General features: G+C 57.7%; 59 protein-coding genes and 2 tRNA genes (1 of these 61 only partly in view). 22 read left to right on the forward strand and 39 right to left on the reverse strand.

The genetic code is table 11. From position 1 onward, the window contains the following. Positions 1–75 (reverse strand) — tRNA-Glu (locus GRI41_RS04800). 103 nt (positions 76–178) lie between these two features. Then, complete coding sequence (gene recJ / locus GRI41_RS04805; RefSeq protein ID WP_160603611.1) at positions 179–1,966, reverse strand: single-stranded-DNA-specific exonuclease RecJ; 1,788 nt, start codon at positions 1,964–1,966, stop codon at positions 179–181. Between the two features lie 80 nt (positions 1,967–2,046). Here recJ and GRI41_RS04810 point away from each other — a divergent pair, with 80 nt between their 5' ends. Continuing rightward, positions 2,047–2,538 carry a flavodoxin family protein gene (locus GRI41_RS04810; protein WP_202388660.1) on the forward strand — a complete coding sequence of 164 codons (492 nt, stop codon included), beginning with the start codon at positions 2,047–2,049 and terminating at the stop codon, positions 2,536–2,538. 146 nt (positions 2,539–2,684) lie between these two features. Then, positions 2,685–3,407 carry a hypothetical protein gene (locus GRI41_RS04815; RefSeq protein WP_160603612.1) on the forward strand — a complete coding sequence of 241 codons (723 nt, stop codon included), beginning with the start codon at positions 2,685–2,687 and terminating at the stop codon, positions 3,405–3,407. 6 nt (positions 3,408–3,413) lie between these two features. Here GRI41_RS04815 and GRI41_RS04820 read toward each other — a convergent pair whose 3' ends face one another. The 5 genes from GRI41_RS04820 to leuA form a co-directional block, all read right to left on the reverse strand. Next, positions 3,414–4,382, reverse strand: coding sequence for an NAD(P)H-dependent flavin oxidoreductase (locus GRI41_RS04820; protein ID WP_160603613.1), 969 nt, complete (start codon positions 4,380–4,382; stop codon positions 3,414–3,416). A 97-nt stretch (positions 4,383–4,479) separates the two neighbouring features. After that, positions 4,480–5,535, reverse strand: coding sequence for an amidohydrolase family protein (locus GRI41_RS04825; RefSeq protein ID WP_160603614.1), 1,056 nt, complete (start codon positions 5,533–5,535; stop codon positions 4,480–4,482). A 170-nt stretch (positions 5,536–5,705) separates the two neighbouring features. Further along, positions 5,706–6,128: a hypothetical protein gene (locus GRI41_RS04830; protein ID WP_160603615.1), complete on the reverse strand. Its 423-nt coding sequence runs from the start codon at positions 6,126–6,128 to the stop codon at positions 5,706–5,708. Positions 6,129–6,207: 79 nt separating this feature from the next. After that, positions 6,208–7,023, reverse strand: a complete 816-nt coding sequence (locus GRI41_RS04835; RefSeq protein WP_160603616.1) for a universal stress protein — start codon at positions 7,021–7,023, stop codon at positions 6,208–6,210. A 212-nt stretch (positions 7,024–7,235) separates the two neighbouring features. Continuing rightward, entirely contained in the window at positions 7,236–8,906 is a 1,671-nt protein-coding gene (gene leuA / locus GRI41_RS04840; protein ID WP_160603617.1) for a 2-isopropylmalate synthase, read from the reverse strand. A 237-nt stretch (positions 8,907–9,143) separates the two neighbouring features. Between leuA and GRI41_RS04845 the strand changes: the two genes are divergently transcribed. Continuing rightward, the gene (locus GRI41_RS04845; RefSeq protein WP_160603618.1) at positions 9,144–9,578 is read left to right on the forward strand and encodes a PaaI family thioesterase; all 435 of its coding nucleotides are present in this window, start codon (positions 9,144–9,146) and stop codon (positions 9,576–9,578) included. 50 nt (positions 9,579–9,628) lie between these two features. Here GRI41_RS04845 and ilvC read toward each other — a convergent pair whose 3' ends face one another. From ilvC to miaA, 4 genes are all read right to left on the reverse strand, one after another. After that, positions 9,629–10,663: a ketol-acid reductoisomerase gene (gene ilvC, locus GRI41_RS04850; protein ID WP_160604637.1), complete on the reverse strand. Its 1,035-nt coding sequence runs from the start codon at positions 10,661–10,663 to the stop codon at positions 9,629–9,631. A 102-nt stretch (positions 10,664–10,765) separates the two neighbouring features. Beyond that, positions 10,766–11,281 (reverse strand): acetolactate synthase small subunit, encoded by a 516-nt coding sequence (gene ilvN, locus GRI41_RS04855; RefSeq protein WP_160603619.1) that lies wholly within the window; start codon positions 11,279–11,281, stop codon positions 10,766–10,768. Positions 11,282–11,290: 9 nt separating this feature from the next. Continuing rightward, entirely contained in the window at positions 11,291–13,042 is a 1,752-nt protein-coding gene (ilvB, locus tag GRI41_RS04860) for a biosynthetic-type acetolactate synthase large subunit (RefSeq protein WP_160603620.1), read from the reverse strand. A gap of 109 nt (positions 13,043–13,151) precedes the next feature. Beyond that, a complete protein-coding gene (gene miaA / locus GRI41_RS04865; protein ID WP_160603621.1) occupies positions 13,152–14,108 on the reverse strand; it encodes a tRNA (adenosine(37)-N6)-dimethylallyltransferase MiaA in 957 nt (318 codons plus the stop codon). Between miaA and serB the strand changes: the two genes are divergently transcribed. After that, a complete protein-coding gene (serB, locus tag GRI41_RS04870) occupies positions 14,101–15,000 on the forward strand; it encodes a phosphoserine phosphatase SerB (protein ID WP_328600515.1) in 900 nt (299 codons plus the stop codon). The genes miaA and serB overlap by 8 nt on opposite strands. Positions 15,001–15,008: 8 nt before the next feature. Here serB and GRI41_RS04875 read toward each other — a convergent pair whose 3' ends face one another. Beyond that, on the reverse strand, positions 15,009–15,695 hold the full coding sequence (locus tag GRI41_RS04875) for a nitroreductase family protein (RefSeq protein WP_160603623.1): 687 nt from the start codon (positions 15,693–15,695) through the stop codon (positions 15,009–15,011). 116 nt (positions 15,696–15,811) lie between these two features. Here GRI41_RS04875 and GRI41_RS04880 point away from each other — a divergent pair, with 116 nt between their 5' ends. Further along, complete coding sequence (locus tag GRI41_RS04880) at positions 15,812–16,618, forward strand: Coq4 family protein (RefSeq protein ID WP_160603624.1); 807 nt, start codon at positions 15,812–15,814, stop codon at positions 16,616–16,618. Here the strand turns inward: GRI41_RS04880 and GRI41_RS04885 are convergent. Genes GRI41_RS04885 through GRI41_RS04900 form a run of 4 tightly spaced genes read right to left on the reverse strand, consistent with a single transcriptional unit; the run spans position 16,615 to position 20,423 of the window. Next, positions 16,615–16,950, reverse strand: a complete 336-nt coding sequence (locus GRI41_RS04885) for a DUF6122 family protein (protein WP_160603625.1) — start codon at positions 16,948–16,950, stop codon at positions 16,615–16,617. The genes GRI41_RS04880 and GRI41_RS04885 overlap by 4 nt on opposite strands. A 19-nt stretch (positions 16,951–16,969) precedes the next feature. Next, positions 16,970–19,303 carry a phosphoribosylformylglycinamidine synthase subunit PurL gene (gene purL, locus GRI41_RS04890; RefSeq protein ID WP_160603626.1) on the reverse strand — a complete coding sequence of 778 codons (2,334 nt, stop codon included), beginning with the start codon at positions 19,301–19,303 and terminating at the stop codon, positions 16,970–16,972. Positions 19,304–19,312: 9 nt separating this feature from the next. Further along, positions 19,313–19,993, reverse strand: coding sequence for a hypothetical protein (locus GRI41_RS04895; protein ID WP_160603627.1), 681 nt, complete (start codon positions 19,991–19,993; stop codon positions 19,313–19,315). Positions 19,994–20,021: 28 nt separating this feature from the next. After that, positions 20,022–20,423, reverse strand: coding sequence for a DUF2177 family protein (locus tag GRI41_RS04900; RefSeq protein WP_160603628.1), 402 nt, complete (start codon positions 20,421–20,423; stop codon positions 20,022–20,024). 63 nt (positions 20,424–20,486) lie between these two features. On the opposite strand from GRI41_RS04900, the gene GRI41_RS04905 reads away from it, so the two are divergent. The 9 genes from GRI41_RS04905 to GRI41_RS04945 all read left to right on the forward strand — a co-directional run bounded on the left by GRI41_RS04905 (position 20,487) and on the right by GRI41_RS04945 (position 29,101). After that, on the forward strand, positions 20,487–20,738 hold the full coding sequence (locus GRI41_RS04905) for an exodeoxyribonuclease VII small subunit (protein ID WP_160603629.1): 252 nt from the start codon (positions 20,487–20,489) through the stop codon (positions 20,736–20,738). After that, on the forward strand, positions 20,722–21,648 hold the full coding sequence (locus tag GRI41_RS04910) for a polyprenyl synthetase family protein (RefSeq protein WP_202388661.1): 927 nt from the start codon (positions 20,722–20,724) through the stop codon (positions 21,646–21,648). The genes GRI41_RS04905 and GRI41_RS04910 overlap by 17 nt, the downstream gene beginning before the upstream one ends. After that, positions 21,645–22,157 carry a pantetheine-phosphate adenylyltransferase gene (gene coaD / locus GRI41_RS04915; protein WP_160603630.1) on the forward strand — a complete coding sequence of 171 codons (513 nt, stop codon included), beginning with the start codon at positions 21,645–21,647 and terminating at the stop codon, positions 22,155–22,157. The genes GRI41_RS04910 and coaD overlap by 4 nt, the downstream gene beginning before the upstream one ends. A gap of 96 nt (positions 22,158–22,253) precedes the next feature. Beyond that, entirely contained in the window at positions 22,254–22,961 is a 708-nt protein-coding gene (locus tag GRI41_RS04920) for a peptidylprolyl isomerase (protein WP_160603631.1), read from the forward strand. Positions 22,962–23,042: 81 nt separating this feature from the next. Beyond that, positions 23,043–24,071, forward strand: a complete 1,029-nt coding sequence (gene queA, locus GRI41_RS04925; protein ID WP_160603632.1) for a tRNA preQ1(34) S-adenosylmethionine ribosyltransferase-isomerase QueA — start codon at positions 23,043–23,045, stop codon at positions 24,069–24,071. Positions 24,072–24,117: 46 nt separating this feature from the next. Continuing rightward, positions 24,118–25,065 (forward strand): ABC transporter ATP-binding protein, encoded by a 948-nt coding sequence (locus tag GRI41_RS04930; RefSeq protein WP_160603633.1) that lies wholly within the window; start codon positions 24,118–24,120, stop codon positions 25,063–25,065. Next, positions 25,062–25,829, forward strand: a complete 768-nt coding sequence (locus GRI41_RS04935) for an ABC transporter permease (protein ID WP_160603634.1) — start codon at positions 25,062–25,064, stop codon at positions 25,827–25,829. The genes GRI41_RS04930 and GRI41_RS04935 overlap by 4 nt, the downstream gene beginning before the upstream one ends. A gap of 18 nt (positions 25,830–25,847) precedes the next feature. Next, positions 25,848–26,999 (forward strand): tRNA guanosine(34) transglycosylase Tgt, encoded by a 1,152-nt coding sequence (tgt, locus tag GRI41_RS04940; protein WP_160603635.1) that lies wholly within the window; start codon positions 25,848–25,850, stop codon positions 26,997–26,999. Between the two features lie 116 nt (positions 27,000–27,115). Beyond that, complete coding sequence (locus GRI41_RS04945; RefSeq protein WP_160603636.1) at positions 27,116–29,101, forward strand: alpha/beta hydrolase family protein; 1,986 nt, start codon at positions 27,116–27,118, stop codon at positions 29,099–29,101. Positions 29,102–29,172: 71 nt separating this feature from the next. Here GRI41_RS04945 and rpsD read toward each other — a convergent pair whose 3' ends face one another. Beyond that, positions 29,173–29,787, reverse strand: coding sequence for a 30S ribosomal protein S4 (gene rpsD, locus GRI41_RS04950; protein WP_160603637.1), 615 nt, complete (start codon positions 29,785–29,787; stop codon positions 29,173–29,175). Positions 29,788–30,002: 215 nt separating this feature from the next. Between rpsD and GRI41_RS04955 the strand changes: the two genes are divergently transcribed. Continuing rightward, positions 30,003–30,314 (forward strand): chorismate mutase, encoded by a 312-nt coding sequence (locus GRI41_RS04955; protein WP_160603638.1) that lies wholly within the window; start codon positions 30,003–30,005, stop codon positions 30,312–30,314. Between the two features lie 24 nt (positions 30,315–30,338). On the opposite strand, the gene GRI41_RS04960 is transcribed toward GRI41_RS04955, so the two are convergent. The 6 genes from GRI41_RS04960 to rpiB all read right to left on the reverse strand — a co-directional run bounded on the left by GRI41_RS04960 (position 30,339) and on the right by rpiB (position 33,822). Then, positions 30,339–30,494 (reverse strand): hypothetical protein, encoded by a 156-nt coding sequence (locus tag GRI41_RS04960; RefSeq protein ID WP_160603639.1) that lies wholly within the window; start codon positions 30,492–30,494, stop codon positions 30,339–30,341. 152 nt (positions 30,495–30,646) lie between these two features. After that, complete coding sequence (locus GRI41_RS04965; RefSeq protein ID WP_160603640.1) at positions 30,647–31,366, reverse strand: RNA methyltransferase; 720 nt, start codon at positions 31,364–31,366, stop codon at positions 30,647–30,649. Then, complete coding sequence (gene nrdR / locus GRI41_RS04970; RefSeq protein WP_160603641.1) at positions 31,356–31,826, reverse strand: transcriptional regulator NrdR; 471 nt, start codon at positions 31,824–31,826, stop codon at positions 31,356–31,358. The genes GRI41_RS04965 and nrdR overlap by 11 nt, the downstream gene beginning before the upstream one ends. Beyond that, positions 31,827–32,036: a hypothetical protein gene (locus tag GRI41_RS04975; protein ID WP_160603642.1), complete on the reverse strand. Its 210-nt coding sequence runs from the start codon at positions 32,034–32,036 to the stop codon at positions 31,827–31,829. 1 nt (position 32,037) lies between these two features. Further along, complete coding sequence (gene glyA, locus GRI41_RS04980; protein ID WP_160603643.1) at positions 32,038–33,348, reverse strand: serine hydroxymethyltransferase; 1,311 nt, start codon at positions 33,346–33,348, stop codon at positions 32,038–32,040. 24 nt (positions 33,349–33,372) lie between these two features. Further along, complete coding sequence (gene rpiB, locus GRI41_RS04985) at positions 33,373–33,822, reverse strand: ribose 5-phosphate isomerase B (RefSeq protein WP_160603644.1); 450 nt, start codon at positions 33,820–33,822, stop codon at positions 33,373–33,375. Between the two features lie 151 nt (positions 33,823–33,973). Between rpiB and GRI41_RS04990 the strand changes: the two genes are divergently transcribed. Then, on the forward strand, positions 33,974–35,659 hold the full coding sequence (locus tag GRI41_RS04990) for a M20/M25/M40 family metallo-hydrolase (RefSeq protein WP_160603645.1): 1,686 nt from the start codon (positions 33,974–33,976) through the stop codon (positions 35,657–35,659). 76 nt (positions 35,660–35,735) lie between these two features. Here the strand turns inward: GRI41_RS04990 and rpoD are convergent, their stop codons facing one another. Genes rpoD through GRI41_RS05010 form a run of 4 tightly spaced genes read right to left on the reverse strand, consistent with a single transcriptional unit; the run spans position 35,736 to position 40,890 of the window. Beyond that, positions 35,736–37,742 (reverse strand): RNA polymerase sigma factor RpoD, encoded by a 2,007-nt coding sequence (rpoD, locus tag GRI41_RS04995; RefSeq protein WP_160603646.1) that lies wholly within the window; start codon positions 37,740–37,742, stop codon positions 35,736–35,738. Between the two features lie 5 nt (positions 37,743–37,747). Beyond that, positions 37,748–39,646 (reverse strand): DNA primase, encoded by a 1,899-nt coding sequence (dnaG, locus tag GRI41_RS05000; protein ID WP_160603647.1) that lies wholly within the window; start codon positions 39,644–39,646, stop codon positions 37,748–37,750. Between the two features lie 54 nt (positions 39,647–39,700). Next, positions 39,701–40,441: a hypothetical protein gene (locus GRI41_RS05005; RefSeq protein ID WP_160603648.1), complete on the reverse strand. Its 741-nt coding sequence runs from the start codon at positions 40,439–40,441 to the stop codon at positions 39,701–39,703. Continuing rightward, complete coding sequence (locus tag GRI41_RS05010) at positions 40,438–40,890, reverse strand: GatB/YqeY domain-containing protein (RefSeq protein WP_160603649.1); 453 nt, start codon at positions 40,888–40,890, stop codon at positions 40,438–40,440. Before GRI41_RS05010 ends, GRI41_RS05005 begins: the two co-directional genes overlap by 4 nt. Positions 40,891–41,053: 163 nt before the next feature. Between GRI41_RS05010 and carA the strand changes: the two genes are divergently transcribed. After that, positions 41,054–42,235 carry a glutamine-hydrolyzing carbamoyl-phosphate synthase small subunit gene (gene carA / locus GRI41_RS05015; protein WP_160603650.1) on the forward strand — a complete coding sequence of 394 codons (1,182 nt, stop codon included), beginning with the start codon at positions 41,054–41,056 and terminating at the stop codon, positions 42,233–42,235. Positions 42,236–42,661: 426 nt separating this feature from the next. On the opposite strand, the gene GRI41_RS05020 is transcribed toward carA, so the two are convergent. Further along, positions 42,662–43,015: an endonuclease domain-containing protein gene (locus GRI41_RS05020; RefSeq protein WP_202388662.1), complete on the reverse strand. Its 354-nt coding sequence runs from the start codon at positions 43,013–43,015 to the stop codon at positions 42,662–42,664. Between the two features lie 66 nt (positions 43,016–43,081). Between GRI41_RS05020 and carB the strand changes: the two genes are divergently transcribed. Further along, the gene (carB, locus tag GRI41_RS05025; protein WP_160603651.1) at positions 43,082–46,405 is read left to right on the forward strand and encodes a carbamoyl-phosphate synthase large subunit; all 3,324 of its coding nucleotides are present in this window, start codon (positions 43,082–43,084) and stop codon (positions 46,403–46,405) included. A 110-nt stretch (positions 46,406–46,515) separates the two neighbouring features. Further along, a complete protein-coding gene (gene greA, locus GRI41_RS05030; protein ID WP_160603652.1) occupies positions 46,516–46,983 on the forward strand; it encodes a transcription elongation factor GreA in 468 nt (155 codons plus the stop codon). Here the strand turns inward: greA and GRI41_RS05035 are convergent. The 6 genes from GRI41_RS05035 to GRI41_RS05060 form a co-directional block, all read right to left on the reverse strand. Continuing rightward, positions 46,980–47,477, reverse strand: coding sequence for a GNAT family N-acetyltransferase (locus GRI41_RS05035; protein ID WP_160603653.1), 498 nt, complete (start codon positions 47,475–47,477; stop codon positions 46,980–46,982). The two genes, greA and GRI41_RS05035, sit on opposite strands and share 4 nt — an antisense overlap. 11 nt (positions 47,478–47,488) lie before the next feature. Beyond that, positions 47,489–47,719 carry a DUF4170 domain-containing protein gene (locus tag GRI41_RS05040; RefSeq protein WP_160603654.1) on the reverse strand — a complete coding sequence of 77 codons (231 nt, stop codon included), beginning with the start codon at positions 47,717–47,719 and terminating at the stop codon, positions 47,489–47,491. A 100-nt stretch (positions 47,720–47,819) separates the two neighbouring features. Next, positions 47,820–48,323 carry a hypothetical protein gene (locus tag GRI41_RS05045; RefSeq protein WP_160603655.1) on the reverse strand — a complete coding sequence of 168 codons (504 nt, stop codon included), beginning with the start codon at positions 48,321–48,323 and terminating at the stop codon, positions 47,820–47,822. Between the two features lie 44 nt (positions 48,324–48,367). Further along, complete coding sequence (locus GRI41_RS05050; RefSeq protein ID WP_160603656.1) at positions 48,368–48,715, reverse strand: hypothetical protein; 348 nt, start codon at positions 48,713–48,715, stop codon at positions 48,368–48,370. After that, entirely contained in the window at positions 48,712–49,143 is a 432-nt protein-coding gene (locus GRI41_RS05055) for a phage holin family protein (protein WP_160603657.1), read from the reverse strand. Before GRI41_RS05055 ends, GRI41_RS05050 begins: the two co-directional genes overlap by 4 nt. Before the next feature lie 27 nt (positions 49,144–49,170). Then, the gene (locus GRI41_RS05060) at positions 49,171–49,698 is read right to left on the reverse strand and encodes a hypothetical protein (RefSeq protein ID WP_160603658.1); all 528 of its coding nucleotides are present in this window, start codon (positions 49,696–49,698) and stop codon (positions 49,171–49,173) included. 186 nt (positions 49,699–49,884) lie between these two features. On the opposite strand from GRI41_RS05060, the gene eno reads away from it, so the two are divergent. From eno to GRI41_RS05075, 3 genes are all read left to right on the forward strand, one after another. Then, complete coding sequence (gene eno / locus GRI41_RS05065; RefSeq protein WP_160603659.1) at positions 49,885–51,159, forward strand: phosphopyruvate hydratase; 1,275 nt, start codon at positions 49,885–49,887, stop codon at positions 51,157–51,159. A 201-nt stretch (positions 51,160–51,360) separates the two neighbouring features. Further along, the gene (locus GRI41_RS05070; RefSeq protein WP_160603660.1) at positions 51,361–52,389 is read left to right on the forward strand and encodes a phosphotransferase family protein; all 1,029 of its coding nucleotides are present in this window, start codon (positions 51,361–51,363) and stop codon (positions 52,387–52,389) included. 1 nt (position 52,390) lies between these two features. Beyond that, positions 52,391–53,482 (forward strand): hypothetical protein, encoded by a 1,092-nt coding sequence (locus tag GRI41_RS05075; RefSeq protein ID WP_160603661.1) that lies wholly within the window; start codon positions 52,391–52,393, stop codon positions 53,480–53,482. Here the strand turns inward: GRI41_RS05075 and ribH are convergent. The 5 genes from ribH to mrdA all read right to left on the reverse strand — a co-directional run. Next, entirely contained in the window at positions 53,479–53,901 is a 423-nt protein-coding gene (gene ribH, locus GRI41_RS05080) for a 6,7-dimethyl-8-ribityllumazine synthase (protein WP_160603662.1), read from the reverse strand. The two genes, GRI41_RS05075 and ribH, sit on opposite strands and share 4 nt — an antisense overlap. Positions 53,902–53,965: 64 nt before the next feature. Continuing rightward, positions 53,966–54,041 (reverse strand) — tRNA-Lys (locus GRI41_RS05085). Positions 54,042–54,140: 99 nt separating this feature from the next. Then, positions 54,141–54,476 (reverse strand): MarR family transcriptional regulator, encoded by a 336-nt coding sequence (locus GRI41_RS05090; RefSeq protein ID WP_160603663.1) that lies wholly within the window; start codon positions 54,474–54,476, stop codon positions 54,141–54,143. A 241-nt stretch (positions 54,477–54,717) separates the two neighbouring features. Beyond that, positions 54,718–55,833 carry a rod shape-determining protein RodA gene (gene rodA / locus GRI41_RS05095; protein ID WP_160603664.1) on the reverse strand — a complete coding sequence of 372 codons (1,116 nt, stop codon included), beginning with the start codon at positions 55,831–55,833 and terminating at the stop codon, positions 54,718–54,720. Next, positions 55,830–56,357, reverse strand: partial view of a penicillin-binding protein 2 gene (gene mrdA / locus GRI41_RS05100; protein ID WP_160603665.1) — the 3' portion only. 1,518 nt of this gene lie beyond the right edge of the window; 528 of the gene's 2,046 nt are visible here — the last part of the coding sequence; its start codon lies off the right edge, out of view; it ends in the stop codon at positions 55,830–55,832. The genes rodA and mrdA overlap by 4 nt, the downstream gene beginning before the upstream one ends.

Below are 56,357 nucleotides of genomic sequence, written 5' to 3' on the forward strand. Positions count from 1 at the left end.
TGGTGACCCCTACGGGAATCGAACCCGTGTTTCAGCCGTGAAAGGGCCGCGTCCTAACCGCTAGACGAAGGGGCCATAGTGATGGCGTGGCGGCGCAGATAGGGGCGGGAAGGGGCCGCGTCAAGCCTCGCGAGAAGATCGAAGCGGCTTTATGGAATTTAACGGGTGCCCGAAAGGATCAATCTGCCCATGCCGCATCCTCCAAATGGAGTTCGGCAGCGGGCCGGCTGCCCCAATCATCAATTTTCGCACGGCCGGCGAGCCACATTTTGCGTCCCTTTGCACCATGGAGAATTGCCTGCCCCATTTCGCTTTCAGCAGCCCTGAACGCGATGGCTTTTATAGACCCGCCATCTTCACCGCCCACAATCAGGCGGAGGTGGTCAGTGCCGACAATATCGGCTTTGATCAAATGGACCGGACCGACTGCGACCTTCGGACCTGGCCAGCCAATCCCATAGGGGCCCGCTTCGTCCAGCTTCTCGACCAATGAAGGCGCCAATCCACGGGGCGACACGGCCAGATCCAGTTTCAGTATCTGTGATGCCTGCGCTTGCGATACAGAGGCTGCGAGCTTCGCATCGAGCCAGTTGGCCAACGCGTCAAGCTGGTCCGCCTCCACGGTTAATCCGGCCGCCATGGCATGTCCGCCGCCCGCGACGAGCAAGCCTTCCTCGCGGGCGGCGATAATAGCGGCGCCCAGATCGACCCCGGCAATAGACCGTCCGGAACCTTTGCCTTGGCCTGTTTCACCGTCCACTGCGATAACGATAGAAGGCTTGCCGGTCTTTTCCTTGATCCGCCCAGCGACAATTCCGATCACGCCAGGGTGCCAGCCTCTGCCGGATAAAACGACAACGCTGCGATTATGCTGCGCAGCAATCTGCTCCTCGGCGGCGGCTTGCACTTCGGCCTCGATCGCGCGGCGTTCTTCATTTAGCGCCGATAGCTGCGCGGCAATGGAGGCTGCTTCCTCGGCATCTTCGGTGGTCAGCAGCCTGACGCCCAGAGTGGACTCGCCCACTCTGCCGCCGGCATTGATTCGTGGACCGAGCGCAAAGCCCAGATCGCTGCATACTGGCGCGCGCTTCAGCCGGCTTGCATCGATCAATGCCGCCATGCCGATATTCTCGCGCTTGGCCATCACTTTCAATCCTTGCGCAACAAACGCACGGTTGAGGCCGTGGAGCGCGGCGACATCTGCGACGGTGCCCAGCGCAACCAGATCGAGCAAAGAGAACAGGTCGGGTTCAGCGCGGTTCTCAAAATAGCCTTGCGACCGCAACGTTCTGACCACCGCAATCGCTAGCAGAAATGCCACACCAACAGCCGCCAAATGTCCGTGGGCGGCGGCTTCATCATTCTCGTCAAGGCGATTGGGATTGACCAGGGCAGCCGCCTTGGGAAGCTCATGCGCGCATTTGTGGTGATCGACGACGATCACATCCACGCCCGCGTCGCGGGCCATTTCCAGCGCTTCGAAAGCCATGGCGCCGCAGTCAACCGTTACGATCAGGCTGGAACCAGCTTCTGCCAGTTCAACCAAGGCTTTCCCGCTGGGGCCGTATCCCTCGAGCAGCCGGTCGGGGATATAGTATCCCGCTTCGCAGCCAAGCATCCGCAGAAGACGGATCATCACTGCAGAACTGGTCGCGCCGTCAACGTCGTAGTCGCCATAGATGGTGATCGTTTCTTCAGCCAGGATCGCCTGAACTATCCGTTCTGCCGCATTGTCCATGTCCTGAAACAGCGATGGGTCGGGTAGAAATCCGCGCAGCGTTGGCGTGCGATGCCGTTCCAGATCATCGGGAGCAACGCCTCTCGCCAACAGCAACTGGGTGACGATATCGTTCTCCAAGCTGTCGGTTGCAGCACCGAGTTCCATATTGCCGCCACGCCAATGCCACGCTTTGCCCGAAAGGGAATTGGTGACGCCATGAACAGGAGAGAGTGTGCGCGAAGCCATTCCACGATCTTACCCCATCGGCGGAGCGTCGGCAAAGGTCCGCGATTGACAATCGACAGCTAACAGCGAAGGTCAGAACGATGACCGTGGCGAACCAGAACCTGCTTGTCATTTGGCACAGCCGCACCGGTGCGAGTGAAGCAATGGCGAAGGCGGCATTTACAGGGGCTGGAGCGCGCGCACATTTGCTGAGGGCCGATGTCGTAACTGCAGAGCATTTGCTTGATGCTGGCGGGTATCTTTTCGTCTGCCCGGAAAATCTGGCGAGTATGTCGGGTCTGATGAAAGAGATGTTTGATCGCAATTATTATCCGGTGTTGGGCAAGATCGAAGGGCGCGCTTTCGGGACCATCATCGCTGCGGGATCGGATGGCGAGGGCGCACAAAGGCAGATCGACCGGATTGCCAAGGGTTGGCGATTGAAGCGTGTGGTTGAACCAATGATTGTGAACTTCGATGCGCAAGCACCCGAAGCGATCCTCGCGGCCAAGACTCCGTCGGAGGAATGTCTGAAACAATGCCGCGAGATGGGTGAAGCACTGTCAGAGGGGATGTCGCTCGGTGTGTTCTGAACAGTCCCATCCGAAGCGGAGCAAATCGTGCGGCCAAGACTCGACGCCGGGTCCATTCGGGGTCAAAGTCGCTGGATCGCAACAGGGAGCGCGACAAGATCATTTCTAGCGATGCGAATAAGATTGGCCCGGCAGATGGCACAGGTTTGCTGCTGCTTTTCCAAAGAGGCGCGCGCCCTGATACGGCGGCGATCAGCGGTGCCGTTTCGGCTATCGAAGCTGCCAGCATCAGCCACATGCCGGGAACTTCAGACAGCACTGAGCAAGGCTGGCTCGAAGTGGTGATCGATGGTTTGACCTTCGACATCGCTGATCTGGCTCCCGGCCCTTCTGCAAAGATGCCGGAATTCAAACATCGATCCGATGTCACCGATCAGATTGCCGCGCCTGATCTGGAAGCGATCAGGATCGTTCCAGGGCCGCATCTCAATGGCGGTACATACCTCCTTCCCATTCTGCGCGGTCTTTTATCGCTCGGTTGCCTAATCGGACAGCGCCTGCCCGGGCTTGTGGCGTATTCGTGGCCACCCGCGCTGGCCCTGACAAGTCCGGAGTTCTTCCGCGCGCATGCTGGGGCATGGGCGAAAGGCGGGCCGTTTCCATCGCTGGTGCTGGCGTCATTCAGCGAAGCTTCTGATCAGGGACTGCAAAGCAGCGGTCTGTCAGTTTTTACTGGCCAAGAACTTCGGTTGGAGCCGGAACTGACCGCTGACCCAAATGAGGCAAAGCTATTGGGCGGAAGATTAATCGCCCATCTGGTTATGCATGGCCGCGTTGATGAAGCAGAACAATTTACCGGGCCGGACGGGCATCCTTTGCAGCTTGAGCCATCCAAGAACGGCAAATTCGTTCGCGCTTGGCGCGGCTAGGCCTCGTCAGATCTTGGCGGCAAGATCATCCTTGGCTGCCAGATATTCGCGTTCAAGCCGGTCAACGCGGTCGGCAACGCTTTCTACTGCGTCGACCATGCCGACCCCTTGGCCGGAACCCCAGATGTCTTTCCACGCCTTGGCCTTGCTGTTGCCGCCAGAGCCGAAATTCATCTTGCTTGGATCGCTTTCGGGCAGATTTTCGGGATCAAGCCCGGCTTTCTCGATCGACCCGCGCAGATAGTTTCCATGAACCCCGGTAAACAGGTTGGTGTAAACGATATCGGCGGCTTTGCTGTCGACGATTTCCTGCTTGTACGCGGCATCGGCATTGGCTTCCTTGGTCGCGATCCAAGGGGATCCGATATAAGCGAAATCTGCGCCCATTGCCTGCGCACCCAGTATTGATCGGCCATGCGCGATCGTGCCCGACAGCGCGACGAGTCCGTCAAACCAGCTGCGGATTTCTTGCATCAAGGCGAAAGGCGATTGGGTGCCGGCATGGCCACCTGCGCCCGCGGCAACGGGGATCAAGCCGGTTGCGCCTTTTTCTATCGCCTTGCGGGCGAAGCGGTCATTAATGATGTCATGCATCGAAATGCCGCCCCATGCTTTGACAGCAGAAAACACCTCTTCGCGCGCGCCGAGCGATGTGATCACCATCGGCACCTGCCATTTGGCGCAAACTTCCATATCTTCCTCGAGCCGGTCATTGCTGCGGTGGACGATCTGGTTGACGGCATAGGGCGCCGCCGGGCGATCGGGATTGTCGCGATTGTGCTGCGCCAATTCTTCGGTGATCTGGTGAAGCCACTCGTCGAGCACTCCAGAAGGACGCGCATTGAGCGCCGGAAAAGACCCGATGATCCCCGCTTTGCACTGCGCGATCACCAATTCGGGGCCGGACACGATGAATAGCGGAGAACCGATTACCGGCAGGCGTAGGCGATCAAAAGGGGCGGGGAGGGCAGCCATGAAATGCTCCGTTGCTTTGTGAAACCGATATCGGGTCTATGGCGCGCTTGCCGCTGTGTCGAGGGTGACGTTACGGAAGGTCTGAGGCGGGGCCAACCTACCCCAGAAGATGTTCAACCTTGTAGAAGCGCGCGGCATTGCCAGCATAGAGCGCCGCCTTTTCGCTGTCCGAATAGTCCGCCGTGATCCGTTTAAAGGCGTTCCACAACACAGGATAGGTCGCGCCCCAGCGGTCCACCGGATAATTGCTTTCAAACATGGCGCGATCCGATCCGAAGGCCTCGATGCATGTCTCGATATAAGGCCGCCACATTGCTGCCAATTCCTCTGAGCCATAGCCTTTGGCGGGGCCTTCCTCTGGCATCCCGCAATTGACCATCGCCAGCCCGCCCAGCTTGACCATCACATTGTCGCATTGGGCGAGCTCGCGGATCGAGCTCGCCCAGCGATCGAAGTTTTCTTCCAACTTGCCTTTGTAGGAAGCGATATTGAGCGGCGTTCCGCAATGGTCGAGGCAGATCGGCATTTCCGGAAACGCCTTTGCCAGATCCACCACATCGCGAAGCTGCGGCTCGAGAACCCAGGCGTCAAAACTCAGGCCCATCCCGTGCAACTGGGCTACGCCCTTGCGGAAAGTGTCGTCGCGCAGCAGTCCTTCGGGCGCATGGAATGGCGGGCCCAGCACATCGGGATCGGCATCCCACGCGCCTTGATGGCGGATACCGCGAAACCTTCCATTCCCAGCGGCAACCAGCGCTTCAAGCACCTCGCGCGCGCCGTCACCCAGCATCATATCGGCATGCCCGATAATCCCCGCGCAAGGGCGGTATTCGCCATACAGGCCGCTCGCCCCTTGCGCCGCCACGCCGTTCACATATTCGACTTCGCCAACCGGCTTCATCGCATCATCACGCGCCGCATCGTAAAACGCGCCGCACTCCATAAAGACGGTGCCGATCACGTTGTGCCCGCTCTGCGTATCGGCGAGCAATTCGTTGAAAGTGTAATAGGGCGCGCCCGCAATACTCTCCAGAAACGGATGGCGGGGAGCAGGGAAAGATGGGAGCAGCGGACGCAAATCCCACAAATGGTGATGCGGATCTATGATCGGCAGATCCGGCTCGAAGATGGTTTCGGTCGTTGAATCGTTCACATTAAGCTCCCATCACCTGAATTTTTCTGAGACATGGACCACATGGAACAGGGTTCAAAGAGAAAAGCAAATGTGGGGACCAGAGAGCCGGAAAGGGATCACAAAATGTAGGATAAGTTTGCATTAGCTCAGGCTAGCAAAACGACGCAAAGTAGGAAAAATGATTCGTCCTATTGGCTCGGCGGCTCGTAGCCTTCTTGCCGAAGTGTGATGATGTAGGCCGCAAGGATGTCAACATCGTCCTCTGCGATTTCGAAGCTCATTTTTTCAGGGTAATTGTGAATATCGGTTAGCCAAGTTCGAAGGGTGTCTTGATCAAGGTTAGGGGTATTGGCGATCTGCATGAAAGTAGGGGACTCTGGGTTAGGTGATATCTCATCAGGGGCGATTGCATGGCATCCGGAACACAAGGCTTCGGCCATTCTGAATCCAGATTCCGCCCTATCAGTTCCCGCGCTAGAAGGCGTTGTGGTGTCCTGAAGGTACTGATATTTTGGCGCATTGCAGGATGCGACAAGAGTCAGGACGGAAAGTGGTAGGAGCATTCTCCGCACTGCAAATTTGAACGGTTGACCGAATTTTTGCGTCATCATTGAAGTTATCCTGGGCGTTGATCGCCGACTCGAATTGGAGTGATCTTGCGTTGCCAAAATGTCATCGGCGAGCGCTTGGCTAATGCGCCAGAAACACGGGAATTTGCGGATCGTCTAACATATCGCGAGTCACGCCTCCGAACACTATTTCGAGCAACCGGGAGTGACCGTAAGCGCCTAGGACGATGTAACCTGCATCTCGTTTTTCCGCCTCCTCCACTAGAATTTTTGCGGGGTGCCTTCCCGAACAGGGTAATTCTATAAGCTCGCACTCGATGCCATGCCGCGCAAGGTACGACGCACCATCGAAAGGAGGCAGTCTCGAACTCTTTCTTTCGGGCTCGCCTGTAACGGTAGCAAGCACAACACTGTCGGAGCGTTTAAGCAGCGCCAATGACGCCCGCATAGCCCGAGCCGATTCCGGTGAGCCGTTCCACGCAACCAACGCCGGCTTTGACGGATCGAAGCATTGCGATGAACTGGGCACAACCATTACTGAACTTCGACCTTCAATCGCCAATATCCCGGCCAATCGTGATCGATTGTGCTCAGTTTCGGTTTGTCCGTCAGCGCCAACAATGACGAGGTCGTTCAGCGCTGCATGGCTCAGCAGCATGCTGTCCACAAAACCAACCTCCTGAACCCAATCCCACTGAACATCTTCATCGTTTAGCCGGGCCTCCGTATCCTGCTTTAGCTTTTCTGCCTGTTCTTGGGCCATCGGCAGCAGCGGAGGGATGGCTGTTCCGGTGTAATCCATTGGAAGGACCACCGGCGGCGTGATCGTCTGCAAGAAGGTTAAATGAGCGTCGAAGAAGCGTGCAATATCGAGCGAGGTTTGCAAGCGCGCCTCGAAGTCTGGGTCGTTGCAAACGTGGACCAAAATTGACTGCATGATAACAACTCTCCTTGCTGGGAGTTCTCAAACGAACTTGCTCCCAAAACCGGAAGCTAAGCTCTTGAGATTGAGAGTCATTGATCCAGATCAATTCGGGTGAGACTGTTGTTGGCCCGATTATTTCAAAACCCGACAGTTTGATCGGTGTTTCTTCCGATCTCCAGTCAAAACGCCAGTTTTTAGCCGCGCCGGCTGAGATCAGACGCTTTCTAACCCACCGCCGTATTCGCCGCGCTGAGCACCGCCCTGACACTCGCGGTTGCGACGTCTTCGTCGATGCCGACGCCCCAGATCGTTTCGCCATTCTCGCCCTCGCATTCGAGATAGGCGGCGGCGCGGGCGTCGCGGCCGGAGCCGAGTGCGTGTTCGGTATAGTCGCGGATTTTGAGTTTGAGCCCGAAGCTGTCTTCGATGGTGCTCATGACCGAAGAGATCAGGCCGTTTCCGCGGCCGCTGACGCGCTGTTCCTCGCCCGCCACCGCAACGGTGCCGGCGAAGATCCGTGTGCCATCGCTGGCGCGGCTCTCTTCGTAATCGACCAGCTGGAAATGCTTGTTGTCGATTTGCACGTGATAGGCATTCTGGAACGCGCTCCAGATATCGCTCGCATCCAGTTCCCGCCCCAGATCGTCGGCCATGAACTGGACGTGGCGGGAAAAGTCGGACTGCATCTTCTTGGGCAGTTTCAGGCCCTGGTCCTGCTCCAGAACCCATGCAAAGCCGCCTTTGCCGCTTTGCGAGTTCACGCGGATTACCGCTTCGTAATTGCGGCCCAGATCGGCGGGGTCGATCGGCAGATAGGGCACGCGCCAGCGTTCGTCATTCTGCACCTCATGCGCGGCAAAGCCTTTCTTGATCGCATCCTGATGGCTGCCGGAGAATGCAGTGAAAACCAGCTCGCCGCCATAGGGGTGGCGCTGGTGCACGGGAATGTCGTTGCAATATTCGACTGTCTCGATCACGCGGTCGATGTCGGAGAAATCAAGCCCCGGATCGACGCCCTGCGTGTACATGTTGAGCGCAACGGTCACGAGGCAGCAATTGCCGGTCCGTTCTCCATTGCCGAATAGGCAGCCTTCGACGCGGTCCGCGCCTGCCATAATGCCCAGTTCCGCCGCCGCCACGCCGGTGCCGCGATCATTGTGCGTGTGCAGGCTGATCACCGCGCTCTCGCGGTTCGGCAGATTGCGGCAGAAATATTCGATTTGGTCGGCATAGATATTGGGCGTTGCCGCTTCCACCGTCGCGGGCAGGTTGAGGATGATCGGCTGGTCAGGGGTAGGGGCGAGCACTTCCATCACCGCTTCACAAACTTCGATGCTGAAATCCAATTCGGCGGTCGAGAATGTTTCGGGTGAATATTGGAAATGCCAATCGGTACCCGGCCGCTTTGCCGCCTCGTCGCGCATAATTTTTGCGCCTTCCACGGCGATTGCGCGCACTTCGTCCTTGCTCATGCGGAAGACAATGTCGCGCCATGCCGGGCTGACCGCATTGTAGAGATGGACAATCGCCTTTTGAGCGCCTTCAAGGCTTTCGAAGGATGTGCGGATCAGGTCCTCCCGCGATTGGGTGAGGACCTGCAGATAGACATCCTCGGGCACTTTGCCCGAACGGACCAAGCCCTGGATAAAGTCGAATTCAGTCGATCCCGCTGCGGGAAAGCCGACTTCGATTTCCTTCACACCCACTTCGAGCAGTAGATCGAAAAAGCGGTTCTTCTTCACCCCGTCCATCGGATCGATGATCGACTGGTTGCCATCGCGCAGATCGGTGCTGAGCCAGCGCGGTGGTGAAGTAATCGTTTGGCTTGGCCATTGGCGGTCAGGCAGATTGACCTGCGCGAATGGCTGATACTTTTTGGACGGTTGCGAAAGCATGTTCTTTGGCATGGGGTGACAGTCTCGAATTCGGTTGATTGGCTGGCTCTGTTCCCTTGGGCGCGTTGGCGCGCCTGATCAGGCCACGCCGGGTGTCACGCCCAAGGGCGCGTAAGTCGTAGTAGAATTCCAAGATGTGTTGTCATGCGCTTCGTATGCGGTCCGCAAGCGCCCTTGTAAAGAGCCAGTTTGGCGGGCATCGCGCGCAGCGACATAAATGACAGGCAAGGTTGGCAAATGGCAGGGAAGAACGAAGATCTCAATCCGCTCTACAAGACGATGGGGCTGGTCCGCATTGTGGAAATGGACAAGGCCGGCCGCGCGCGGCTCGAATATAATGCGCGCAAGGATATGTGCCATTCGGGCGGCGTGGTGCAGGGCGGTTTCGTGTCTGGTTGGATCGATGCGGCGATGGCGCATGCGGCGATTGCGCTGAACGGACCGGACGTGGTGCCGATGTCGCTGGAGCTGAAAGTCAGCTTCTTCGCCCCGACGCGGCCCGGACTGGTAATTGCCGAAGGCTGGGTCGAAAAAGGCGGGCGCCGGACCGGATTCTATGAAGGCTGCCTGAAAGATGAAAACGGCACCGTTCTGGCCAAGGGCACCAGCACGATCATGTTCGCGGACCGGGAAAAGGTCGAAAGCGCGTCCAAACGCGCGACCGCAGGGTAAGCCATGGCGGCGGGCTGCTTTCGAAGCGAAAGCGCCCGCCGGAACCGGGCTTAGTTCTTTTCTTTGTCGACCAGCTTGTTGGCGCTGATCCATGGCATCATCGCACGTAGCTGCGCACCGGTTTTCTCAATCGGATGCGCTTCTGCCGCCTTGCGGCTTGCCTTGAGTTCGGGTTGACCGGCGCGGTTGTCGAGCACGAAGTCTTTGACAAAACGGCCCGCCTGGATGTCTTCCAGCACGCGCTTCATTTCTGCCTTGGTTTCGGCGGTGATGATCCGCGGGCCGGTTTTGATGTCACCATATTCGGCCGTGTTGCTGATCGAATAGCGCATATTGGCGATGCCGCCTTCATACAGCAAATCGACGATCAGCTTGGTTTCGTGGAGGCATTCGAAATAGGCCATCTCAGGCGCGTAACCGGCCTCTACCAGAGTTTCGAATCCTGCCTGGATCAAATGCGTGATCCCGCCGCAAAGCACAGCCTGCTCGCCGAAGAGATCGGTTTCGCATTCTTCCTTGAAATTGGTCTCGATCACGCCCGAACGGCCACCGCCCATCGCGCTGGCATAAGAAAGCGCGAGCGACTTGGCATAGCCGTTTCCGCCGCTTGCGCTGCCTTCCTGATGCACTGCGATCAGGCAGGGCACGCCGCCGCCGCGCTGATATTCGCTGCGGACCGTGTGGCCGGGGCCCTTTGGCGCGATCATGATCACGTCGATATCTGCCGGCGGCTCAATCAGGCCAAAATGGATGTTGAGACCATGCGCGAAGGCAAGCGCGCTGCCGGGCTTCATGTGGCCCGCCATATCATCGGCCCAGATTGCCGCCTGATGCTCATCTGGGGCGAGAACCATCACCAGATCAGCCCATTCGGCGGCTTCGGTGTTGTTCATTACCTTGAAGCCCGCAGCTTCTGCCTTTTTGCGCGTGGACGAACCTTCGCGCAGGGCAACCGCGACTTCCTTCACGCCGCTGTCGCGCAGGTTCTGGGCATGCGCATGGCCCTGGCTGCCATAGCCAAGGATGGCGACTTTCTTGTTCTGGATCAGTTCTAGATCAGCATCGGAATCGTAATAGACTTTCATGTTTCTCACTTTCAATCGTCATCCCAGCGCAGGCTGGGATCGCTATCTGTTTGTTCCGACCAAGCGGCCAGAGATCCCAGCTTCCGCCGGGATGACGGATTTCTATGCCCCCTCAGGCCCTCGCATCATTCCCGCGACGCCTGTACGGCCAACCTCTACCAGGCCAAGCTCGCGCATCAGGCCGATGAAATTATCAATCTTGTCCGGCGAGCCGGTCAGTTCGAAAATGAAGCTCGATGTCGTCACATCGACGACCTGCGCACGGAATACCTCTGCCAGACGCAGCGCTTCGACACGGTCATCGCCTACCCCAGCGACTTTAATTAGCGCCAATTCGCGTTCGACATGCGGACCTTCTTCGGTGAGATCGACGACTTTGTGAACCGGAACCAGGCGGTCGAGCTGCGCTTCGATCTGGTCGATAACCTGCTGCGGGCCGTTGGTTACAATGGTGATGCGGCTCGTCGCGTGATCTTCTGCGATATCGGCCACGGTAAGACTGTCGATATTATAGCCACGCGCGGTGAACAGGCCCGCGATCTTGGCCAGAATGCCGGCCTCGTTATCGACCGTTATCGCCAGAACGTGGCGTTCGGATTTTGCTTCCTTGATATGCATGCCCTGCTCCTAGACCAAAGCTTTCGCTTCGTCGTCCATCGTTCCCGCGACATGATCACCATACATCAGCATTTCAGTATGCGCCGCGCCGCTCGGGATCATGGGGTAACAATTGGCTTCTTTGGAAACCTGGCAATCCACGATTACGGGGCCGTCATGCGCCAGCATCGCTTCGATCCCGGCATCAAGACCCGCTTCATCTTCAATCCGGATGCCTTTCCAGCCATAAGCCTCTGCAAGCGCGACAAAATCGGGTAGGCTGTCCGAATAGCTGTTCGAATAGCGGCTTTCATAGGTCAGTTCCTGCCATTGGCGGACCATGCCCATATATTCGTTGTTGAGGATGAAAACCTTGACCGGCAGGCGATATTGGCTCGCGGTGCCCAGTTCCTGAATGTTCATCTGGATCGACGCTTCGCCGGCAATATCGATCACCAGATCATCGGGATTGCCCAATTGCGCACCGATTGCCGCGGGCAAGCCATATCCCATTGTGCCCAAACCACCGCTGGTCAGCCATTTGTTCGGGTCGGAGAAATGGAAATATTGCGCCGCCCACATCTGGTGTTGGCCGACTTCGGTGGTGATGATCGGATTGCGCGATTTGCTCAGCGCATAGAGCCGCTCGATGGCTTTTTGCGGCATGATCGCCTGGCTTTTCTCCGGATAGGCGAGGCTTTCGCGTGCGCGCCATCCGGTGATGCGCGCCTTCCACTCGCCCAGATCTTTGGGCTTCTTGCCATCCCACGCATCGGTCAATTGCCGCAAAACGGTGGCGCAATCGCCGACGATGCCGAGATCGACAGGCACAGTCTTGTTGATCGAAGCGCGATCAATATCGATATGTATCTTCTTGGAATTGGGCGAAAATGCATCGAGGCGTCCGGTCACGCGATCATCGAAACGCGCGCCAACGCAGATCATCAGATCGCAGCGGTTCATCGCCATATTCGCTTCGTAAGTGCCGTGCATGCCCAGCATACCCAGCCAATCGGGATGATCCGCCGGAAATGCGCCGAGACCCATCAGCGTGGACGTCACGGGCGCGCCGGTCAGTTCCTGCAACTGGCGGAGCAGGGCGCTTGCCTCCGGACCGGAATTGATCACCCCGCCGCCGGTATAGAAGATGGGGCATTCTGCGGCTGCCATCATCGCGACGGCTTTCTGGATATGCGCGTCCTTGCCTTCGATCCGCGGCTGATACCGTTGCGAGGCAACAAAGCTGCCTTGCGCGTGTTGCCCGTCTGACATGGCGATCTGGACGTCTTTGGGAATGTCCACGACAACGGGGCCGGGTCGTCCGGTTGTCGCGATACGGAAAGCTTCCTCGATTGTGGCTTTCAGCTCTCCCGGATTTTTCACGAGGTAATTATGCTTGGTGCAATGCCGCGTGATACCGACCGTGTCGGCTTCCTGAAATGCGTCGGTCCCGATTAGCGGTGTTGGAACCTGACCGGTGATCACAACCATCGGGATTGAATCGAGATAGGCGTCGGCGATGCCGGTTACAGCATTTGTCGCGCCCGGGCCCGAGGTTACAAGAACAACGCCGGGCTTGCCGGTCGAGCGCGCGTAACCTTCTGCGGCGTGTGCCGCGCCGGCTTCATGTCGGACCAGGATATGGCGAATGCGCTGGTCGTCAAACAGCTCGTCATAAATGGGCAGAACTGCGCCGCCGGGATAGCCGAAAATAAACTCGACGCCCTGTTCGACCAGACCTTCAACCAGGATGGATGCGCCGCTACGCTCCTGCTTAGACACTGTTTTCTCCGCCGTTAATCAATTGCCGGGCCAAATTAATGGCCCGGTGCAGGGGTGTGCACCGAGCCAATATTGGGCTCAATAGCGCACTAAAATGTTCCGTCAACCGCTAATTATGTAATAATCGTTCAAATATCGTTTCCAAATTGGCATTTTCAGGCTGTGCGCGCGTCCACCATTCGGGAGGCTGGTTGCGGAACCATGTGTATTGACGCTTGGCATACTGCCTTGTCGACATCTGGCCAGATTGAATCATTTCATCGCGCTCAACTCTGCCTTCTAGCCATGCCGCAATTTCGCGAACCCCAATCGCCCGCATAACCGGTAATTCGGGATTGAGATTGCGTGCCAAGAGCACCTGAACCTCCTCCACCGCGCCGTAGTCGAGCATTTTCTCAAAGCGCAGATCGCAGCGCGCATAGAGCTGTTCTCTATCGGGCACGAGGATCAAGGGGCTCAGCGCAACCTCATCGCCGATTCCACCCACGGGATTGCCGTGCCAGCTGGCCATTGGTTTGCCGGTAGATCGGACCACTTCCAAGGCGCGACCGGTGCGGGTGGTGTCGGCGGGCGCCAATCGTGCGGCTGATGCAGGGTCTTCAATTTCCAACGCCGCACGTGCGTCGCTTTGCTCCATTGCCCTGATTTCAGCGCGAATATCGGGATCGATGGGCGGGATGGGTGAAATGCCATCGAGCAAAGTGCGCATATAGAGGCCGGTTCCGCCGACCAATATCGGAACCGCGCCTTTGGCATGCAGCCGGGTGATTTGCGCTTTCGCGGCGTTGGACCACTCGGCGGTCGAGCAAGCGGTTGCGCCATCCCAATCGCCAAACAAATGATGCGGCACGCCGCGCATTTCTTCTGCATCGGGCCGCGCGCTTAGCACTTGCAGGTCGCGATAAACCTGCGCGCTGTCGCAATTGATCACTGCGGCCTCTTTTCCACGGGCTTTGAGAGCGAGCGCCAGATTGACTGCCAAATCGGTCTTGCCGCTGGCGGTTGGCCCTGCAATGAGCGCGAGCGGGGGCTTTGCCCCGATATCAGGAGAAGAATGCGTGCTCATCGCCCGTTTGATAGCAGACACGGACAAACTTGAAACAAGTCTTGAAAGCGCCGCGAAAGCATTGGCGAGTGCGGGCATCGCCGAAGGCGCGCAGGCGGGCAGCCGCGAACTGTCTGGCGGCAAGAGCATCATGCAGCTTGCGGTCCCATCGGGAGAACGCGATGCGATCCGCGCGTTGGTGGAGGAGCACTTCGCCCCTGACGCAGCGCTTGTTTCCGAAGCGAAAATTCCGCCGCTCAAAATGTTCATTTCGGATATGGATTCGACCATTATCGGGCAGGAATGCATCGATGAACTTGCCGATTTTGCCGGTCTGAAGGGCAAAGTCTCCGCAATTACAGAGCGGGCGATGCAGGGCGAGCTCGATTTTGAAACAGCCTTACGCGAACGGGTGCAATTGCTCGCCGGCCTGCCGGAAAGCGCCATCAAGGAATGCCTGGAAACGCGGATAGAACCGACCCCTGGCGCGCGGACTTTGGTCCAGACGCTCAAGAAAAAAGGTTGCCTGACGGTGCTGGTCACCGGCGGCTTCCATCATTTCGCCAACCCGATCGCGCGCCAATTGGGATTTGACTGGGTCATCGGGAACCAGCTTGCTGTTGTGGATGGCAAGCTGACGGGCGAATTGGACGGCCCGATCATCGACAGCGAAGTGAAACGATCTACGCTGGAAGAAGGACGGGCCAAGTTTGAAACCGGCACCGTGCTGGCGGCGGGCGATGGTGCGAATGATATTCCGATGCTGCAAGCTGCAGATTACGGCATGGCCTATCGCGCGAAACCAAAAGCGCGCGCCGCAGCGTCAGGTTGGATAGACGAGGGCGATCTTTCGGCAATTTTGCACCTTCTCGACATTCCCGCCGATGATTGGGTGACCGACCAAGCCGGTTGATTGCAGGGCTAAAGCCAGCTGGAAATCTGCTCCAGGGGTTTTTTCTTCAGGGCGTGAGTTGGAACTGTGGCATCCTTCGCCGGTTTCCCCACCACCACGATCATCAGCGGCTTTTCCTCTGCCGGACGACCGCAAATATCGCGCAAAAATCCCATCGGGGAGGGGGTGTGCGTCAAGGTTGCAAGGCCTGCCTCGTGCAGCGTGGTGATCAGCATCCCGCAAGCAATACCAACGCTTTCGTTGACGTAGTAATTCTGCGTCTTGCCATCCTCTTCGATGCCGCCCTTGCGCTGCGCAAACACCACGATCAGCCAGGGCGCGGTTTCCAGAAAGGGTTTGTCCTCATCAGTTCCCAGCGGTGAGAGGGCATCAAGCCACTGGTCCGAAGCTTTGGCGCCTTCGCCTTTTTTGCCGTAGAATTCGCGTTCTTCCTGTTCGGCAGCTTCACGGATCGCCCTTTTCTTTTCCGGCGATGACACCACGGCAAAATGCCATGGCTGATGATTGGCGCCGTTGGGCGCGCTTCCGCCAGCGGTGATCGCTGCTTCGATCACTTCGCGCGGAACGGGATCATCGGTGAAATAGCGGCAGGTCCGGCGCCGGACTATGCGGTCGCGAAAGGACCGGGCGCGGGCAACGCTTTCCTCATTCGAAATGTCGGGCAGGCTGTAGGGAACGGAATCATGTGGTTTCATATGAGACTTTATCGGATGGATTGGACGAGTTGGAAAGGGCCCAGTTTGGGCCACTATTGACAAGAATGTAAGTAAGTTGCAGAACAAGACTGACCGCAACGAAAGAGTAAAGTCCGATGGCCCCGATCGAACGTCCATTGCAGCACCCAGATCGCAAGCATGTCGGCTTCCAACCGCTCAAGGCATGGAAACATTTTCGCAAGCTGACCGAGGACAAGGAAGACACCGAGCAGGTTTTCCATATTATCGAGGCGCTCAAGAGCAAGAAAGCCGCGAAGCAAGCAGCGGATTTTGTTCAGTCTCCCGATGGCCGCGCATTGCTGGCGGCCGACAATGATCTTGTCACCATGCTCGATGATCATTCCAACTGGGCGGAATGTGCGGAAGATAGTGTCGGGCAGAATTATATCCGCTTCATGAAGCGCGAAGGGCTGACTGCCGCCGGTCTGGCAGAGGAATCGTATCAGTGGCTTCCCAAGGAACAGCGCCACGAAGATCTCTATGAATGGTATTTCGAGCGGCTTCGCGACACGCATGATCTGTTTCATGTGCTGACCGGTTATGGCCGCGATGCTCTGGGCGAACTGGCTTTGCTGGGCTTCAGCTATGCACAAAATCACAATCCGGGGGTGATCTTCATCGCCTATGCCGGCGCGCGCCAGATGAAAAAAGAATCGGGAAGCAAAGCGCCAATCTTTGCAGCGGTTCGTGAAGGGCAGCGGCTCGGCAAAGCGGCGGCGAAACTCGCGCATCAAGATGTCGAAAAACTGATGCATGAACCGCTGGATGCGGCGCGCAAACGGCTCGGTATAGGAGAGCCGGTGATTTACCGCGAATGCTTGCGTATTTTCGAGGAAGAAGGGCTCTGGGTGCAGGATCCCAGCAATTCGCCAAGCCAGGATGCGGATTGCTGCGCGGCCTAAGTCATTTGCGCGCTTTGGAAGAAGCTATCACCGGCATCGACCGCCAAATGCCACAAGCAGCCTAGGCCGATTGCCCGCGTCCACCACCGCGGAACAAGCAGCATTGCGCAATAACCCGGCACCGCCCACCAGCTATGCAGCGGGTGAAATCCGATGCTGCAGCGGTTAGGGTCGAAAACTGGATCAGCAAGCAAGTGATCGATATCGATCACCATCGTTGCCGCGATCAGCAGGCCTGCTTTTACCCAATTGTTCCGCCAGAAAAGCCACGCGAACAGGAAGGGGACCAGCAAGTGCCCGCCATAGTGGAAGAAGAATTGCACGGCTGCCATTCAGCAATGCGCCGCCGGCTTAATCTTCCATCCAGTTCTTGAAGAAGCTGTCATTGGCTTCGCGCAGTTTCTCGACCGGAATATCGAACAGGATTGCATCTTCATCGTCTTTCCATGAGAATTTGTCGCCGCCGGTAAAGCCGATCCAGTCGGCGCTGACGCCTGCTTCGCTGCACTCGGCCTCAAACGCTTCCCATTCCTCGCGTTCGGTGATGGGCAGGCAGATGATGTAGCGGGCCTGATCTTCGCCAAACATATCGAGCAAGCTGTCGCCCAGCGTATGAACGCTTGCGCCAATACCGCTGGCCATGGCCATTTCGGCAAGCGCAACAGCCGCGCCGCCGTCGGAAATGTCGTGCACCGTGTTGCAGCGATAGCTTTCGATCAAATCGCGGACAAACTCGCCCACGCGGCGTTCCATCTCCAGATCGACCGGAGGCGGCGCACCGTCTTCCTTTCCGCGAATTTCGCGCAGCCATGTTGACTGGCCCAAATGCGATCCAATCGCGCCGATCGCTCCATCGGCCCGCATGGCAGCCAGATCTGCGCCGCCGCCCGACTTGGCGTTCCACAAGACATCGCCATTATCGGTAAAGCCGCCCAGCACGATTATCGCCTGACCTTCTTCCTTGAAATCAATGGTGGCCATCACATCGTGGTCATCCATCAACCCGACGCCGCCGATCGCAGGCGTGGGCAGGATGGCGCTTCCACCGCCGGTGGCCTTACTCTCGTTATAGAGCGAGACGTTTCCGCTCACGATGGGGAAGTCGAGCTGGCGGCAGGCTTCGCCCATGCCCTCGACGCAGCCCACAAATTGCGCCATGATTTCGGGCCGCTGCGGATTGCCGAAATTGAGGCAGTTGGTAACCGAAAGCGGTTTCGCGCCAACCGCGCACAAATTGCGGTATGATTCCGCGACGGCATGTTTGCCGCCTTCGAACGGATCGGCATAGCAATAGCGCGGGTTGCAATCGGTGCTGATCGCCAGCCCCTTGTCGGTGCCATGCACGCGCACGACCGAGGCATCGCCGCCCGATTTTTGCAACGTGTCCGCGCCAACCTGGCTGTCATATTGCTCCCAGATCCACCGGCGCGAGGCGAGGGCGGGGGTGCCCAGCAATTGCAGCAGCTCTGCGCCATGGTCTTCGCTCGGCTCTATCTTGTCGAGCGCGGGAATACCGGCCCATGCCTTGTATTCATCGCGCGAGATATAGGGCCGCTCATATTCTGGCGCGTCAGAGGCAAGCGGTCCCAGCGGTATATCGCATACCACTTCGCCATCGAATTCGAGCACCATATGCTGGGTATCGGTGACTTCGCCGATGACCGCGAAGTCGAGCTCCCACTTCTCGAAGATCGCCGCAGCCATTTCTTCTTTGCCGGGCTTGAGCACCATGAGCATCCGCTCCTGGCTTTCGCTCAGCATCATTTCATAAGGCGTCATCGCCTCTTCACGGCAGGGAACCTTGTTCATATCCAGCCGGATACCGGTTTTGCCATTGGTCGCCATTTCGACGCTGGAAGACGTCAGGCCAGCTGCGCCCATATCCTGAATCGCTACGATCGCGTCGGTCGCCATCAGCTCCAGACACGCTTCGATCAGCAGCTTCTCGACAAAGGGATCGCCCACCTGAACGGTTGGCCGCTTTTCTTCGATATCGTCGCCAAAATCCGCGCTGGCCATGGTGGCACCGTGAATGCCGTCGCGGCCTGTTTTGGAGCCGACATAAACGATGGGATTGCCCACGCCGGTTGCCGCGCTGTAGAAAATCTTGTCGGTATCCGCGACGCCTACGGTCATCGCATTGACGAGGATATTTCCGTCATAGGCGGGGTGGAAATTGGTTTCCCCGCCGACCGTGGGAACGCCCACGCAGTTGCCGTAACCGCCGATCCCGGCAACCACACCTTTGACGAGGTGTTTCATCTTCGGATGATCGGGCGAACCGAAGCGGAGCGCATTCATATTCGCGACCGGGCGCGCGCCCATCGTGAACACATCGCGCAAAATGCCGCCTACGCCGGTGGCCGCGCCCTGATATGGCTCGATATAGGATGGGTGGTTGTGGCTCTCCATCTTGAAGATCGCCGCCTGCCCATCACCAATATCGATGACGCCGGCGTTTTCCCCGGGGCCGCAAATGACCCAAGGCGCTTCGGTTGGAAGTTTCTTCAAATGGAAACGCGATGATTTGTAGGAGCAATGCTCCGACCACATCACCGAAAAAATGCCCAGCTCCACCATATTGGGGACGCGGCCGAGCGATTTGAGCACTTGCTCATATTCTTCGGGAGAAAAGCCGTGCTGTTCGACGACTTCAGGAGTGATCACATCGGAAGGATTCGCCATGGCGCGCGTTTAGCGCCGTGGACCGCCTCCTGCTAGTCCCCGATCATCCACATGGCGGCGAGTTGTCCCCACCCATTTTGCAATCCATGCAGCAAGGCCGAAACTGAGCAGCGCCATACCATAGAGCGGGAGGCCCGCTTCGGTGGGCTGCGGCCCGAACCAGTTGATCGCTTGAATCAGCAGCAGGAAGCCCAGCAACATCCATGGCGGCATCACCGGGCCCTTGGTCCGCGAGATGTACCACAGGAATGCAGCGAGGGTTATTCCAAGTTCCAGAGCGATGGCGGCCGCCGGATAGTTCCACAGGCCAAATCCGTAACGCGCTTCTCCGCCCGCGATGGTCAAATCGGGGCGGTGAACCAGTAGATCGGTGAGCCAGTGGGAGACGACGACTAGCGCGGCAAGGCTAGCTGTTACGAATTGCCGCCGCATCAACAGCAGCACGACCAGCATCAGCAATGCCCAGCCGAGCGTACCGACCAAACTATGCGTATATGGCATGTGATAAAGATCGAGCGGATTCATCGCGGTTATGCCCGGTTCGATCCGCATTTTTTCGACGCCAATGATGGCGAACAGGAAGAAGCCCCAATCAACCAGCTGTGCTGCGATAAAAAGCGTCCCCAGCTTTGGCGCATTCTTGCTGACCGCAGCTGCGGCGAATGCTGGCGCCCAGTGACCTATGAACATTTATACGAACGCCCCCAATCGTCTCATCCTAAGTCGTGAGGCGCAGTGTTACCCATGTTGCGACGCCGCTTGCAACAGCTGTTGCGAAAGCTCCCCAAAGAATATCGGCGATGGAGATATGCGTGGCCCAAACCTTCATCACCGCCTGACTGGTGAGGTCGTAAGTTGCATAGCATAGCCCGCCAAGAATGGCCCCGTTCACAAATGCGGTTGGCGCGCTGCCGGCTTCCAAGCCAGGCTTGATGGCAAACCACACCATTCCGAAAAGATACAGGATGTAAAAAAGCCCTGCCGCTCCCAATCGCACATTGTCCGCCATTATCTCTCCGATTACCGGACGGTACAGATTGGGTTCGGCCCATCGGAGCCAAAAAAAATCGAGCACGCCAAAGACGATGCCAGCCGCGACGAAGGCTATGATCCACTGCATTTTTTGTCTCTCCCGAGATATGTCAACTTGACCGCGAAGGGCCGCTTGGTCATTGCTTGTCGGATGACCGAGGGCACACCCGATTTGAAGCAAATGACTTTCGAGCAGGCTTTGGCCGCGCTTGAGGAAATAGTGAAACGTCTCGAAAGCGGCGAGGTTCCGCTCGATGAATCGATCAACCTGTATGAACAGGGCGAGAAGCTGCGGCAGCATTGTCAGGCCAGGTTGGATTCAGCGCAGGCGCGGATCGAGAAAATCGTTGCAGGCCCGGACGGACAAGCGACCGGTACCGTGCCGTTTGACGCCGAAAACTGAGCCTGTGCTTAGCGAGGTTCCCGATACTGTTCTTGCTGACGGTCTGAAGCAGATCCAGCGTGAAGTAGATTCGGCCTTTGATGCATTTCTTCCCGTTCCGGCGGATTCGCGGGCGCGTTTGGTGGAGGCGATGCGCTATGGCGCGATAGGTGGTGGCAAACGCGTGCGGCCATTGCTGGTTGTGGCGACGGCCGAATTGTTCGGGGTGGATCGCGATGTGGCGGTCCGCGCCGGCTGTGCTCTTGAAGCGATCCATGTCTATTCGCTAATCCACGATGATTTGCCGTGCATGGACGATGACGATCTGCGGCATGGCAAGCTGACCCTGCATAAGAAATTCGATGAAGCGACCGCAGTGCTTGCGGGGGATTCGCTGCATGATCTTGCTTTCGAAATACTCTCCGACGTGGAAACCAGCGGAGACCCGTTTACGCGCGCAGAGCTGATTTTGACGCTTGCCAAAGCGAGTGGGATGAACGGGATGGCGGGCGGCCAGATGATGGACATGATGGCCGACGATGCCGATTATGATCTGCACGCGATAACCCGTCTGCAGCAGCTTAAAACGGGTGCGCTGCTAGCGGCCTCGGTCGAAGTGGGGGCAATTCTGGGCAAAGTCGCGCCAGAGGGCAGGGCGCATTTGCGCGCCTATGCCCGCGATATTGGCTTGGCATTCCAGATTGCTGACGATCTGCTCGATCACGACGGAGATGAAGCAAAGGCTGGCAAGGCGCTGCGCAAGGATGACGAGCAAGGCAAGCAGACCTTTGTCACGCTGATGGGGCCAGAGGGCGCGCGTGAGCAAGCAAAAGCCCTGAGCGAGCAGGCCGTGGGCCATCTGGCGAGCTATGGAGAAGATGCCGCGCTGCTAAGGGCTTTGGCGCGCTATATTGTGGAGAGAGACCGGTGAGCGAACGCGTTGGAATTTATCCGGGAACATTTGACCCGATCACTTTGGGCCATGCCGATATTATCAGGCGCGGGGCGAAATTGGTCGATCGGCTCGTTCTGGGTGTCACAACCAATCCCTCGAAAAACCCGATGTTTTCGACAGAGGAACGATTGGCGATGGTTGAGCGCGAAGTGGCCGCGCTCGATCTTGGCAATGTGGAAGTCGTCGGGTTCAACGCCTTGCTGGTCAAATTTGCCGACAAAATGGGCGCCAATGTGATTATTCGCGGTCTCAGGGCGGTGGCTGACTTCGAATATGAGTATCAGATGGCCGGGATGAACCAACAGCTCGATGATGACGTGGAAACTGTCTTTCTGATGGCGGATGTTTCGCTGCAACCGATTGCATCCAAACTGGTCAAGGAAATTGCCCTGTTTGGCGGCGATATCACGCCCTTTGTCAGCGGCGCCGTGCGCGATGATGTCGTCGAGCGGGTAAAAACGATCGGGCGTTTGGGCGATTACTGAGCCTGTGCGCGGTGGATACAACCGATCATTCATTGAAGTGACAGCCGACCGTCGCTAGACGCATTTGCATTCAATTTACCAAAACACGGAAAACACATGTTCAAACGACTGATCGCAGCCGGTGCACTGACTGCTTTGGCGCTTACTCCCTCGGCGATTGTGGCGCAGGAAGCCGACGAAGCAGTTGAAACGGCAGAGGCAGCCGAGGCCGCGCCCGCCGCGCCACGGCGTTTTGATCCGATCAATTACAATCTGCAGGAAGATCGCGAGAATATCCTTGTGCTTGACCTGTCGAACGGTAAGCGCGTGCAATTGCGGTTGATGGAACAATGGGCGCCCAACCATGTGCAACGGATCAAAACTCTCGCGCGTCAGGGCTTTTACAACGGTGTCATATTCCACCGCGTGATCGACGGCTTTATGGCACAAACGGGCGATCCGACCGGGACCGGCCAAGGTGGCTCCCAGCTGCCCGATCTCAATGAAGAATTTAACCCGATGCCGCATATTCGCGGCACTGTGTCGATGGCGCGTGCGCAGTCGGAAAACAGCGCGAACAGCCAGTTTTTCATCACCTTCTATCCGCGCTTTTCGCTCGACAAGCGATACACAAATCTCGGCCGTGTGATTTCGGGAATGGACGGTGTTGATGCCATCGTTCGCGGCGAACCGCCGGCGAACCCGACCAAGATCCTGCAAGCGTCAATCGCGGCGGACAACCTACCGGTGCCGGCTCCAGAGCCGGTGGCGCCGACAACGACCGAAATTACGCCGGATATGCTCAGTTCGCCCATTTCGCAGTAAGCTTCACTTTTGCGCAATCGCGGCGTAGTGGCGCGCCATGCGCGTCGCCCGGCACATATTCTCTGATACGGATCGACATTCATGAAAGTCGATCTGTTTGACTTTGATCTCCCGCAAGAGCTGATCGCGCTGCGGCCCGTTTCACCGCGCGATTCTGCACGGATGCTGGTCGCGTGCGGAGATGAGCCTTTTGCCGACAAGTCTGTCAGCGATCTGCCGTCGCTCCTGCAACCAGGCGATGTGCTGGTCTTCAACGATACGCGCGTGATCCCCGCGCAATTGGATGGGCGGCGCGGTGAAGCCAAGATCGGTGCCACATTGCACAAGCGTATCGATTTGCGCCGGTGGCAGGCCTTCGTCCGCAATGCGAAACGGTTGAAAATCGGCAATGTGGTCGAGTTTCCCGCGCAGGTGAGGGCATTGGCCGAAACTCGGCATGAGGATGGCAGCTTCACGTTGAAATTCGAAGGCGAAGAGCCTGTCGAGCTGTTGCTGGAGCGGGCGGGGCGGATGCCTCTTCCGCCATATATCGCCGGAAAACGGCCGACTGACGAACGCGACAAAAGCGATTACCAGACCATATTCGCCAGGGAAGACGGGGCGGTTGCCGCGCCCACGGCCGCGCTGCATTTTACGCCCCAGCTGCTCGAAGCGTTGAGTGAACGCGGTGTGCAGCGCGAAACGCTGACGCTGCATGTCGGCGCGGGAACCTTCCTGCCGGTCAAGGCCGACGACACGGACGACCACCAGATGCACGCCGAATGGGGCCGGATCGAACCGGAGACCGCCGACCGGCTCAATGCAGCGCGCCGCAACGGCAATCGCGTTATCGCAGTCGGCACGACCAGCCTTCGGCTGCTGGAAAGCGCCGCTGACGAAGATGGCATAATCCAGCCATTTGCAGATGACACTTCGATATTCATTACGCCCGGCCATCGCTTTCGTGCGGTGGACGGCTTGATGACCAATTTCCACCTGCCCAAATCGACATTGATGATGCTGGTCAGCGCGCTGATGGGACGCGAGCGGATGCAGGAGGCCTATGCCCATGCGATTGCCCAAAAATATCGCTTTTACAGCTACGGAGATTCGTCGCTATTGATCCCGTGAGGACAAGAGGCTTGCAAAGTTCATCCGGCACGGCACAGATGGGGCAATGAGCGACACTATTCTCGAAATCGAAGGTTTAACGAAGGTCTATTCGGGCGGAGTGAAGGCGCTCGATTCAGTTGATCTGGAAATCAAGCAGGGCGAGATTTTCGCGCTGCTCGGCCCCAATGGTGCAGGCAAGACAACGCTGATTGGTGCAGTGTGCGGGCTTGTCCGGCCGACATCGGGGCGGATCGTAGCGTTTGGTAAAGATCTTGCGACCGAATGGCGCGGCGCGCGCGCGCGGATCGGGCTGGTCCCGCAGGAACTTTCGACCGACATGTTCGAGCCGGTGAAGCAGGCCGTTGCCTATTCGCGCGGCCTGTTTGGCCTCCCGCCCGATGATGCGCGGATCGAAGAAGTGCTGCGCTCGCTCAATCTATGGGAGAAGCGCGACGAGAAGATCATGGCGCTTTCTGGCGGGATGAAGCGCCGCGTGTTGATAGCGAAAGCGATGGCGCATGAGCCCGATCTGCTGTTTCTGGACGAGCCGACAGCAGGGGTCGATGTCGAGCTGCGTAAGACCATGTGGGCGCAAATCGATGCGATGCGCGCGCGCGGCGTCACTATCATTCTGACAACCCACTACATCGAAGAGGCCGAAGAGATGGCGGATCGCGTCGGGATAATCCGCGATGGCCGCATTCTGATGGTTGATGACAAGTCGGCGATGATGGCGCGATTGGGACGGACAGAGGCAATTATCGATCTCGCCAATCCGATGACCGAATTGCCAGATGCGATTTCCCGCTTTCCGGTCTCGCTGGAAAGTGACGGGATTCAAATTTGCTATCGCGGCGGCGACGGCACCGGGAAGGGAAAGGCCGAAGTCGCTGATTTGACCAAGGCGCTGACAGGAGCAGGGATCGACTATGTCGGGATAGACATTCGCGATTCTTCGCTAGAGGATATCTTTGTCGGCCTAGTCGAACGAAAAGAAGGAGAAGACGCATGAGCTTCAACTTCCGCAGCGCCTGGTCAATCTACAAGCGCGAATTGTGGCGTTTCCTGCGCACCGCGTTCCAATCGGTTCTGGCGCCGGTGCTTACGACTTCGCTCTATTTCATCGTCTTCGGGGCCGCCATCGGCAGCCGGATGGAGCCGATCGGCGGCGTGCCTTATGAGGCTTTCATAATCCCCGGCCTGCTGATGCTGACGCTGCTGGGGGAAACAACCAGCAATTCCAGCTTCGGTATCTATATGCCGCGCTTTACGGGGACGATCTACGAACTGCTATCCGCGCCGGTCGGTGTTGCTGAAACGCTGGTCGGTTTTGTCGGCGCCGCCGCTACCAAAAGTCTGATCCTTGCGGCGATTATCCTCGGCACGGCGACATTGTTTGTCGACTACACCATCGCGCACCCGCTTTGGGCGATGCTCTATATTATGCTGGTCGCCTCGAGCTTCAGCCTGTTTGGCTTTATCCTCGGTATCTGGGCCGACAATTTCGAGAAGCTGGGGATCATCCCGATGCTGATCCTGACACCGCTGACGTTCCTTGGCGGCACATTCTATTCACTCGACATGCTGCCCGACCCATGGGACAAAATCGCGCTCGCAAATCCGATTGCGTTCCTGGTTAGCGGCCTGCGCTGGACGTTCTACGGCGAGGCGGATGTTTCGATTGGTATTTCGCTCGGTCTAACCCTCGGCTTCTTGGCCATCTGCGTCGCGGTGATTGCGTTTATCTTCAAGACGGGTTGGCGGCTGCGCGAGTGATGCTAAATGCTCTGACTTATGAGTGAGCAGCCCAAGCCCCGATTTGCATTCGAGATCGCCGCGACCGACGGCAAAGCCCGTATGGGCACGATCCAGATGCAGCGTGGCGAGATCCGTACGCCTGCCTTTATGCCCGTGGGGACCGCTGCCACCGTGAAAGCGATGAAGCCGGAGACCGTGCGCGCAACGGGCGCCGATATCATTCTCGGCAATACCTACCACCTGATGCTGCGCCCCGGTGCAGAGCGGGTTGCGAAGCTGGGCGGTTTGCACAAGTTCATGAATTGGGATCGCCCGATCCTGACCGATAGCGGCGGGTATCAGGTCATGAGCTTGTCGGAGCTGCGAAAGCTCACCGAGGAAGGTGTGGAATTTCGCAGCCATCTCGATGGTTCCCGGCACATGCTGACGCCGGAACGTTCGATGGAAATCCAGCGTTTGCTCGGCTCTGATATCGTGATGGCCTTTGATGAGTGCCCTCGCGCGGATCAACCCCGCGATGTGATCGCAAGCTCTATGGAAATGAGCATGCGCTGGGCCAAGCGAAGCCGCGACGGATTTGACAGCGGTGAAGAACACGCCGCGCGGTCAGCCTTGTTCGGCATCCAGCAGGGCGCTCTGGATGAAGAATTGCGCAAACGCAGCGCCGATGCGCTGATCGATATCGGGTTTGACGGTTATGCGATAGGCGGGCTCGCAGTGGGCGAGGGGCAGGAAGCGATGTTCGCCACGCTGGAATTTGCGCCCGGCCAGCTTCCGAAGGATAAGCCCCGCTACTTGATGGGGGTTGGCAAACCCGATGATCTTGTCGGCGCGGTCGAAAGCGGGGTCGATATGTTCGATTGCGTATTGCCAAGTCGATCAGGCCGGAACGGGCAAGCATTCACATGGAATGGGCCGATCAATTTGCGCAATGCCCGCTTTGCCGAGGATACGGGGCCTATTGACGAACGCTGTTCATGCGACGCCTGCAGCAAATACAGCCGCGCCTATCTGCACCATCTGGTGAAGTCGAAAGAGATCCTCGGCGCGATGTTGATGACCGAGCACAATATCGCCTTCTACCAACAACTGATGCAGGCGATGCGCGACGCCATTGGCGAGGGGCGGTTTGCTGAATGGGCGCGCGACTTCAGGCGCAATTATCTCGAAGAATCTCCTCCCGGGTAGATCGGTCTCTTTACGAGAAGTGACGCAGTCCGAACAATTTTTTTGTCCGGAGAAACTGCTCTAGTCTTTTGACAATTTTCCCGTATGTTCAGTGGCTTCTTACATGGGGGACTACGATGCGGAAGCGGCTACTTACGTCATTTTTATTGGGTGGCGCGCTTGTCGCACCGATTGCTCAGGCCGAAACGCTTGAAGAAACCGCAACAGTATTTGGCATGCGAGAGGCCATTCTCGATATCAGCCTGTCTCCCTCGGGAAACCAGATTGCCTATATCGCTCCTGCCGGACACTCTACAGAGGCGGTGTTCATTGTCGATCTGAACGGCAATGCCGAACCAAAGCCGATCATCCAGTTCAGCGAGGAAAACGCGGAGCTGACGGAATGCGATTGGGCGACAGAAACGCGCTTCGTATGCGAGGTGGCGGGCATATTGAAGGATGGAAGCACTCCGGTCAGTTTTTCCCGACTATTGGCGATCGGTGCTGATGGGAGCGAAGCCAAATTGCTCACGCAGCGCACTTCGTCCCGCGCTCTCGGTTTCCGTCAAAATGGCGGCGACATTATCGCGCTCGACCTTGAGGGGGAGCAGGACAAGATCCTGATGACCCGCCAATGGATTAAGGAAGTCAGCATCAATACCCGTCTTGCCAATGAGGAAGAAGGGCTGGGAGTAGACGAGGTTGACGTTGTGTCCGGGCGCCGTTCGAAACTGGAAAGACCGGATGAGAATGCAGTGGCTTACATTGCAGACGAAGACGGGCGTGTACGGATGAAAGTTAGGCAGCCTGACGCCGTTGGCGGGATGCTTTCCGACAGGCGGCTATTCTATTTCCGAAAACCGGATTCGCGGTCTTGGGAACTGTTGTCTAGAATCGAAGTCGACAGCCAGACCTATAGCGGTCTTTATCCCGTCGCGATCAATTCGGCAGAGAACATTGCTTACGCTTTTGCCAGTCACAATGGATATGAGGCGCTTTACACGATCCCCCTGGAAGAGGGCGGCGAGCCCTCATTGCTCTTGTCCCGCGAAGATGCCGATGTCGATCGGTTGATCAGGATTGGCCGCGACCGCCGGGTTGTCGGCGCGAGCTATGCCACGGAGCGGCGTGAGAACGCTTATATCGATACGGAACTGAAGACTTTGTCCGATGGATTGCGGCAGGCGCTCCCGGGCAAACCCTTGATTACGATTATCGGCGCGAGTTCCGACGAAAACATACTGATGATCGTGGCATCGAGCGATACCGATCCGGGAATGACATATCTGTATGACAAAGGCTCGCGGCGATTGGAGCCGCTATTGCCGCTTCGCAACCATATGGATGGGCGCACTCTTAGCGAAATGAAACCAGTCACTTTCCCGGCTTCAGATGGCGTGGAAGTGCCAGGTTATCTTACGCTACCGCCCGGCAGCGACGGCAAGAACTTGCCGACAATTGTTTTGCCCCATGGCGGTCCAAGCAGCCGCGACGAATGGGGCTTTGACTGGCTGGTGCAATTCTTTGCGGCTCGGGGTTATGCCGTGCTGCAACCGAATTATCGCGGATCGTCCGGCTACGGAAGCGACTGGTTTGGCAAGAACGGTTTCCAGGCCTGGCAAACCGCGATCGGAGACGTGAATGGTGCGGGGCGCTGGATGGTGTCGCAAGGCATTGCTGATCCGGACAAGCTGGCAATTGTCGGTTGGTCCTATGGCGGTTACGCCGCGCTGCAGTCACAAGTTCTCGATGCGTCGCTTTACAAGGCCGTGGTCGCCATCGCGCCGGTGACAGATCTGGAGCAATTGCGCAGCGAGTCGATGCGTTACACGTCAGGCAGGCTGGTCGATTCCTTTATCGGGCGCGGCGATCACGTGCGCGCGGGCAGCCCCGGCAGGAATATTGACGCATTCAAGTCGCCGGTTCTTCTGGTCCATGGCGATCTCGACCTCAATGTCGATGTTAACCAGTCACGAGTCATGCATGACCGGTTGGAAGATGCGGACAAAGCCGTGAAGTATATCGAGTTCGAGAATGTCGCGCATAGTCTGGATGCCACGAAGGTCCGATACGAAATGCTCAAAGAGATCGACACGTTCCTGTCGACCAATATGGCCAACTAAGTCTTGTGGAGCGGCAACGAAAAAGGGCGGCCCCGCGGGACCGCCCTTTTGAAAATTCGTGATACCAAAATTTAGCGCGAATAGAATTCGACAACCAGATTTGGTTCCATCGTCACCGGATAAGGAACTTCGTCCAGCTTAGGTACGCGGTTGTATGTGACTTTGTCGTTGCCGTCTGGCGCGATGTAGTCAGGAATTTCGCGCTCTGGCAGGCTTTGGGCCTCGATAACTAGCGCCATTTCCTTGGCTTTGTCACCCAGGCTGATCACGTCACCAACATCACAGCGACGGCTTGCGACGTTACATTTGACGCCGTTCACACGGATATGGCCATGTGACACGATCTGGCGTGCAGCAAAGATCGTTGGCGCAAATTTGGCGCGGTATACGATCATATCGAGGCGGCGTTCGAGCAGACCGATCAGGTTCTGGCCGGTGTCGCCTTTCAGCTTGTTCGCTTCTTTATATGTGCTGCGGAACTGTTTCTCGGTCACGTCACCGTAATAGCCCTTGAGCTTCTGCTTCGCGCGAAGCTGCAGGCCAAAGTCGCTGACTTTGCTCTTGCGGCGTTGGCCATGTTGGCCGGGGCCATAGGAACGCTTGTTTACCGGGCTGTTGGGGCGACCCCAGATGTTTTCGCCCATCCGGCGGTCAAGTTTATGCTTCGAGGCTTTACGCTTCGACATTACGCTTCTCCAATTTACAATCGCCGCCTCTCCAAACGCTGGAGCGCTGACGCTTTAACCCGGTATCGCTCCACCAGACCGAACTGCCTGGTGCGGTTTCCGCTTCACCGGGGTGCGGAACCAAATTGCGAAGGCGCGCGAATAGCAGGATTCTCCGCCGCGTCAACCAAATCTGTTCTCGACAAATGGCGCTTCACAGGCCAGAGCGCGCGGCGATGACCAAGACTGTAAAAAGCCCTGAAGATTGTACCACCATGGTGGACGTGCGCGCCGGCGTTGATGAGACCGACCGGCAGCTGGTCAAGCTGCTTGAAACGCGATTTGGCTATATGCGCGCGGCGGCGCGGATCAAGCCGGACAGGGCGTCGGTCCGCGACGAAGATCGCAAGGCCTCGGTTATCAAAGCTGCCGCGCAAGCTGCTGAAGATGCAGGGCTTCCTTCGAAAGAAATCGCCCAGATTTGGGATCGGTTGGTAGAGGCGTCGATCGCATACGAATTTGACGAATGGGACCAGACCCGCGGTTAAATTGCGGTCTGCAATTCCGCCGGCTTAATTGCCGCGGTTATATTCGCGCCATTCTTCGCGGGTCATGCAGATACGTTCGCCGCGGCGGCTGCCCATCGACTGCACACGTTTGCAGATCTTTTTCGGCTCTTTCGCCTCTTCTTCTTTGGCGGTTTCGGCAGGTTTGGGCTCAGTAGCCATTGTCGGTGTTGCCAATGCAACGGAAGCCAAGACAATTGCGGACGTTACTGCAAGGCGCATTGTAGATTCTCTTAAACTGTTCGTGACCAGGGGATTTATGTTGTGGCGCAGATGTTTAACTCCAACCAAACGCTGTGTCGAGGTCAACTCGGCTATTTCCTGTCGCGTTTGGCAAGTGTGCTCAGTACGCCGCGCAGAGTTCGCACTTCCAAGTGATTCCAGCCCGGTTTTGTAAGAACATTGCGCAAGGTACGGCGCGTTGCGTCGGCGCGGCTGTCGGGCAGGAAATAACCCTTTGGCTCCAGCATCGCTTCCAGATGGCCGATCAACCCATCGAGATCCTGCTGCGGGGCGGGAGGGAGCTGTTCGGTTAACGTTGGCTGGCTGAGCGATTGCGTCTTGGACCATTCGTAAGCGCACAAAATCACCGCCTGGGCAAGGTTGAGCGATCCGAATTCCGGATTGATGGGCACCGTCAGAATGGCATTTGCCATCGCCACATCCTGTACATCGAGGCCCGATGCCTCTCGTCCGAACAGAAACGCGCTCCGTCCGGCCTGGTTGAAAACCTCGGTCGCTGCTTCCTCCGGTGTGACTACCCGCTTGGTATCTTCGCGAAGGCGCACCGTGGTTGCGTAAACATGCGAGCAATCGGCCACCGCCTCGGCAGTGGTATCGTATATCTTTGCTTGATCGAGCACGCTGTCAGCGCCCGCCGCTGCTGGGCCGGCACTCGGGTTCGGCCACCCGTCTCGCGGCGCCACCATCCGCAATTCGGTCAATCCGAAATTGAGCATGGCGCGCGCGCATTTGCCAATATTCTCGCCCAGCTGCGGCCGGACCAGAACGATAATTGGCGTTTCACTCGTCATCAGTTTCGGCGACTTCCTGCACGGAACTGGCGAACTCTTCAAAATCGCGCGCCTCGTTAAAGTCGCGATAGACACTGGCGAAGCGGATATAGGCGACGCTGTCGATCTGGCGCAGGCCGTCCATCACCATCTCACCCAGTTTGGCCGAAGGAATTTCACTCTCGCCGGCGGTTTCGACCTGCCGCTGTATACCCGATACCAACTGATCAATCCGCTCCTGCGCAACATCGCGCTTGCGGCAGGCCAGAGTGACCGAGTTTTCAAGCTTGGTCCGGTCGAAAGCTTCCCTGCGATCGCCCGATTTGACAATGGTCACATCGCGCAATTGAACGCGTTCGAATGTGGTAAATCGCGCACCGCAGCTGGAACATTGGCGCCGCCTGCGGATAGAGGAATTGTCCTCTGTCGGGCGGCTGTCTTTTACCTGGCTGTCCTCATGCGCGCAGAATGGGCAGCGCATCTATTTTCTGATCCGGTCGTAAAACATGAAGCCAGCACCCGCGACCGCGCCGATCGCGACACTAAGCCCGGGGAGCAAGAAACCCGCTGCGGCACCGACTGCTGCACCTTTAAGTACAGGCTTGGTGGCAGGATGCTGCATTCCGCCTTTGGCCATTCCGGCAAATTCTTCCTTGGCGTCTTCGAGGAGATCGTTCTTCTTTTCTTGCATCTTACATTCCAGGGTAAACAGGGAATGTTTTACATAGCTCTTCGACGCGGGTGCGAACAGACTCTTCGATCTGCGCGTCGCCTTCGGGGCCATTTTTCGACAAACCGTCAACCACCTCGGATATAAGTTTACCGACTGTGCGGAATTCTGCCGGGCCAAAGCCGCGTGTGGTGCCAGCCGGCGTGCCAAGCCGGACGCCGCTGGTCACGAAGGGGCTGCGTGTGTCGAACGGGATGCCGTTCTTGTTACAGGTCAGCCACGCACGATCGAGGCCTTTTTCGGCTGATTTGCCGGTCACGTCCTTTGCGGTCAGATCAACGAGCATGGAATGGTTGTCGGTCCCACCCGAAACGATGCGCAGGCCATGTTCTTCAAGGCTGGCAGCAAGCGCGCGTGCGTTTTCCACCACGCTTGTGGCATAGGTTTTGAATTCTGGACGCAGCGCCTCGCGGAAGGCAACAGCCTTGGCCGCTACGATATGCATCAACGGGCCGCCCTGCAGCCCCGGGAACACCGCCATGTTGAGCGGCTTTGTGAATTCCTCGTCATTCCAAAGGATTACACCCGAACGCGGGCCGCGCAGGCTCTTATGCGTGGTTGTTGTAACAACATGCGCATGCGGGAAGGGGGAGGGGTGCGCGCCGCCGGCAACGAGGCCCGAAATGTGGCTCATATCCACCATCAGATAGGCGCCGACTTCATCCGCTACTTCGCGAAAAGCGGCCCAATCCCAGATGCGTGAATAGGCGGTTCCACCGGCGATGATCAGCTTTGGCTTGTGCTCTTTTGCAGACGCCATGACCTCGTCCATGTCGATGATCTCGTCATCTTTGCGCACGCCATAGGCAACCGGATTGAACCACTTGCCTGACATATTGACCGGCGAACCATGCGTCAGGTGGCCGCCCGAATTGAGATCAAGCCCCATGAAAGTGTCACCCGGCTCCAGCAAAGCAAGGAACACCGCCTGGTTCATTTGCGAGCCGCTATTGGGTTGAACATTGGCAAATTCGCAGCCGAACAGTTGCTTCGCACGATCGATTGCGAGTGTTTCAACCACATCGGCATAGTCACAGCCGCCGTAATAGCGTTTGCCCGGATACCCCTCTGCGTATTTGTTGGTGAACACGCTGCCTGCTGCTTCGAGCACGGCCTTGCTGGCGATATTCTCGCTCGCGATCAGCTCGATCTTGTTGCGTTGGCGGGCCAGTTCGCTGTCGATTGCCGCAGCAATATCGGGATCGGCAGTGGCGAGATCATCTTGCCAGAAGCGGTTCATAATGTCGGAATCGTTTGCGGGTGCAGTACTCATCGGGAAATTCTCTGCAAAATTGGATTATTGGGGATCGGAAAGTTTGTTGGCGCGGCGCTGGTGGCGGCTTTCAGGGTCATTGGCGCCAGCAAATTCGGTCGTCAGGAAAGCAGTGACGCAAGCCTTGGCCATTTCAATACCCGTCAGGCGCGCACCCATCGCAATACAATTTGCATCGTTGTGCTCGCGCGAGAGAGCGGCGGAAAGCGGCTCTGATACTAGTGCGCAGCGCACGGCAGGATTGCGGTTGGCAGCGATAGAAATGCCAATTCCCGAACCGCATAGTGCGATGCCGCGTTCGGCAGTTCCATCAGCAACTGCGGCTGCGAGCTTATAACCGTAATCGGGATAGTCGACGCTTTCGCCACGCTCGGGACCAAGATCGGCAACATCGTGCCCTTCCTCGGTCAACCAGTCGCGCAATTCGGCTTTGAGATCGGTTGCGGCGTGGTCTGAAGCGATGGCGATTTTCATGGGTCCATCCCGTGTTATGGAATCGGTATGTGCGCCATAGGCACTTCGCGCCTGAGACGCCACCGCGTATCGGCAATCATCCCCATGGAAAGGGTTGTTTGACGGCAAGCACTCCAGCAGGCATCACGCTTGCTTGGAATGAGGGATCGCGATGAAGAAATATGCTGCGTTGATTGCGGTGGTTGTGCTGGGAACTCTGCTGGCAGTTATTGGCACTACGCCGCCTTCGCCGGCCCCGGCTGACAGCGACCTCGAAACGTTCTCCGCGGCGCGCGCGATGGAGGATGTGCGGATCATCGCCCGCGCTCCGCACCCAACGGGATCGGAAGAAAACGCGCTGGTGCGTGGGTATATAATCGAGCGGCTGAATGCGTTGGGGCTGGAGGTCAGCACCACTGAAGGCGAGGTTGAGGACCAATATCTTGATCGTTTCGAAGCCTGGAGCGGGATGAAGCCTGAGGCGCTAACTCTGACGAACATAATCGGCATTCTGCCCGGGACAGATCGCGATCTTCCGGCAGTGGCGCTGATGGCGCATCATGACACCGTGTGGGCATCGCCCGGCGCATCGGATGATACCGCAGGCGTGGCGAGTATTCTGGAAACGCTGCGCGCGATTAATGCCATCGGCACGCCAAAGCGCGATATTGTGGTGCTGATAACCGACGGCGAAGAACTGGGCCTGTTGGGCGCGCGGCAGTTTTTTGCCAGCAATCCTTTGAGCGACCGGATCGGTGCGCTGATCAATCTGGAAGCGCGCGGTGCAGGAGGGCGAACAACGCTGTTCCAGACATCGGCAGGCAATAGCGCAGCGGTGCAAATCTATGCTGACGCGGTTGGGCGGCCTGCGGGCTCCTCGCTGTCAGCATTTGTCTATGAAAATCTACCAAACGATACCGACCTGACCCCTGCGCTGGAGCGCGATTACGTGTCCTATAATTTCGCCTTCATTGGGCGGTCAGGACTGTATCATTCGCCCATGGCGACGCCGGAAAATCTCGATCAGGGGGCGTTGCAGGATATGGGTGACCAGACACTTGCTTTGACCCGCGCATTGGCCGGAGCGGAATCTCTGCCAGAGCGCAGCGAAAACCGGACATTCTTCGACGCCTTCGGGCTGATGCTGATTTCCTATGGCACATCGGCTGGTTGGCTATTGCTGGGCGGGGTAGCGGCGCTGAATCTCTATTGCTTGCGGTTGAACCAAAATCCGGCGGGAATTCTTCGCGGGATTGGTGCGTCGGCACTTGTGATCGTAGGTGGCGGCGCGCTGTTATTCGCGTTCAATTGGCTCTCGGGCGCCGGTGCGGGTGGGGCGAACTACTATGACCGGCTTGCGGCCATTCCGAGGCTAGAAGCGCAAGCGCTGCTGATATGCGTGGCCATACTCGCGGCAACCGCGCCGCTCTGGACCGGAAAACGAGCAAGCATCATCGGTGTGCTGGTCGCACTCGGCTTGCAAATATTCCTGCCGACGACCTCTTATATTCTGGTTTGGCCGCTGCTTTTGGGAGGTATCGCAAGCGTTTTGTCGCATCACCTGACGGGGATATGGTCAGTGATAGGCAAAGTGATCCCGAGCGCGCTGCTGTTCGGCTTTGTTCTGCAATACGGGCATCAGCTGATGCAGGGTGTTGGGCCCGATCTACCCTCTGTCGTTGCGCTGTTGGCGGTGATGTTGCTGCCAGTGCTGGGCCTGCTCGTTCCGTCAGTCGACCGGAAGCGGGCGTTTACGCTGGCGGGCGTTTGCCTGGTTCTGGCAGCAGCGATTGCGCTATGGGTCAGGTTCGATCCGGTCGCGGATACGGTAGCGGCCTATGAGTCGATGAAAGGTTAGTGGCGATTCACTAGAACTTTGTGACGCCGTTCGCCTAACCTCTGAAATTCTGACAAAGTGACCTCCAGTTGGAGGATCACTGATCCAGAAAACTCCGCATTTTCCGGCTCCGCGACGGGTGCTTCAGCTTGCGTAGTGCTTTCGCTTCGATTTGACGGATACGTTCGCGAGTCACGCTGAACTGCTGGCCGACTTCCTCCAGCGTGTGATCGGTGTTCATCCCGATACCGAAGCGCATACGCAGCACGCGTTCTTCGCGTGGGGTAAGCGAGGCGAGGACGCGGGTGACGGTTTCCTTGAGGTTCGCCTGAATCGCCGCATCCACAGGGATGATCGCGTTCTTGTCCTCGATGAAATCGCCCAGATGCGAATCTTCCTCGTCACCAATCGGCGTTTCGAGGCTGATCGGCTCCTTGGCGATTTTCATCACTTTGCGCACCTTCTCAAGCGGCATGGAGAGACGCTCTGCCATTTCCTCCGGCGTAGGCTCACGCCCTTGCTCGTGCAGGAATTGGCGGCTTGTCCGGACAAGCTTGTTGATCGTTTCGATCATATGGACCGGAATACGGATCGTGCGCGCCTGGTCCGCGATCGAACGCGTGATTGCCTGACGGATCCACCAGGTGGCGTAGGTGCTGAATTTGTAACCGCGGCGATATTCAAACTTGTCGACCGCCTTCATCAGGCCAATGTTGCCTTCCTGAATAAGATCAAGGAATTGCAGGCCGCGGTTGGTATATTTCTTGGCAATGGAAATCACCAGACGAAGGTTCGCCTCGACCATTTCCTTCTTCGCGATGCGCGCCTCGCGCTCGCCCTTTTGCACCATGTTCACGATGCGGCGGAATTCGGGCAGGCTCATGCCGGTCTGGCTGGCGATATCGGCGATTTCGGTGCGGATACGGTCAACCGCATCGGCTTCCTTCTCGGCGAAGGCGGCCCATTTTTTGTCCTTCTTGACCCGGTCCGCCATCCAATTGTCGTCAAGCTCGTTACCGATATAGGCTTCGAGGAAGTCGATACGTTTGACCTTGTGGCGCTCTGCCAGACGCAGCATCTGGCCGCCCAGCGCGGTCAGGCGGCGGTTAAAGGCATAGAGATTGTCGACCAGAAACTCGATCTTGGTCGCGTGGAACTGCACGCTTTCGACCTGCGCGGTGAGGTCTTCGCGCATCTGTTCGTATTTCTTTTCTTTCGCGGGCGGGAAATCCTGACCATTGCCGAGCGTTTCAACGCGGTCGGCCTGCATCTTTTCGAACTTCTTGAACAACTTGGTGATGCGCGCGAAAGTTTCGATGGCGTCCGGTTTTAGCGTCGCTTCCATCTGCGCAAGTGACAAGGTGTTGTCCTCGTCATCATCGTCGTCTTTCTTGGAAGAACCCTCTTCGCCGTCTTCGTCTTCGTCCGTCTCTTCGTCGGAATCATCGTCATCGCGGATATCGACGCCGGCGGTTTCTTCCGAAATTTCGCCGTCATCGTCTTCGTTTTCCTCTTCCATCTTGTCGACGGGAGGCTCTTTTGACAGCATCGCATCAAGATCGAGGATTTCGCGAAGCTGCATCTCTTCATTGTTGAGCGCTTCGGACCAGTGGATGATCGCGTGGAAAGTGATCGGGCTTTCGCACAGGCCGATAATCATCGTGTCACGGCCAGCTTCGATACGCTTGGCAATCGCGATCTCGCCTTCGCGGCTGAGCAATTCCACCGCGCCCATTTCGCGCAAATACATACGCACCGGATCGTCAGTACGATCACCGGTTGCGGCTTTCTTGGCGGGGGCAGCGGGCTTCTTCGCCTCTTTACCATCCTTGCCGACGCTCATTTCTTCGACTTCAGCCGCTTCTGCCTTCTTGGCTTCGGCTTCCTCGTCATTCTCGACGATGTTGACGCCCATCTCAGAAATCGCCGACATCACGTCTTCAATCTGATCGGTGTTCATCTGATCCTGTGGCAGAGCTTCATTGAGCTCGTCCATCGTAATGTAGCCCTTGCGCTTCGCCTTGGTCATCAGCTTCTTCACAGAAGCTTCGTTCATGTCGAACAGCGGTGCGTCTTCTTTGTTAGCTTTAGCTTTGGAGGCCATAAACTCTATCGGTCCGTTTCTCTGTCGTCTTCGCTGTCGGGTAGAGCAGTTTGACGATCTGAATCAATTTGGGCCGCTCGCGCAGCCCTTTCGCTTACCATTTGCCCGAGTCGCCGCTCAAATTCCAGCTTTCGTTTCAACAGGCGTTGCTGCTCTGTGAAAGCACCTTCGGGGTCGGTTTCAAAACGCGCTGTGGCCGCCGCAAGCGCGGCTTCCAAAGCAGGTCTTTCAACCAGCAGTGACACGGCTTCGGCAAGATCGTCGCAGGCAGCTTTCGGATCGGTTCCTTCACGAAGGAAGGAGAAACGGGTTTCATCCGGCGCCTGACTTATGCCGTCTGGCACCAATATGGGTGATGTTGCGCCCGGTTCAAGCGTCTCTGCCGCTTCTATCAACGAATCTATCACGGGGCCGACATTTCTGTCACTCGCGGCAAAGCGTTCCAGCTGCTCTGCATGGCGCAAAATCTGGTCGGGGTGCCGCGCCAATCCGGCGATGACCGCACCGGCCAGCAAGTCGCGGCTTCCGCCGCTTGTCGACCGGCGCAGCCGCGCGGCGGCTTCTGGTGCAAGTTTGGGATTGGCTGGTTTGAACCCGCCTGGTTTCCACTCGCGTTTGACCCAAGGCTTTTTCTCTCGCGGCGGAAACGCGAAGGCAGAAAAGCGTTCAAGCAGCTCGCGCTTATAGAGAGAGCGGATGTCGGGATCCTGTATCGCATCGACATGCTGGAGCAGCCGCGCTTTCAACCCGGCTTTATCCTCTGGCGTATCATGGCGCTGCGCGTCACGCTCAAACGTCCACAAAGTGTCGAGCAAAGTCGCTGCCTTATCGAGCAGCGCATCCATCGCCTTGCGGCCTTGCTGTTTGAGCAGATCATCGGGGTCGAGACCGGCAGGAAGGCGGACAATGCGCAGCGAATGGGAAGGGCGCAGCATCGGAAGCGCCCGCTCTATCGCCCGCAACGCTGCGCGCTGGCCTGCTGCATCGCCGTCAAAACACAACACCGGTGTTTCGACCATTCGCCACAGCATTTCGAGCTGCCGTTCGGTCAGCGCGGTACCCATCGGCGCCACCGCATCTTCTATTCCGGCATTGGCGAGCGCGATCACATCCATATAGCCTTCGACCACGACGATCCGGCCGGACTGGCGCGATGCGGGGCTGGCGCGGTGGAGATTATAGAGGTTGCGGCCCTTGTCGAACAAGGGCGTGTCGGGAGAGTTGAGATATTTTGCGGCTTTGGTCTCGCTGTCCAGTATCCGCCCACCAAACGCGATCACGCGGCCGCGCGCATCGTGGATCGGCAGCATCAACCGCGCCCGAAACCGGTCATACTGCGCGCCATCATCGACCGATATCCGCATGCCCGATTCGACCAGCATATCATCGTCGAAACGTGACAGTGCCCGGTGCAGGGCATTGCGGCTATCGGGAGCAAAGCCGAAGCCAAATTCGCGCATGATTTCCTGCCGGAAACCGCGTTGCTGCAAGTAGGCGCGCGCTTGCTGGCCGTCGGCGGACTTCAAATTATCCTCGAACCAGCTTTGCGCGGCTTCCATCACATCATTCAACTCGGCACGCTGCTCCGCCCGCGCGGCCGATTGCGGATCGGGGGCGGGGACTTCCATCCCGGCTTCCGCCGCCAATTCCTTCACCGCATCCATAAAGGACATACCGCGCTGGTCGGTCATCCAGCTGATGACGTCGCCATGCGCCTGGCAACCGAAACAGTGGTAAAAGCCCTTTTGGTCGCTGACCGTAAAGCTAGGCGATTTCTCGTTATGGAACGGGCAGCAGGCTTTCCATTCATGCCCCGCCTTCTGTAGCTTGACCGTGCGCATGATCACGCTCGAAAGCGTTATGCGCGAACGGAGTTCATCAAGCCATTGCGGGGAAAGCGCCATGGTGTTTCCACTATGCGCTAATCACGCGATTCTCCAGCCCGCGCGACTATCTGCTCACAAGCAAGCGTTTGTCGCACCATCTTTGGCTGCTGGATAGGGGCCAGAACCTGCCGCCTCTGTGTAATTGGCCTTGATGGAATAGGCTGGTGCAGGGCCTGAAGGTGGCAATGTCGACTGCCAGTAGAAAGTCATCGGTTCGGCCTGTTCCCACTGGTCGCCCGCGTCACCGGGATTGACCGACCAGATTATTGCGCCGTCAAGGCATGTGACGACAATATCGGCCTTCTCGCCGATTGCTGCCAGTGCTTCCGCCTTTGAGTAACCTACCGAACCGGTGAAACCGTGTGCGGGGCGCAGCATTCTGAAAGAGGTGGCCTGCTCAACATCCGATGAGTCATTGCCCTCTCCGCTGCCGGTGTCGTCCTCGTTATCCTCGCCCGGATAAACGACATGGACATAGGTATAGATCGTCCCCTCGGGCGCGGTTTTCGGATCGCATGGATCCATTCCGGCGGGGCAGGCGACGTAGGAACGGATATCGGCGAAGCTGCCTTCCGCGCTGTCGAGCGTGCCGGTGACTTCTGGCCCCTGCGGACCGACAATCTTTGCGCCGAGCTTGAGGTCCATAAAGTCGCCCACCGGAAGCGCCGCGGCGAGGGCATCGGCCTCTCCTTCGGTGGTCGCGCTTTCCAGTTCAGTCGCGTCTTTGTCGGGTTCATCGGAACAGGCCGCAAGCGCCAAGGCCGCTGCGGTTGCGGTCAGAAATCGGAAACTGCGTGTAGTATGGGCATTCATGTAAGGCTCTCTTTCACCATTGCGCTGGCTTTTGTCATATCCAGTTCAGCGCCGTGGCGAGCCTTTAGTTCCCCCATGACTTTACCCATATCCTTAATGGATGTGGCACCTATGTCCGATTTGATAGCCTCGATTGCGGCTTTGGTTTCTTCTTCGGACATCTGCTGCGGCAGGAATTCCTCGATAACCACCAGTTCGGATTGTTCCTTGGCGGCCAGCTCATCGCGGCCACCGTCAACATACATGGTTATCGATTCTTTTCGCTGCTTGGCCATTTTCTGCAAAACTTCGGTCACCAGCGCCTCGTCATCGATCTCTTTGGATGATGTGCGCAGCTCGATATCGCGGTCTTTGATTTTTGCGCCGATCAGGCGCAGCGTGGCTGTGCGTTCCTTGTCGCCGGCTTTCATGGCGGCGATAGTTTCGGCTTTGATCGTGTCGCGAAGCATATTGGGGTTTTCCTGTCAGTAATTTTTCAAAATCGTGGGTAAACTGGTGATGCATTCGTAATAACGCAACTTTCCGGCACTGGACAGGTTGACGGGAATCATACCCGTCACTAGCCACCATCTCTTAGCAACATCGCCGTAAACCCTGATTCCGGAGCGCCTCATGGCATCTGCCGCCTCTTCGCCTGCGCAACCTAAAGACGCGACGGGAGTCCTCGTTCTGGCTGATGGATCGGTGATCTGGGGCAAAGGCTTTGGCGCCACAGGCGATGCGGTGGGCGAAGTGTGCTTCAACACCAGCATGACCGGCTATCAGGAAGTGATGACCGATCCGTCCTACGCGGCGCAGATCGTCACCTTTACTTTCCCGCATATCGGCAATGTCGGTGCAAATGGCGAAGATATCGAAGGGCTGGTCGAAAGCGCGGTTGGCTGCGTGGTGCGCGAGGACGTGACGCCATCGGCCAATTTCCGTGCAGAACAGCAATTCACCGAATGGATGGAAGCCAAGGGCAAGATCGGCCTGTCGGGCATAGATACCCGCGCGCTGACCCGCCGCATCCGCCTGTCAGGCGCGCCCAATGCGGTGATTGCCCATTCGCCGGATGGCAAGTTTGATATCCCCGCTTTGCTCAAACGCGCGCAGGAATGGGCCGGGCTGGAAGGTATGGATCTGGCGCAGCGGGTTAGCCGCGCGGATCAGGAAAGCTGGGAAGGCGGCTATTGGACTTTGGGCAAGGGCTATGGGCGCGCTGCGCGTGATGCCACGCCGCACGTTGTCGCCATCGATTACGGCGCAAAGGACAATATCTTCCGCAATCTGGTGAAGGCCGGCGCGCGGGTGACGGTAGTTCCGGCCAAGACCAGCTTGGAGGAGATCGAGGCGCTCAAACCCGATGGCGTGTTCCTGTCCAACGGACCGGGCGATCCGGCAGCGACGGGCGCCTACGCAGTGCCGGTGATCAAGGCGCTGCTCGACAAGGATGTGCCTTTGTTCGGCATTTGCCTCGGCCACCAGATGCTTGCGCTGGCGGCGGGCGCAAAGACCACCAAAATGCACCAAGGCCATCGCGGCGCAAACCATCCGGTCCAGCGCGTTGGAGAAGGTTGGGGCGAAACCACTGGCCTCGTCGAAATCACCAGCATGAACCACGGTTTCGCTGTCGATGGCGAGACTTTACCCGATGGCGTCGAGGAAACGCATGTCAGCCTTTTCGATGGCAGCAATTGCGGCATCGCGGTGAAGGGCAAACGCGCGTTCGGCGTCCAATACCACCCCGAGGCCAGCCCCGGCCCGCAAGACAGCTTCTACCTGTTCGAGAAGTTTGTTGGAGGCTTGGGGTGAGACAAAATTCGCTCCCTGTTCCCTCTCTGTTGCTATCGGTTGGCCTAATTTCCTGCACGGCAGGTGGCGAAGAATTGTCCGATCATAGAACCGAGGCTGTCCTCGAACAAATTGCTGCCGAATGCGAACTTGGAGGGTACCTTCTTGTTATTGATGGCGACAGTGTCGTGGTGACTGCGCGCGCGGAGATCCGGCAATTGCCACTCGAACACAAGAAATATGAATGCGCTGCTCGGTTCGTAAACGAACGCCTAGGTCAGAAGATAGGTTCCTAATGCCGAAACGCACTGACATTTCCTCAGCTGCCGTGAACTCCCTTCCCCTTGGGGAAGGGTTGGGGATGGGGGGTCGGCGGTGATTGGGGGCGAAACCGCTGGCGTCGAGCACCCATCCCCCGGCCCCTTCCCTCAAGGGAAGGGGGGGAACTCAGGGCTCGTTTCTGGCGAGGGCGATTTCTTCGAGGATCGCTTCCAGCACGCCATCGGTGTTTTCGAGAATATCGTGGTTCCAGAAGCGGATGACTTGGTAGCCGTGGTCTTCGATAGCCGCACTGCGCGCTGCGTCTGTTTTGCTCTCCGAGTGTTGTCCGCCATCGCATTCGATCGCCAACCGCAGGCTACGGCAAGCGAAGTCGACGATGTAGATGCCAATCGGAAATTGTCGTGTGAACTTCACACCACCGAGTTGGCTGGCGCGGAGGTGGGACCAAAGCACGCGTTCAGCGTCGGTTGCGTTGCTGCGCAGCTTTCGCGATATGCCGGTCAATCGCTTTTTCGTCATACGCCGTACACCCACACCCAACCCTCTCCCTCAAGGAAGAGGGCTTTAGTAGCGAAGTCAGTCTAAATGCCCAAACGTACCGACATCTCCTCCATCCTCGTCATTGGCGCTGGTCCCATTATTATCGGGCAGGCGTGCGAGTTTGATTATTCCGGCACGCAGGCGATCAAGGCGCTGAAGGAGGAGGGCTATCGCGTCATCCTCGTCAATTCCAATCCGGCCACGATTATGACCGATCCGGAATTTGCGGATGCGACTTATATCGAGCCGATTACGCCCGAAATCGTTGCCAAGATTATCGAGAAGGAACGCCCCGATGCGGTGCTTCCAACAATGGGTGGGCAGACGGCGCTGAACTGCGCGTTGTCGCTCGAGAGCATGGGCGTGCTGGAGAAATTCGGGGTCCAGATGATCGGCGCGGATGCGGAAGCCATCGACAAGGCCGAGGACCGCCAGAAATTCCGCGACGCGATGGACAAAATCGGCCTCGAAAGCGCGCGCAGCGGTGTCGCGCATTCGGTTGAAGAAGCGCAGGAAATCGTCAAGCGCACGGGCCTCCCCAGCATCATTCGCCCCAGCTTCACGCTTGGCGGAACCGGCGGGGGGATTGCCTATAACAAGGCCGAATTCGAACGGATTGTGCGCGAAGGGCTCGATGCCTCGCCTACCACCGAGGTTCTGATCGAGGAATCGCTGCTCGGGTGGAAAGAATATGAGATGGAAGTCGTCCGCGACCGGGCGGACAATTGCATCATCATCTGCAGTATCGAGAATGTCGATCCGATGGGCGTGCATACGGGCGACAGCATTACCGTCGCCCCCGCGATGACGTTGACCGATAAAGAATACCAGATCATGCGCAATGCCAGCATCGCGGTGCTGCGTGAGATTGGCGTCGAAACGGGCGGATCGAATGTGCAGTTTGCGGTCAATCCGAAGGATGGCCGCTTGATCGTGATCGAAATGAATCCGCGTGTTTCGCGGAGCTCTGCCTTGGCTTCCAAAGCCACCGGCTTCCCCATTGCGCGCGTCGCGGCGAAGCTGGCGGTGGGCTATACGCTCGATGAAATTACCAACGAGATCACCGGCGCTACACCGGCGAGTTTCGAGCCCACGATTGACTACGTGGTCACAAAGATCCCGCGTTTTGCCTTCGAGAAATTCAAAGGCGCAAAAGACGAGCTTGCCACCGCGATGAAATCGGTCGGCGAAGTGATGGCCATTGGCCGCAACTTCCAGGAGAGTATGCAGAAGGCACTGCGCGGTCTCGAAACCGATCTCGACGGATTTAACCGTGTCGCCGATTTGCAAGGCGCCAGCCGCGATGTGGTGACCGGATCGCTGTCCAAGCGGTCACCGGACCGTATCCTAAAAGTCGCCCAGGCTTTGCGCGAGGGATTGAGCGTGGAGGATATCAACCAGATCACCGGCTATGATCTGTGGTTCCTTCGCCAGATCGAAGGCATTATCGACGCGGAGAAAGACGTTGCCGAAAACGGCCTGCCGAATGATGCGGCGGGACTGCGCAGGCTGAAAGCGATGGGCTTTTCCGACAAGCGGCTTGCGACTTTGGCGGTGCGTTCGGTCGGTGTCGCAGGCGGCATGGGCGAAACGCAGGCGAAACGTTCCGGCTTGCTCCACGATGCGCTGCAGGCAATGGCAGGTGCAACATCCGAACAGGAAGTGCGCGAATTGCGCCGCAAGCTGGGCGTGTTGCCGGTCTTCAAGCGGATCGATAGCTGCGCCGCTGAGTTCGAAGCGATTACGCCCTATATGTACTCGACCTATGAGGCGCCCAGCTTCGGCGAGCCGGAGGACGAGGCTGATCCATCCGACCGTAAGAAAGTCGTCATTTTGGGCGGCGGTCCGAACAGGATCGGGCAGGGCATCGAGTTCGATTATTGCTGCGTCCACGCCTGCTTCGCGCTGGCCGAGGTCGGATATGAAACGATCATGATCAATTGCAATCCGGAAACGGTTTCGACCGATTATGACACCTCCGACAGGCTCTACTTCGAGCCGCTGACGGTGGAAGATGTGTTCGAAATCCTCCGCGTCGAACAATCGAATGGCGAATTGGCCGGGGTTATCGTCCAGTTCGGCGGAATGACTCCGCTGAAACTGGCACAAGGGCTGGAAGACGAAGGCATTCCGATCCTTGGCACCAGCCCCGATGCGATTGACCTGGCCGAAGACCGCGAGCGTTTCGCGAAGCTGGTCAACAAACTTGATCTGAAACAGCCGGAGAATGGCATCGCCTATAGCCGCGATGAAGCCGCCGCTGTGGCCGCCTCTATCGGCTATCCCGTGCTGCTGCGCCCGTCCTATGTCCTGGGCGGCCGCGCGATGGAAATCGTCGATAGCGAGGCGCAGCTGGATGATTATATCAAGACGGCTGTGAACGTGTCGGGCGACAGCCCCGTTTTGGTCGATCAATATCTGCGCGATGCGATCGAATGCGATGTCGATGTGCTGTGCGATGGTGATCAAGTCGTGGTTGCCGGCGTGATGCAGCATATCGAGGAAGCCGGGGTCCATTCGGGCGATAGCGCCTGCACGATCCCGCCTTATTCGCTGCCTGCCGATATCGTAGAGGAAATGGAACGCCAATCCGAAGCGCTGGCGATGGCGCTGGGCGTGCAGGGGCTGATGAATGTCCAATTCGCGGTGAAAGACGGCGAAGTCTATCTGATCGAGGTCAATCCGCGCGCGAGCCGGACTGTACCCTTTGTTGCCAAAGCCATCGGGCAACCAGTGGCCAAAATCGCTAGCCGGGTGATGGCGGGAGAGAAGCTGGAAAGCTTCCCGGCATTCAAACGTGACCTCGACTATATGGCGGTGAAAGAGGCGGTGTTCCCCTTTGGCCGTTTCCCCGGCGCCGATCCGGTTTTGACACCGGAAATGAAATCGACCGGCGAAGTCATGGGGATCGACAAGGATTTCCCCACCGCCTTCCTCAAATCGCAGTTGGGGGCAGGAGTAACATTGCCCGAAAGCGGAGTGGTTTTCGTGTCGGTAAAGGAAAGCGACAAGCCGATTGTGACCCCCGCGATTAAGACGCTGGTCGAATGCGGCTTTACCATCATCGCAACCGGCGGAACGCAGCGCTATCTGAGCGAACAAGGCCTGCCGGTAGAGCGGGTCAACAAAGTCGCCGAAGGGCAGCCGCATATTGTCGACAAGATGATCGATGGCGAAGTGGCGCTGGTGATCAACACAACCGAGGGTTGGCAGAGCCTGATCGACAGCAAATCGATCCGTGCAACGGCGCTGGAAATGAAGATTCCATACTACACCACCGCTGCAGCATCGCTGGCCACGGCAGAGGCAATTCGCTCGGTAAAACCGGCAGCGCTTGAAGTCCGCTCGCTACAAGACTATTATAGCTGAGAAACAAACGACTTTTCCCGACATTCCATCCGGCATCAGTCGCTCCCACAGGGGCGGCACGGCGCGGATTTGTTTTCGGGTTCAAGTGATTAGATGGATTGAGAGTGACCATGGATAAGGTTCCAATGCTGGCCGAGGGCTACGAACGGTTGACCGCCGAGCTCAAAGAACTGCGTGCAGAACGTCCGAAAATTGTCGATGCAATCGAAGAAGCGCGGGCGCATGGCGATCTTTCGGAGAACGCCGAATATCACGCTGCGAAAGAGCGTCAGGGCCAGGTAGAGGCCATGATCGGTGACATCGAAAGCAAAGTGACTCGCGCACAGATTATCGATCCGAAGACGCTTTCGGGTGACAAGATTGTGTTCGGCGCAACGGTCACGCTGCTTGATGATGATGACAAGCCGGTAAAATACCAGATTGTCGGCGAGACAGAGGCGGAGGCGGCAAAAGGCCGTATTTCCTACAGCTCGCCCCTAGGGCGCGCGTTGATCGGCAAAGATCTGGGTGACGAAGTAGAAGTGACCGTGCCATCGGGCGACAAGTTCTATTTGATCGACAAGATCGAATATATTTAATCGCGCGCGGCCGGTAGCTGGCCAAGCCGCTTTTCCATCGCGAAATTGTGAATGGGCACGCCGTCCAAATCAAAATCACGGCGGCGCACCAGCTCATATCCTGCCCGCTCGAACGCGGGACGGGCGAGTTCGCTCGCTTCGGTATAGAGGCGCTCGACGCCTAGCGAGCGGGCCTGCGATTCAGCGGTATCGAGCAACTGGTCGGCCAGTCCGCGGCGCGTGTGCCGGGGATGGCAATACAGCATGTCGAGATGCCCGTCCGGCTCTAGCAGTGCATAGGCGACGGGACGGTCCTGCGCATCGACTGCGACAAAAACCATATGTCCGGACAAAACCCGGCTGTGCAATCGCTCGGCGTCACCATGGCGCGCCGCCCAGGCGTCAACCTGTTCTTGCGAGTATCCAGCGCGCCCGACGGTGTTGATCGCTGCCAGAGTCAGCGAATGGATCGCCCCGGCATCGCTTTCGACATAGTCCCGAATGCGATAGCTCATGGAGCGAGTGATCAGGCGTCTGGCGTCAGCAATTTGTGCAGCGGAACGATCACATATTTCATTTCGGCATCGTCCACCGTGCGCTGCGCATTTCCGCGCCATGCTTCCACCGCATTGTCATAATCGCTGAACACGCCAACAACGTGGACGCTTTCCGGGTCCTGAAATTCCATGGTACGCGGGTCAACAACGCGGCCACCCATAACCAGGTGAAGCGTCTGTTTGAATTCTGTTTCTTCCATGATCGGAACTTTCTACTCTGGGGAGATATGCCGCAGCCCATAAAGAAAATGGCGCGACAGGCAAGCCCGCCGCGCCATCAGCTGTAGCATTTGGAATTGGTCAGGGGCGCGAACGGAGACGCAAATCGCGGACAGTCCTTCCGGCTTTTTTGCCGGCTTCGCGAGTGAGCGACTTTGCTGCAGCGGCGGCGTTTCCGCCTCTGAAGCTGGCTTTGCGCTTTAGCTCACCGGCATTGTCATTGATCGCATCGCCCAAATCCTCGATCTTGTCTTTGCCCAACTGGGTGAGGTCGCTGGCCGCGTCGATCAGGCCGGTAGCGTAGGCCATGCCCAGCTCGGCTGCGTAGCTTGCAAACTTGCTGGCATTTTCGCCTGCGGCTTTGCCCGCACGGCGTCCCGGTTTGGTCATCGCGCCAATCGCAAGACCCAGAACGGCCACACCCGCGAGCGTGGCAAAGGGATGTTCTTTCACGAAATCGGTTGCCTTCTTGCTTGCGTCGCGCGCGATATCACCGATCGAACGGTCGGCATTGCGTTGCTCCGCAGCTTCGATCTTGGCCTTGAGTGCCTGGCGTTTCTCGTCACCTGAAGTGGCTTTGGTCATTTGGGGGAACTCCTGAATTAGAATCTATGTGAGGACCGCTGCGATTAGTCCGCGCTGTCTTCGTGGGGGTTGGCGTCAGTTTGTGCATCCAAGGCAGTCTGATCATCGCCTACTTCTTCGTCGCTGAACAATGCCATAATGGGATTGCGCGCAAACCACAGCACGATCGCGGCAATTAAAGTGGTTAGCACGCCCTTGTTGCTGTCCGCCGCTTCCACCGCCTCGTCAAACACATCGACCGCACCTTCGGACATGCGCGTTGCGAAGCGCGATCCGATGCTTTTGGCACTGAAGTCAGCTTTGACGTGGCTGATATCGGCTTTGACCAGCTCCAGCGCAGCATCGCGCAAGATCCGGTCTTCGCGCAATTGGCGCTCCAGCTCCGCGCTCATTTGCCGTCATCCTGAAATACACCCGCTGCCTTGGAAAAGCGCTTCTTGGCAGCAAACCCGAAGATTACGACGCCGAGCAGCAGAACCGCAACAACGGCCAAAGTGGCCCACAAAGGCCCGATGTGCGGGGCGAGCGTCAAGACCACTCCGACCACAAGCCCGATCAGTGCCAGATGCAAAAACGCAAGGGCAGCAAGGGCAAATCCGATGCCTGACTTTCCATTGCCCGCAACATAAGACAGCCGTGTTTTCTGATAAGCCAGCTCTGCCTCGACATAGGTTTTACCATCGTCAATCAGAGCATCAATGTCTTCGGACAACGAGCGTTCCGGACCAGAACCTTCCGCTGCCAGATCGATTTGTTCGATCTCGTCATCGAAAGATTCCAGTTCCGTATCCCGACTAGACGGCACGTCAGTGTCGAGCATGTCGTTCAGCCCCCCTGCCTACGGCGCTTATTTGCGGCCGCTTGAGAACAGACGCGCTACAAGGAAGCCGACAACCGCAGCGATGCCCACCGCAGCAGCAGGACTCTTGCGCACAGCTTCGCGCGCGTCCTCGCCGATTTCCTCGACGCTTTTATTGTCGAGCTTGGCTGCTGCTTCTTGCAAACTGCGCGAAGTGCTGCGCGCATAGTCACCGTATTTTTCGCCGAGCTTCTCGTCGATCAGCTCAGCGCTGTCTCCGACAACCTTTCCAAGCGAAGAAATACCGTCGCTTGTCTTGGATTTTGCTTCGACAGCTAGGTCACCTGCGCGGCCTTTGGCATCGACCATCCAGTCTTCCGATTTGCCCTTGGCTTCGGCGCGATAGGCAACTGCGCGCGAAGAAGCTTCTTCCTTGAGCGCAGCTGCGCCGGCTTTGGCTTCTTCAAGTGCTGCGTTGAAACGTGTTTTTGCTTCTGCAGTGCCCGCAGCTTTCGGTGCAGCCTTTTTCTTGGCTGCTGGTTTCTTTTTGGTAGTGCCCGTTTTGGTGGTGGCCATGATTATGTTTCCTTAGCTTCAAAACTGTCGAGGCTAGCTGCAATCAAGCAGATTCTAACCTCTCTATGTTGCAACGCAACTTGCGCGGTTTTGTTCCGGCGCATAAGGCCCGCGCAAACACGTCGCTCACAATCAATATGGTGGTGTGTTAGCAATTTACAACACCTCAATTTCCGGAGCCCAGAAATGACCGCGATTATAGACATCCACGGCCGTGAAGTCCTTGATAGCCGAGGGAACCCCACTGTTGAAGTAGATATCTTGCTGGAAGATGGCAGCTTTGGCCGCGCAATGGTCCCTTCGGGTGCTTCGACCGGAAAGTACGAAGCGGTTGAGCTGCGCGACGGGGACAAGGATCGCTATCTTGGCAAGGGCGTGACCAAAGCGGTTGCCGCGGTGAATGGCGAAATTGCCGACACGTTGCTGGGGCTGGATGCAGAGGATCAACGTGATCTGGATCTGGCGATGATCGATCTTGACGGCACGGAAAACAAAGGCCGGCTTGGCGCGAACGCCATTCTGGGTGTGAGTATGGCGGCTGCGAAGGCAGCTGCGGCAGCGCGCGGTATGCCGCTATGGGCTTATGTTGGCGGCGTATCTGCCCATGTCCTTCCGGTTCCGATGATGAACATCATCAATGGAGGCGAGCATGCCGATAACCCCATCGACATCCAGGAATTTATGGTGATGCCGGTTGGTGCCGACAGCATGGCAGAGGCGGTACGATGGGGCGCAGAAGTGTTCCATACGCTCAAGAAAGGCCTGGCGGAGAAAGGCTTGGCCACGGCGGTCGGAGATGAAGGCGGATTTGCCCCCGATCTGGCCAGCACCCGCGATGCGCTGGATTTCATCATGGCGTCGATCGAGAAAGCCGGTTTCAAGCCGGGGGAAGACGTGGCTCTCGCGCTAGATTGCGCGTCAAGCGAGTTCTTCAAGGACGGCAAGTACGAGATTTCGGGCGAGGGCAAGTCGCTTTCCCCGGCAGAAATGGCGGATTACCTTGCCGAACTGTGCAACGATTATCCCATCCGTTCCATCGAAGACGGTATGGACGAGGATGATTTCGAAGGTTGGAAAGCGCTGACCGATTCAATCGGCGGCAAGGTGCAGCTTGTTGGAGACGATTTGTTCGTGACCAATCCCGCGCGACTTGCGATGGGTATTGAAAAGGGCTTGGCCAATTCGCTTCTGGTCAAAGTCAACCAGATCGGCACGCTGACCGAAACGTTGGAAGCTGTAGAGATTGCCCACCGTGCTGGCTACACATCGGTCATGTCGCACCGCTCTGGTGAGACCGAGGACGCGACGATTGCCGATCTCGCGGTGGCAACCAATTGCGGACAGATCAAAACCGGTTCGCTTGCCCGTTCGGACCGTTTGGCGAAATACAACCAGCTGATCCGGATCGAAGAGGAATTGGGTGCAAGCGCACGCTATGCAGGCGCAGCCTGTTTCGGCTGATTTTTGTCAGCATCGCTGACCGCCAATAGGACAATCGCAGCCGTGCACTGCAAGCGCGGCAAGGAGCTCTGTCGCCCGCACCTTTGGGATGGGCTGGGAGAAACTGCTGTAACATTGGCAATTGAAAGCGTGCCGAACTCGCCATAGGGTTGCACCCGAAAGGCAGGCCGTTTGAGAGATTTTCCCACCAGCCCCGACGCTGTGAGCCCTGATTTTTTGAGCAGGGTGCTCGATCGCGAGGTCGCAACGGTTTCGGCAAAAGCTATTGGTGCGGGGCTGGTTGGCGACAGCGCACGCATTGCGATTGAGTATGCCGATGGCGCGAACGGCCCCACCTCTATGGCAGGAAAGTTCCCGGCGGCGGACGCCACCAGCCGCGCGACGGCGGTTTCGCTGAAGCTCTATGAGAAAGAGGTCGGATTCTATCGCGCTGTCGCGCCGAATATCGCGATCAGAACTCCGGAAATCTATTTTGCCGGACACGACGCGGCATCGGGCGATTTTCTGCTGCTGATGGAGGATTGCGGCCCTGCCGAGCAGGGTGACCAGTTGGCAGGATGTTCCTTGGAACAGGCCGAGCACGCTGTTCGGCAGCTGGCGGCGCTGCATGGTCCGACTTATGAGAATCAGCAGCTGCTATCGCTACCGTTCTTGCAACCCAACGCAGAGGCGAGAGCATTTGCGGCTGCCGGTTATCCCGGGGCAAGCGAGAAATTCTGCGCGTTTTATGAGGGAAAGATAGAGCCCGAACTTCTCTCTGCAATCGCACAGATCGGGGCGAATTCGCAGTCTTTGCTCTCTGGCGAAGTGCCAACCGGACCCTGCGTGATCCACGGGGATTTCCGGCTCGACAACTTGCTGTTCGCGATCAAGGGCGCCGCCGAACCAATGGTGACGCTGGATTGGCAAACAGTCGCCTTGGGTGATCCGCTGATTGACCTTGGATATTTTCTCGGCGCAGGGATCAGTTCGGCGCTGCGAAGGCCCAATGAGGCGGCACTTATTGCCTCCTATCAAGACGAACTGCGCGCACATGGTGGGCCTGATCTGGGCGATATTCGCGTTTCAGATGGATATGCCCGCGGCGCGCTCCACGGGGTGACGACTGCCGTATTCAGCGCTGCCTTTGTCGAACATAATGACAGGAGCGAGGTAATTTTCCAGTCGATGGCGGAAGGCGCAATCGAACTGGTTCTGGATATCGACGCAATGCGTATTTTGGAGAGTTGAAATGGTCCTAAGCAAGGGCGACGAATATCCGCTGCATCAAACCGCAGAACCGGTCGCCTATTCGGGCACCGACCGCAATTTCTATGATCGCTATTTCTTCAATGGCTATGCCCCAGATGGCAGCGGATTTTTTGCCTTGGCCTTCGGCGTCTATCCGCATCTCGATGTTGCCGACGCGCATTTTTGCGTGATCCGCGATGGCGTGCAGCACTGCGTTCATGCGAGCTGCGAATTGGGCATGGAGCGGCTGAGCTTGAAAGTCGGCCCGATCAGTATTGAAGTGATCGAACCGCTACAAAAGCTGCGTCTGACCATTGAAGAAACCGATGGAATAGCGGGCGAAATTGTCTTTGAGGGAAGGGCGTTCCCTATCGAAGAGCCGCGCTTTACGCATCGCATCGGCCCGCGTGCCTTCATGGACTATACCCGAATGACGCAGAACGGACGCTACACCGGTTGGGTGGAAGTCGACGGCATCCGCGAAAATCTGGCGGAGGGCACTCTCGGAACGCGCGACCGCAGCTGGGGTGTCAGGCCAGTTGGCGCGCGCGACCAGCAGCCGATGCCGGGCGTCCCCGCACCAACTTTCTTCTGGCAGTGGACGCCGGTAAATCTGCCCGGGGGGAGCCTGTTCTTCCACCTCAATGCCGATCCCGACGGAACGCCGTGGAATACCCGCGCAGCTTGGGTGCCCGAAGGCGGCGAGGCATCGGATATTGCCGAAGGGAACGCGGTGCTTTCGGCAGAGCTGCAATCCGGTTCACGCTGGCCGGGAAGTGCCAGCCTGCAATGCGATGTGCCCGGTGCGCCGTCCAGTTTGCGATTTGAACCCGTCATGCGCTTCCAAATGCGCGGGCTGGGTTATACTTCGCCCGATTGGGGCCACGGACAGTATCAAGGCGCGCTCAAAGTAGAGCGGGAGGATGTCCGCCTTGCTGAACTAAATCCGCTGCAGCCTGAAAATCTGCATGTGCAGATGATCTGCCGCGTCGAAACCGATGCAGGCGAAACGGGAACGGGTATTGTCGAGCAGCTTATCCTCGGCCCCTACGCGCCGATGAAGCTGAACGAATATTTTGACGGTGGAGCCTAGCTGGCGAATTTTGCCTGAATGTCGAGCAAAGCGAGCGCAGCCTTCGCAGCTTCGCCGCCTTTGTCTAATTGCGCGGGATCTGCGCGAACAATCGCCTGCTGTTCGTTCTCTGTGGTCAGAATGCCGTTCCCGATAGGAATGCCATCCATAGTCAGCGCCATAATACCGCGCGCGCTTTCTCCGGCGACAATTTCGAAGTGATAGGTTTCACCGCGGATAACCACACCGATGGCAACGAAACCTGCATATTGCTGGCTATCGACAGCCATCGAAATTGCAGCTGGAATCTCCAGAGCACCCGGAACGGTCAAGACTTCGACTTCGTGTCCGGCTTTCTCCAGCGCCGCGCGAGCGCCCGCCACCAGCATATCATTCAGGTGGTCATAAAACCGTGCTTCAACAATGAGAAAACGCGCCATGGAAAAACTCCGCAAAACAGTAATGCGGCGGGCGTTAGACGGTGATGTTAAGGAAGGGAAGGGATGGTGGACCCTGTTGGGTTCGAACCAACGACATTCTGATTAAGAGTCAGACGCTCTACCAACTGAGCTAAGGGTCCATCTGCCGCTTTTGGACAGTTCCGAATCACGCAATGTGATGCGGAGCGCTGCGTATAGCGGCTGTTTTCGGTTTGAAAAGCGAATGTAGTTCGCGCTGGTCAGGCCGCAACCTTCAGCTCGGTCAATTTTTCGCTCACCGAAGTGGGGAGAGACACGAAAGCGCCCAGCGGATCATGCTCGTTTTCTGTCAATTCGACCGCTCCGGCCAAAGTCAGATGCCGGATCGCGCGCAGCACCATGGTCTGCGGCAGGTCCACCTGCTTGTGGAGCTTGCGCAATTCGCACGCTGGCTGTTCGCCGCGCATGCGGAACAGGTTGAGAATTATGACACAGGCAGCGTCGAGGGTCACGACATCGTCGATTTCGCCCCTGCTGGCGATCCAGGCAACTGCGTCGTCTTTCGTTTCGCAACCATTCGTAGTGATCGTACTCAAAGTCAAAATCCCATAGCTTCGCCGCCCGTCGAGCGGCCACGTTTCTGTTCCCTCTGTCTGAATGGATGCTGCGGATGGTTTCCGCAGGCATTGCGACCCAATTCAACCCACACGGGCAGGCTTCGCTACCTCGTGCGCGGGCGGCCAAGTAGTGATTCTGGTTAACGCAGGCAACCCGCCAATTTTACATTTTGCGGATAACATTGGATTATTTTTTTACTTGGCTCATTCTACCAAGGTTTTATGCGATGCCAACGCGATACCGCTCTCTGTTCCAACGGTTGACCATCAATAAAGATCCGATGCAGATCATATTGGTCATCATGGACGAACCGCCATGGCTCATGAACGGCAGGGGAATACCGACGACCGGCGCCAGCCCCATCACCATCATGAGATTGATGGCGATGTAGAAGAACATCGTTGCCACCATTCCAACCGAGAGCAATTTAGCAAAGCGGTCTTCCGCGCGTTTGGCCACGCCGAGCCCCCAGCGCAGGATCAGGCCGAATACGACGATGACGAATATTCCGCCAAGCAATCCCCATTCCTCAGCCATCGTCGCGAAGACAAAATCGGTATGGGGCTCGGGCAAATAGTTTAGGTGGCTTTGTGATCCCTCGTTAAAGCCCTTGCCGGACAGTCCGCCTGATCCGATCGCGATCTTCGATTGGGTGATGTGGTAACCGGAGCCCAAGGGGTCGCTTTCCGGATCAAGAAAAGTCGTTACGCGGCGTTGCTGATATTCCTTGAGGCCAAAGAAGAATGCTAAAGGAGCTGCCACCGCCGCAGCCGCACCCGCCGCCACAAACCAGCGCATCGGCATCCCGGCCAGAAACATCACAATGGCGCCGCCAAATGCGATGGCCAGCGATGTTCCAAGGTCTGGTTGCAACAAAACCAGCCCGACCGGCATCAGAATTAGCACCGCCGCCGGAACGAAAGCGCGCCATGTCTCGATCATTCCGTCGGGCAACATGCCATAAAATCGGGCGAGAGCCAGCACCACTGCGGGTTTCATCAATTCAGAGGGCTGCAAGCGCATAAATCCGAGATCGAGCCAGCGCTGGCTGCCTCCGCCCATTGCCCCGATTGCTTCGACTGCGACCAGCAAGAGGAGGATCAAACCGTAAATCGGATAGGCGACGAATTTCGCCATATCGCGAGAGAACAGGCACAGGACCGAGGCCATGACCAGAAACACGCCGAACCGGATCAGGTGCGAACTGGCAAAGGGTTGGAAATTACCGCCCGCCGCAGAGTAAAGCACCGCCGCGCCGAAAAGGACAAGCAAGAACAGCGGTGCGAGCATGGACCATGGCTGGCGCGCGATCGGGGTGGGGACAATGCTGTTCATTCATCCGCTCCCTCAGGGACTGGCCCTTCATTGGTAGAACCGGCCACTGCCGCGTCTTCGGGTTCCATAATGGCTTGTTCTGCTGCGAGTCGTGCTTCGGCATCGACGCTTTCAAAAATGGCTTCGTCGCGCCTCGGTTGCGGCGGTATCTCTTCGCCTGCTTCGCGCGAATACGCCGCATACTTCCTGACCAAACGTTCCTGCGCGGTGCCGCCCCATTGGCGTTCGAGAGCGCGTAGCGCGTCCATTCCTTTCTGAGGATCGAACAGGAAAGTCATCACATCGCGCGCAATCGGATAGGCCGCTGCCGAACCGCCGCCGTGTTCAATAACAACCGCCCCGGCGTAGCGTGGCTTGTCGACCGGAGCGAAGAATACGAACAGGCCGTGATCGCGATATTTCCACGGGCCGGAGCGGCCATCGGAAACGCTGAGCGAGACGACCTGTGCCGTACCGGTTTTGCCGGCCATCTGGATGTCGGGGAAGGGCAGTCTGCCGCGCCCGGCGGTGCCGGGGCCGTTGAC

The sequence above is a fragment of the Pontixanthobacter aquaemixtae genome, assembly GCF_009827395.1.
Classification (GTDB): domain Bacteria; phylum Pseudomonadota; class Alphaproteobacteria; order Sphingomonadales; family Sphingomonadaceae; genus Pontixanthobacter; species Pontixanthobacter aquaemixtae.

Coding starts and splice junctions, on each gene's coding strand:
- recJ (WP_160603611.1), bottom strand. CDS start 1,966: ATGGCTTCGCGCACACTCTCTCCTGTTCATGGCGTCACCAATTCCCTT.
- GRI41_RS04810 (WP_202388660.1), top strand. CDS start 2,047: ATGACCGTGGCGAACCAGAACCTGCTTGTCATTTGGCACAGCCGCACC.
- GRI41_RS04820 (WP_160603613.1), bottom strand. CDS start 4,382: ATGGCTGCCCTCCCCGCCCCTTTTGATCGCCTACGCCTGCCGGTAATC.
- GRI41_RS04830 (WP_160603615.1), bottom strand. CDS start 6,128: ATGATGACGCAAAAATTCGGTCAACCGTTCAAATTTGCAGTGCGGAGA.
- GRI41_RS04835 (WP_160603616.1), bottom strand. CDS start 7,023: ATGCAGTCAATTTTGGTCCACGTTTGCAACGACCCAGACTTCGAGGCG.
- leuA (WP_160603617.1), bottom strand. CDS start 8,906: ATGCTTTCGCAACCGTCCAAAAAGTATCAGCCATTCGCGCAGGTCAAT.
- GRI41_RS04845 (WP_160603618.1), top strand. CDS start 9,144: ATGGCAGGGAAGAACGAAGATCTCAATCCGCTCTACAAGACGATGGGG.
- ilvC (WP_160604637.1), bottom strand. CDS start 10,663: ATGAAAGTCTATTACGATTCCGATGCTGATCTAGAACTGATCCAGAAC.
- ilvN (WP_160603619.1), bottom strand. CDS start 11,281: ATGCATATCAAGGAAGCAAAATCCGAACGCCACGTTCTGGCGATAACG.
- miaA (WP_160603621.1), bottom strand. CDS start 14,108: ATGAGCACGCATTCTTCTCCTGATATCGGGGCAAAGCCCCCGCTCGCG.
- GRI41_RS04875 (WP_160603623.1), bottom strand. CDS start 15,695: ATGAAACCACATGATTCCGTTCCCTACAGCCTGCCCGACATTTCGAAT.
- GRI41_RS04880 (WP_160603624.1), top strand. CDS start 15,812: ATGGCCCCGATCGAACGTCCATTGCAGCACCCAGATCGCAAGCATGTC.
- GRI41_RS04885 (WP_160603625.1), bottom strand. CDS start 16,950: ATGGCAGCCGTGCAATTCTTCTTCCACTATGGCGGGCACTTGCTGGTC.
- purL (WP_160603626.1), bottom strand. CDS start 19,303: ATGGCGAATCCTTCCGATGTGATCACTCCTGAAGTCGTCGAACAGCAC.
- GRI41_RS04895 (WP_160603627.1), bottom strand. CDS start 19,993: ATGTTCATAGGTCACTGGGCGCCAGCATTCGCCGCAGCTGCGGTCAGC.
- GRI41_RS04900 (WP_160603628.1), bottom strand. CDS start 20,423: ATGCAGTGGATCATAGCCTTCGTCGCGGCTGGCATCGTCTTTGGCGTG.
- GRI41_RS04905 (WP_160603629.1), top strand. CDS start 20,487: ATGACCGAGGGCACACCCGATTTGAAGCAAATGACTTTCGAGCAGGCT.
- GRI41_RS04920 (WP_160603631.1), top strand. CDS start 22,254: ATGTTCAAACGACTGATCGCAGCCGGTGCACTGACTGCTTTGGCGCTT.
- queA (WP_160603632.1), top strand. CDS start 23,043: ATGAAAGTCGATCTGTTTGACTTTGATCTCCCGCAAGAGCTGATCGCG.
- GRI41_RS04930 (WP_160603633.1), top strand. CDS start 24,118: ATGAGCGACACTATTCTCGAAATCGAAGGTTTAACGAAGGTCTATTCG.
- GRI41_RS04935 (WP_160603634.1), top strand. CDS start 25,062: ATGAGCTTCAACTTCCGCAGCGCCTGGTCAATCTACAAGCGCGAATTG.
- tgt (WP_160603635.1), top strand. CDS start 25,848: ATGAGTGAGCAGCCCAAGCCCCGATTTGCATTCGAGATCGCCGCGACC.
- GRI41_RS04945 (WP_160603636.1), top strand. CDS start 27,116: ATGCGGAAGCGGCTACTTACGTCATTTTTATTGGGTGGCGCGCTTGTC.
- rpsD (WP_160603637.1), bottom strand. CDS start 29,787: ATGTCGAAGCGTAAAGCCTCGAAGCATAAACTTGACCGCCGGATGGGC.
- GRI41_RS04955 (WP_160603638.1), top strand. CDS start 30,003: ATGACCAAGACTGTAAAAAGCCCTGAAGATTGTACCACCATGGTGGAC.
- GRI41_RS04960 (WP_160603639.1), bottom strand. CDS start 30,494: ATGGCTACTGAGCCCAAACCTGCCGAAACCGCCAAAGAAGAAGAGGCG.
- GRI41_RS04965 (WP_160603640.1), bottom strand. CDS start 31,366: ATGACGAGTGAAACGCCAATTATCGTTCTGGTCCGGCCGCAGCTGGGC.
- nrdR (WP_160603641.1), bottom strand. CDS start 31,826: ATGCGCTGCCCATTCTGCGCGCATGAGGACAGCCAGGTAAAAGACAGC.
- GRI41_RS04975 (WP_160603642.1), bottom strand. CDS start 32,036: ATGCAAGAAAAGAAGAACGATCTCCTCGAAGACGCCAAGGAAGAATTT.
- glyA (WP_160603643.1), bottom strand. CDS start 33,348: ATGAGTACTGCACCCGCAAACGATTCCGACATTATGAACCGCTTCTGG.
- rpiB (WP_160603644.1), bottom strand. CDS start 33,822: ATGAAAATCGCCATCGCTTCAGACCACGCCGCAACCGATCTCAAAGCC.
- GRI41_RS04990 (WP_160603645.1), top strand. CDS start 33,974: ATGAAGAAATATGCTGCGTTGATTGCGGTGGTTGTGCTGGGAACTCTG.
- rpoD (WP_160603646.1), bottom strand. CDS start 37,742: ATGGCCTCCAAAGCTAAAGCTAACAAAGAAGACGCACCGCTGTTCGAC.
- dnaG (WP_160603647.1), bottom strand. CDS start 39,646: ATGGCGCTTTCCCCGCAATGGCTTGATGAACTCCGTTCGCGCATAACG.
- GRI41_RS05005 (WP_160603648.1), bottom strand. CDS start 40,441: ATGAATGCCCATACTACACGCAGTTTCCGATTTCTGACCGCAACCGCA.
- GRI41_RS05010 (WP_160603649.1), bottom strand. CDS start 40,890: ATGCTTCGCGACACGATCAAAGCCGAAACTATCGCCGCCATGAAAGCC.
- carA (WP_160603650.1), top strand. CDS start 41,054: ATGGCATCTGCCGCCTCTTCGCCTGCGCAACCTAAAGACGCGACGGGA.
- GRI41_RS05020 (WP_202388662.1), bottom strand. CDS start 43,015: ATGACGAAAAAGCGATTGACCGGCATATCGCGAAAGCTGCGCAGCAAC.
- carB (WP_160603651.1), top strand. CDS start 43,082: ATGCCCAAACGTACCGACATCTCCTCCATCCTCGTCATTGGCGCTGGT.
- greA (WP_160603652.1), top strand. CDS start 46,516: ATGGATAAGGTTCCAATGCTGGCCGAGGGCTACGAACGGTTGACCGCC.
- GRI41_RS05035 (WP_160603653.1), bottom strand. CDS start 47,477: ATGAGCTATCGCATTCGGGACTATGTCGAAAGCGATGCCGGGGCGATC.
- GRI41_RS05040 (WP_160603654.1), bottom strand. CDS start 47,719: ATGGAAGAAACAGAATTCAAACAGACGCTTCACCTGGTTATGGGTGGC.
- GRI41_RS05045 (WP_160603655.1), bottom strand. CDS start 48,323: ATGACCAAAGCCACTTCAGGTGACGAGAAACGCCAGGCACTCAAGGCC.
- GRI41_RS05050 (WP_160603656.1), bottom strand. CDS start 48,715: ATGAGCGCGGAGCTGGAGCGCCAATTGCGCGAAGACCGGATCTTGCGC.
- GRI41_RS05055 (WP_160603657.1), bottom strand. CDS start 49,143: ATGCTCGACACTGACGTGCCGTCTAGTCGGGATACGGAACTGGAATCT.
- GRI41_RS05060 (WP_160603658.1), bottom strand. CDS start 49,698: ATGGCCACCACCAAAACGGGCACTACCAAAAAGAAACCAGCAGCCAAG.
- eno (WP_160603659.1), top strand. CDS start 49,885: ATGACCGCGATTATAGACATCCACGGCCGTGAAGTCCTTGATAGCCGA.
- GRI41_RS05075 (WP_160603661.1), top strand. CDS start 52,391: ATGGTCCTAAGCAAGGGCGACGAATATCCGCTGCATCAAACCGCAGAA.
- ribH (WP_160603662.1), bottom strand. CDS start 53,901: ATGGCGCGTTTTCTCATTGTTGAAGCACGGTTTTATGACCACCTGAAT.
- rodA (WP_160603664.1), bottom strand. CDS start 55,833: ATGAACAGCATTGTCCCCACCCCGATCGCGCGCCAGCCATGGTCCATG.